At 44.2% G+C, this 57,671-nt stretch carries 36 protein-coding genes, 1 tRNA gene and 1 pseudogene (1 of these 38 running past the window's edge); 9 read left to right on the forward strand and 29 right to left on the reverse strand.

Going from position 1 to position 57,671, the window contains the following annotated elements; all coding sequences use genetic code 11:
- Positions 1 to 203 (reverse strand): annotated as a pseudogene (locus T499_RS0111335) (hypothetical protein); the annotation flags it as partial.
- A 394-nt stretch (positions 204 to 597) separates the two neighbouring features.
- Between T499_RS0111335 and T499_RS0111340 the strand changes: the two are divergent.
- Both T499_RS0111340 and T499_RS0111345 read left to right on the forward strand, forming a co-directional pair.
- Positions 598 to 858 carry a hypothetical protein gene (locus T499_RS0111340; protein WP_033151069.1) on the forward strand — a complete coding sequence of 87 codons (261 nt, stop codon included), beginning with the start codon at positions 598 to 600 and terminating at the stop codon, positions 856 to 858.
- A gap of 7 nt (positions 859 to 865) precedes the next feature.
- Positions 866 to 1,264: a PIN domain-containing protein gene (locus T499_RS0111345; RefSeq protein ID WP_052173677.1), complete on the forward strand. Its 399-nt coding sequence runs from the start codon at positions 866 to 868 to the stop codon at positions 1,262 to 1,264.
- A 351-nt stretch (positions 1,265 to 1,615) separates the two neighbouring features.
- On the opposite strand, the gene T499_RS0111350 is transcribed toward T499_RS0111345, so the two are convergent.
- From T499_RS0111350 to T499_RS14500, 11 genes are all read right to left on the reverse strand, one after another.
- Entirely contained in the window at positions 1,616 to 2,392 is a 777-nt protein-coding gene (locus tag T499_RS0111350) for a phospholipase D-like domain-containing protein (protein ID WP_033151070.1), read from the reverse strand.
- A complete protein-coding gene (locus T499_RS0111355) occupies positions 2,382 to 4,478 on the reverse strand; it encodes a UvrD-helicase domain-containing protein (RefSeq protein ID WP_033151071.1) in 2,097 nt (698 codons plus the stop codon). Before T499_RS0111355 ends, T499_RS0111350 begins: the two co-directional genes overlap by 11 nt.
- A 2-nt stretch (positions 4,479 to 4,480) precedes the next feature.
- On the reverse strand, positions 4,481 to 10,615 hold the full coding sequence (locus T499_RS0111360; RefSeq protein ID WP_033151072.1) for a DEAD/DEAH box helicase: 6,135 nt from the start codon (positions 10,613 to 10,615) through the stop codon (positions 4,481 to 4,483).
- Positions 10,616 to 10,618: 3 nt separating this feature from the next.
- On the reverse strand, positions 10,619 to 12,625 hold the full coding sequence (locus T499_RS0111365) for an AAA domain-containing protein (protein ID WP_033151073.1): 2,007 nt from the start codon (positions 12,623 to 12,625) through the stop codon (positions 10,619 to 10,621).
- A gap of 3 nt (positions 12,626 to 12,628) precedes the next feature.
- Positions 12,629 to 16,918: a sacsin N-terminal ATP-binding-like domain-containing protein gene (locus T499_RS0111370; RefSeq protein WP_033151074.1), complete on the reverse strand. Its 4,290-nt coding sequence runs from the start codon at positions 16,916 to 16,918 to the stop codon at positions 12,629 to 12,631.
- A 14-nt stretch (positions 16,919 to 16,932) separates the two neighbouring features.
- Positions 16,933 to 17,877: a DNA-processing protein DprA gene (locus tag T499_RS0111375; RefSeq protein WP_084163127.1), complete on the reverse strand. Its 945-nt coding sequence runs from the start codon at positions 17,875 to 17,877 to the stop codon at positions 16,933 to 16,935.
- Between the two features lie 11 nt (positions 17,878 to 17,888).
- The gene (locus T499_RS0111380; protein ID WP_033151076.1) at positions 17,889 to 19,220 is read right to left on the reverse strand and encodes a haloacid dehalogenase-like hydrolase; all 1,332 of its coding nucleotides are present in this window, start codon (positions 19,218 to 19,220) and stop codon (positions 17,889 to 17,891) included.
- Between the two features lie 10 nt (positions 19,221 to 19,230).
- The gene (locus tag T499_RS0111385; RefSeq protein WP_033151163.1) at positions 19,231 to 20,349 is read right to left on the reverse strand and encodes a Fic family protein; all 1,119 of its coding nucleotides are present in this window, start codon (positions 20,347 to 20,349) and stop codon (positions 19,231 to 19,233) included.
- Positions 20,350 to 20,374: 25 nt separating this feature from the next.
- The gene (locus T499_RS0111390; protein ID WP_033151077.1) at positions 20,375 to 25,330 is read right to left on the reverse strand and encodes an Eco57I restriction-modification methylase domain-containing protein; all 4,956 of its coding nucleotides are present in this window, start codon (positions 25,328 to 25,330) and stop codon (positions 20,375 to 20,377) included.
- 20 nt (positions 25,331 to 25,350) lie between these two features.
- The gene (locus T499_RS0111395; RefSeq protein ID WP_232221096.1) at positions 25,351 to 27,942 is read right to left on the reverse strand and encodes a helicase-related protein; all 2,592 of its coding nucleotides are present in this window, start codon (positions 27,940 to 27,942) and stop codon (positions 25,351 to 25,353) included.
- 225 nt (positions 27,943 to 28,167) lie between these two features.
- A complete protein-coding gene (locus T499_RS14500) occupies positions 28,168 to 28,371 on the reverse strand; it encodes a helix-turn-helix transcriptional regulator (RefSeq protein WP_033151079.1) in 204 nt (67 codons plus the stop codon).
- Positions 28,372 to 29,123: 752 nt separating this feature from the next.
- On the opposite strand from T499_RS14500, the gene T499_RS0111405 reads away from it, so the two are divergent.
- From T499_RS0111405 to proS, 3 genes are all read left to right on the forward strand, one after another.
- The gene (locus T499_RS0111405) at positions 29,124 to 29,666 is read left to right on the forward strand and encodes an HU family DNA-binding protein (protein ID WP_033151080.1); all 543 of its coding nucleotides are present in this window, start codon (positions 29,124 to 29,126) and stop codon (positions 29,664 to 29,666) included.
- 143 nt (positions 29,667 to 29,809) lie between these two features.
- Entirely contained in the window at positions 29,810 to 29,914 is a 105-nt protein-coding gene (locus T499_RS14710; RefSeq protein ID WP_157054508.1) for a smalltalk protein, read from the forward strand.
- Between the two features lie 118 nt (positions 29,915 to 30,032).
- On the forward strand, positions 30,033 to 31,514 hold the full coding sequence (proS, locus tag T499_RS0111410; protein WP_013064667.1) for a proline--tRNA ligase: 1,482 nt from the start codon (positions 30,033 to 30,035) through the stop codon (positions 31,512 to 31,514).
- A 264-nt stretch (positions 31,515 to 31,778) separates the two neighbouring features.
- Here proS and T499_RS0111415 read toward each other — a convergent pair whose 3' ends face one another.
- The 8 genes from T499_RS0111415 to ileS are packed head-to-tail and all read right to left on the reverse strand — an operon-like array spanning position 31,779 to position 41,232.
- Positions 31,779 to 32,246, reverse strand: coding sequence for a DUF3256 family protein (locus T499_RS0111415; protein WP_052173679.1), 468 nt, complete (start codon positions 32,244 to 32,246; stop codon positions 31,779 to 31,781).
- A complete protein-coding gene (locus T499_RS0111420; RefSeq protein ID WP_033151165.1) occupies positions 32,243 to 33,565 on the reverse strand; it encodes a phenylacetate--CoA ligase family protein in 1,323 nt (440 codons plus the stop codon). The genes T499_RS0111415 and T499_RS0111420 overlap by 4 nt, the downstream gene beginning before the upstream one ends.
- 56 nt (positions 33,566 to 33,621) lie before the next feature.
- Positions 33,622 to 34,341, reverse strand: a complete 720-nt coding sequence (locus T499_RS0111425; RefSeq protein WP_033151081.1) for a 16S rRNA (uracil(1498)-N(3))-methyltransferase — start codon at positions 34,339 to 34,341, stop codon at positions 33,622 to 33,624.
- A gap of 22 nt (positions 34,342 to 34,363) precedes the next feature.
- On the reverse strand, positions 34,364 to 35,674 hold the full coding sequence (locus T499_RS0111430) for an MFS transporter (RefSeq protein ID WP_033151082.1): 1,311 nt from the start codon (positions 35,672 to 35,674) through the stop codon (positions 34,364 to 34,366).
- Positions 35,675 to 35,697: 23 nt separating this feature from the next.
- Positions 35,698 to 36,627: a DUF4296 domain-containing protein gene (locus tag T499_RS0111435; protein WP_198021301.1), complete on the reverse strand. Its 930-nt coding sequence runs from the start codon at positions 36,625 to 36,627 to the stop codon at positions 35,698 to 35,700.
- Positions 36,617 to 37,231 (reverse strand): lipoprotein signal peptidase, encoded by a 615-nt coding sequence (locus tag T499_RS0111440; RefSeq protein ID WP_013063735.1) that lies wholly within the window; start codon positions 37,229 to 37,231, stop codon positions 36,617 to 36,619. Before T499_RS0111440 ends, T499_RS0111435 begins: the two co-directional genes overlap by 11 nt.
- Before the next feature lie 29 nt (positions 37,232 to 37,260).
- On the reverse strand, positions 37,261 to 37,641 hold the full coding sequence (locus tag T499_RS0111445; protein ID WP_013065585.1) for a TraR/DksA family transcriptional regulator: 381 nt from the start codon (positions 37,639 to 37,641) through the stop codon (positions 37,261 to 37,263).
- 30 nt (positions 37,642 to 37,671) lie between these two features.
- The gene (gene ileS / locus T499_RS0111450; RefSeq protein WP_033151084.1) at positions 37,672 to 41,232 is read right to left on the reverse strand and encodes an isoleucine--tRNA ligase; all 3,561 of its coding nucleotides are present in this window, start codon (positions 41,230 to 41,232) and stop codon (positions 37,672 to 37,674) included.
- Between the two features lie 204 nt (positions 41,233 to 41,436).
- Between ileS and T499_RS0111455 the strand changes: the two genes are divergently transcribed.
- Entirely contained in the window at positions 41,437 to 42,885 is a 1,449-nt protein-coding gene (locus T499_RS0111455) for an anaerobic C4-dicarboxylate transporter (RefSeq protein WP_033151085.1), read from the forward strand.
- 60 nt (positions 42,886 to 42,945) lie between these two features.
- Here the strand turns inward: T499_RS0111455 and T499_RS0111460 are convergent, their stop codons facing one another.
- Positions 42,946 to 44,691 (reverse strand): phospho-sugar mutase, encoded by a 1,746-nt coding sequence (locus T499_RS0111460; protein ID WP_013065481.1) that lies wholly within the window; start codon positions 44,689 to 44,691, stop codon positions 42,946 to 42,948.
- A 126-nt stretch (positions 44,692 to 44,817) separates the two neighbouring features.
- A complete protein-coding gene (locus T499_RS0111465; RefSeq protein ID WP_033151086.1) occupies positions 44,818 to 46,002 on the reverse strand; it encodes a tetratricopeptide repeat protein in 1,185 nt (394 codons plus the stop codon).
- 240 nt (positions 46,003 to 46,242) lie between these two features.
- Here T499_RS0111465 and T499_RS0111470 point away from each other — a divergent pair, with 240 nt between their 5' ends.
- Together T499_RS0111470 and T499_RS0111475 are read left to right on the forward strand one after the other, a co-directional pair.
- Positions 46,243 to 46,620 (forward strand): hypothetical protein, encoded by a 378-nt coding sequence (locus T499_RS0111470; protein WP_033151087.1) that lies wholly within the window; start codon positions 46,243 to 46,245, stop codon positions 46,618 to 46,620.
- 102 nt (positions 46,621 to 46,722) lie between these two features.
- A tRNA-Arg gene (locus tag T499_RS0111475) sits at positions 46,723 to 46,796 on the forward strand.
- Between the two features lie 39 nt (positions 46,797 to 46,835).
- Here the strand turns inward: T499_RS0111475 and T499_RS0111480 are convergent.
- The 4 genes from T499_RS0111480 to ilvD are packed head-to-tail and all read right to left on the reverse strand — an operon-like array spanning position 46,836 to position 51,663.
- Positions 46,836 to 47,576 (reverse strand): acyl-[acyl-carrier-protein] thioesterase, encoded by a 741-nt coding sequence (locus tag T499_RS0111480; protein WP_013064244.1) that lies wholly within the window; start codon positions 47,574 to 47,576, stop codon positions 46,836 to 46,838.
- Positions 47,569 to 48,111 (reverse strand): acetolactate synthase small subunit, encoded by a 543-nt coding sequence (gene ilvN / locus T499_RS0111485; protein ID WP_013063605.1) that lies wholly within the window; start codon positions 48,109 to 48,111, stop codon positions 47,569 to 47,571. Before ilvN ends, T499_RS0111480 begins: the two co-directional genes overlap by 8 nt.
- A 14-nt stretch (positions 48,112 to 48,125) precedes the next feature.
- A complete protein-coding gene (gene ilvB / locus T499_RS0111490; RefSeq protein WP_033151088.1) occupies positions 48,126 to 49,835 on the reverse strand; it encodes a biosynthetic-type acetolactate synthase large subunit in 1,710 nt (569 codons plus the stop codon).
- 25 nt (positions 49,836 to 49,860) lie between these two features.
- On the reverse strand, positions 49,861 to 51,663 hold the full coding sequence (gene ilvD / locus T499_RS0111495) for a dihydroxy-acid dehydratase (protein ID WP_033151089.1): 1,803 nt from the start codon (positions 51,661 to 51,663) through the stop codon (positions 49,861 to 49,863).
- Positions 51,664 to 51,790: 127 nt separating this feature from the next.
- Between ilvD and T499_RS0111500 the strand changes: the two genes are divergently transcribed.
- Positions 51,791 to 54,244 (forward strand): glycoside hydrolase family 2 TIM barrel-domain containing protein, encoded by a 2,454-nt coding sequence (locus T499_RS0111500; protein WP_033151090.1) that lies wholly within the window; start codon positions 51,791 to 51,793, stop codon positions 54,242 to 54,244.
- On the opposite strand, the gene cbiB is transcribed toward T499_RS0111500, so the two are convergent.
- The 3 genes in view from cbiB to cobJ are tightly spaced (each overlapping or abutting the next) and all read right to left on the reverse strand, a layout consistent with a single transcriptional unit that may run on beyond the window.
- Positions 54,231 to 55,151, reverse strand: coding sequence for an adenosylcobinamide-phosphate synthase CbiB (cbiB, locus tag T499_RS0111505; protein WP_033151091.1), 921 nt, complete (start codon positions 55,149 to 55,151; stop codon positions 54,231 to 54,233). The two genes, T499_RS0111500 and cbiB, sit on opposite strands and share 14 nt — an antisense overlap.
- Positions 55,144 to 56,565, reverse strand: coding sequence for a cobyric acid synthase (locus T499_RS0111510; protein WP_033151092.1), 1,422 nt, complete (start codon positions 56,563 to 56,565; stop codon positions 55,144 to 55,146). Before T499_RS0111510 ends, cbiB begins: the two co-directional genes overlap by 8 nt.
- Positions 56,562 to 57,671, reverse strand: partial view of a precorrin-3B C(17)-methyltransferase gene (gene cobJ / locus T499_RS0111515; protein WP_033151093.1) — the 3' portion only. The gene runs 291 nt beyond the window's last position; only the last 1,110 of its 1,401 coding nucleotides appear in the window; its start codon lies beyond the right edge, outside the window; its stop codon occupies positions 56,562 to 56,564. The genes T499_RS0111510 and cobJ overlap by 4 nt, the downstream gene beginning before the upstream one ends.

The following is a 57,671-nucleotide window of genomic DNA, read 5'->3' on the forward strand; positions in this document are numbered from 1 at the left end:
TTCAGTTGTCGCATAAAGAACCGAGCAACAAAGGCTCTAATTCTACTGTTTTCAATAGATACCACACAATATTGGCTGGCTATTTCCCTGGCAAGGTTGAGGTAATTTTTTAAACTTGGCAGGTAGTCAAGGGGCGCTCCGCAGCCAGCAGCCGAAGCTGCCCCAAGTTGAGCTCTTTCAAGCTCGTTGTTGATTGTTTCCATCGTTTTTCAAATTAATTTAATGTTGTTTATTAGTTAAAAAATCGGCTGCAAATATAATACTTCTCCAGTAATCAAAAGCAAAAATATTAATCTTTTTTATTCGCGAGCGCCACTAAATTTTTAGCGTATTTCCTTGGTTTTTCCAATAGATTCACTATATTACAACAGTTACCTGCTGCGAGTCGCAGCACCCTACCAAAAACCACCCACATTTTGTAAATAAAACGTAGAAAAAACCCTCCACAAAAAATTTTTCACCCAAATCCCAAATTGCAAACTCCGACCTTACAAAATCGACCTAATCGAGTCGTTACCTTTGAAAAATATTGCCACTTTATTTGTTTATTCCGAGATTTTGCTTATCTTTGCAGCGAAATCAATAAATAATTGGCTTATGACAACATTTGCATTAAACAATTTATGGAACTATCTGCAGGGGCTTTCGCTTTCGCAGAGTGACCGTGAGTGGCTGGCCAACAAGCTAATTATGCCTAACGCAACCTCTTCTGAACTTACAGATGAAGAGCGTAAAGCTCTCTTTCTCCGTTTAGCAGGCAATTGGTCAGAAACAGTAGAGGGTGAGGAATTTTACCAGATGATGAAGAATCGTGATAAAGAACGCCCTGCAAATCGTATTGTAGACCTCGACGATTAAGTATATTATGAAAGGATATATTCTCGATACAGATACATGGATTGAATACTTTCACCGCCGCAATGGAGTAGAAAAGCATATTGCCAATACACCCGTCAATCAAATCTATGCATCTGAGGTTAGCATTGCTGAGCTTACTTATGGTGCACTCCATAGCAAAGCGGTTGAAAAACATCTTCAAGAAACAAAAGGCATTCAAGACACATTTACTATTTTACCTCTTGGTGACTGGACGCGCGATTATGCAGAAATACGCCAAGCCCTTACTAGTAAAGGTCTGGTAGTCGGAGATTTCGATATCCTCATAGCAGTAACTGCTCGTCATTTCGATTTAACGGTAGTAACCCATAACACCAAACACTTCAGCCAAATCCCAGGCATTAACTGTGTTGATTGGGTTGAATAGTTACCGAATAAACAGTTTGAATTAATTATCTCAAATAATGTGGTCGCAAATTGCGACCACATTGTTTATCGGACATTATTTCGGACATTATAGGCTTTTTCGGACTTTTTATCGGACATTTTGGAGTTTTCGGACAATTTATCGGTCATTCTTTGTCTTATCGGACAATATAATGCAGTTAATACAAATAATCTCCGAGAAATCAAACTTTTCTCCAATTTATTACCGAAAGTTCAAAAAAAGCATTATCTTTGCACTAGCTAAAAATGCATATTATTATATGCATCCGTCATTCCAAGAGGAGCCAACAGTGATGTTCGCTCCTCGGTTTTTATTTACTTCCTCAAAAGATTATACTTCCTCAACCATTATCTTTGCCTTAAACTCATTTGCCATTTTAGCAAAACGTTTCCAATTAGATTTAAGGATGTCTGGATCATTCCAAACTTTCTCAAAGTGTTTTAACGTTGCCTGCATCATTGTCGGACCAGACAAAAGTATTCCTGCTTCATGATTTCTCTTTCCACTTGCACGCTTACCGATAGCAGCAGAAGTGATATTGGCAGAACCGATGTACGCACACTCATCGTCAAAAACAAACATCTTCATATGATTGCGCCCGTTGTAACGCAAGTCGAAAAGAGGATTCTCCAGCAGTTGAGGGCAGTTTTTCTTTGCATAGAGGTAGAACCCGAAAGGCTTCATACACACCACCTGAACGTGAACGCCTCGTTCCACAAGCAATAAGAAGAAGTCGCATAAGCGCATCGTTTCTACTCCCCCATCAGCCTCAATAAAAACGTTGAAGTTTTTAAGATTTGCCGTAGCAATTTTCAAACTGCGCTTTACTTCTGTCATACGTTTAAAGACCTGGGTATAGTGCTCCTCGTCTTCTACATAGCAGAAACTAGCCTCCGTTTGAAATTCCTCAATGTTGGAGTCTGAATCCATCTTTATAAGCCCTAATTCAGCCAAGTCCTTCGGCATAATACGCCATCCACTTTTAGGAGCCTTCCGCGCAGGAAGTGTACCGCTGTGAATCAGATCGTATACCTCCTGCGTCGAAAGCCCAGTTAAACGGACTGCATCTTTTGTACTTATGTATTTATTATTGGTGTTATATCTCATGCTTAAGAAGATCTGTTGGCTCACCAAATCCGACCATATATACAAGTTGTCGTGCTCGCGTTATAGCAACGTAAAGTAATGAGCGCTTTGCTGACAAGTACTCCTTTTTAGCAACATTATCCATTCCAGAGAATGGGTAACCTTCTGTAGCTTTAGAAGGCAGATTACGTTCATTTACATCAGTTAGAATGATTACACGGTATTCGAGTCCTTTCAATGAATGGAATGTACACAAGTCAACACCATTAGTACTACCTTGCTTTTGATCCCCTTTTAAGACTCTATACTCTTTTCCGTCACGATGCAATCTTGTTTGAACCCCCTTCAATAGTTGCATACTTGGTGCAGCTATACATATCTCAGAAGGTTTTATTCCATTGTCTATACACTCATTAAGCCATTCTATAACCTGTTCAACTTCTGAATTTGCATCACTTACTATTTTGTATTGAGGGGCTATTCCATCATGTATAAGAGAAACATATCCTTTTGTAGATTCCTTACCTCCATCAAGATCGTCATAATCAACGCCCTTAATGACTCCAACAGCAACCCTCTTGATAGGTTCTGTAGTACGGTAATTGATTTTAAGTTTTTTGCTCCTAATACCTCTTACATTAATACCCGCAGCTCCGAAATTCATTTTACGGCCCGTGTAGATACGTTGAATAGGATCTCCAACTAAGAACAAATCGTTCTCTCCTTCAGCAACTAATGCACGAAGGAATTTCAATTCTGGGTTTGAGAAATCCTGAAATTCGTCAGCTATAACATTGGTGTATGGATGGATATTATTCTCGTTGAGATAGTTCGTTGTTTCGTTAAACAACTCCAGTCTGTCAACAACCTTACGCTCTTGTTTCAAAGCTACATATTTCTCAACGAGTTTCCAAATCTCAATGCGCTGTTTGCGGTTTAATGCCTTGTTACGACCAACACGTGGTTGCATCATATACTCTTTGACATCATTATTCCCATAATATACGATAACATCAATGTATTCGTCGTATAGGAACTGTTCGTTAAATTCCGTGATTTCTGTTTCAAGAACTTCACGCCATAACTTCAATGACTCTTCATCACCGCTATAATCAAGCACATTATAACCATCTTTTATCTTATATGCCTGCGCAACATCCAATAGAACACGATCAATGTTGTTTAAGGTGTACTTATTTGATGGAACCCCAAGTTTTTTAATAGAATCCGCTAAGTTTACCCTAAGTGTTTTAGTGTATGTTGTAAACAGCACCTTTGCGTCAGCCTTTTGGCATAGGTATTTCAGACGATGAATAGCTGCAATGGTCTTTCCGGTTCCAGCTCCACCACTAACTTTCATTGTACCCTTATATTCGGCATCAACAAGCTTTCGCTGTGATGGATGAAGGAATATCTGCCATTTATCCATGCCTTGGTCGATAATACGCTGAAGTTCATCATCATCTGTAATTTCAATAAATCGGCGTTTATTATTATCACTTAGCAATTTGTCTTCATTCTCATGAGCCTGACCTTCTTCTATGTTGCTAATAACATCATCTATGTTGGTACCATCCATTATATTGAATATGTTTTCATACGCGTCAATAGGCAGAATTGGCTCCAATGCATCGAGATCATCCAACGACTTAATAGACATTACTCTTCCTATTGCGTCCTGTGGTATACCAATCTTCAGCAATTTTTCCTCTGGTACACCTGTAAAGAAAGTATTTTCAATTTCAGGCAGACTTGATGGTGTAAAATCATCCGCTTTCTCTTCTACAGATATCAACTGGCAGGCCTGTGTATGCTCATTCCATACAAAGCGCTTGCTCATACCCCATCGATATGCCTCTTCATGGTCAGCGACATACAACAGGGAATATGTATTTCCATCCAATACTCCGATAATTACACGATAGTTATCATCAATTCGTGCTGTGCGCATTGTTGAATTCTTAAATTGAGCTATTGGTTCCAAATGAATGCCTGGCGATGCAGGGTTTTCACGAAACTTCTTTTGGAATGTTACCACCTTGTCCTGTGTCTTTTTTGGCAATTTAAAAACTGCGTCAAAGAATGTTTCTGATAAAAATAGTCTCATATTTATAATCTTATTATGTCAATACTAAATTCTTCCTGTTTAATAACCTTATATCCCTTCTGTTCGAATGTTTCTTTATCATCTTCACTATAGGGATCGATGGCAATCTTCGGATTATCAATAATCATAGCAGCACTTGCGATAACTTCATCGTTTTCGTCTGTGAGCTCAAAAATACCATCATAGCTGAAGGGAATATTGTTGTCTATTAATATATCAACAATATCTTCCATTCCGGGATAGAGTTCCTTGACTTCGTTTCGGTTCACAATCGAAGCAACAACCTCTTCTTGAGGACTTTCTTGAGTATTAGAGAAGAATTGAATCAGATTGTATCTTCTCCAGAATTTAACCCATTCTTCTTTATCCAATACACTTAATCCCTTGTGTATCAGAAGGTCGTAGCTGATTGCGTCACTATATACTTTATCCACTTCCTCATCTGTTGAGCTGTCAGTGAGCCTATCCTCACATGATGCGTCCTGAGAAACAGAACCTTCATATAACGCCCCTCCACTTGTTAGGAATTCTGACGTATCGTATATACACCAGAAACAAGTTTCCTTGATATTTCCTAGCTGCGGGTTTTCTAGGAATTTCCCTAATCGAGTAACAGAATTGAGTCCCAGTTCATCATCTTTTTCAGATTCGAACAACTGAATATCTTCCCACGTCAATGTCCAAGAGAACATGCGCTGTGGCTTTGCCTGTTTGATGCCCTCACGTTTTTCCCAATCGCTATAGAATCTCATATTAGGCGTACAGGCATGATATTGGTAGCCATCCAAATATACTGACCACCAAGGAATGTTTATCAAATCTTCGATCTCAATTCCGTCAATCTTCGCACGGGTACACATGATCTGGAAATCAGGGATAGTGGTATGCTTAACCCCATATGCAACAGTCAATTCAAACTGTGGTTTAATATTATATCTGATCTCCGTTTCTGAACTTTCATCCATTACTACCAACTCGTAATGGTATGAATCTTCATCAGGCACCTTCTCGAACGACCAGTCTTTATTCTTTGACAGCGTTCGCATTGCACTAACAAACTTCAGTTCAAGTTCACTATCTTCAGCTGCACCATTTTGTGCAATAGTACCAACAGAACCATCAATACGTTCCCATGTTTTGGTATTATCAACCAGTCGTTCAAATAATATTTCAGCCTGTTCTCTGCTAAACGAATCGCGAGAATATTGGTTGCCATATGTAAGTATACAATGATAACATCCATCTTTACCTTCATGCTGGCATGTGCATTCTTTTATTCTATTGTATGCATTTTGCAGCAGTTCTGTGAATGCATCTGTATTATACAGCTTCGCCAAATATCCAGTTCCACCAGGGATAGTATCATACATCACAAGATAGTAATCTTTCTTTCCTGTAGCCAGATTCGCTTCAGTATACGAATCTATTCTGATATGTTCAGGAGATGAATGGTAGTATTCTTTCATACCAAGTTCAATACCTGCCCTAAACATCTCGACAGCTGATTTTGCATCTAATATCTGTACTGGCAAAAGAATCTTGATTGCCTCTGTCTGCATATGGCGATACAAATAGAGCTGCTCAAATACCTCGCCATTTCTATCATCAGCAAAGCTAATCTGTTTATGGTTACAGAATCTGTAGTGCTGTTCTACAGGTTGATGATCCCTATTCGTTTTAGATAGAATTGGTGTAGACTTACCGCAGTACTTGCAAGTTACAAAGCCGTTTTCAGGTATGATACTCTCATTGTTAATTTCCACTTTAGCTCCTGACTGCATCTGCATACCGTAGTTGGCTTCATACAAATCCATGTTGTTACAGAATTCAATACCGAATCCTATGCCATTCATGGCGTAGGATGAAACAACCCCCTTATGGTGGAACATAAAGTGTTTCTTTACGATGAACTGTTCTTTTGTACGTTCTTCGTTTGAGTCATCAAGTACAGCATCAACCTTATACATAGCACTCCTTGCGTTTGTGAACTTCAAGAAATGGTGTTGGTTAACACCCCATGAAGGGTCACCACATTTCGGACATGATGCTTGTGAATAATCTGGTGTTCCTTTTTCCGCCAGGCAATCACACTTAGAACAATATCTCATAGAGGTGAGATTGTCTTTCCAATCAAAAGTAGGTATACCACTAACCTCTAACTGAAGTTTCTGGGTACAGAACTTATTACCAGGCGCCAGTTCCTTAATACCTTGCGAGGCAGACCTTGTTAGTTCTATAACACTTGGTTCTGCTACATTATTCTTCTTATCTTCTTTTTCTTGTGACGAATAAACACTGGCTTGAAGTTTTACTCCCGTCTCTGGAAAAGCATAGTTTGGCAACAGGCCGCAGTTAGTCATAAACTCAATAAGACTCTGGCCTTGAATGCTCGCATACTGTTTCTTGCATGCCTTTATCAAATCCTTTATGGCTTCCTTCGCAGGATCATTGGGCTGTAGTTTCTCTTCCTGTTCCTTATATTCATTCATCTCCTGCCCCAACCCATACAATCTGTCTGCCAAAGAATGGAATTCCTTGATAATAATCTGATAGAAAGATTCATTATCCAGAGAGTCTGCAAGAATCTTTATCGTTGGTTGAGTCTTCTCATCATATTGCTCTGCAAACCGCGATTTTAAGGTATTCTTGTTGTTCTTAATAAATGCAATGATTTGATTGATGACGAAACTATCAAGTGCCAAAGCGTCCTCCGTAAGTTTCAGGTCTCTCACATACGAAGGCAGTGTATTGTCCGTACTTGCACTAATCCATGTATCAATACAGTATGCAAAGAAATGACGACGAAGTATATCTTTTGCTTCAAGGAAACAACCTGGAGTATTCACTTCGCCTTCCATCATCTCATCTGGATACGTAAAATAATACATATCATGTGGCTCACCAGAATGAGCGTAGTTCAGCACAAGGGCAGCTCCTTCTTTACGTCCAGCTCGTCCAACTCTCTGAAGGAAGTTACTTGGTTTAGGTGGAACATTTGCGTTGCCCATCACATTCAAATCGCCAATATCTATACCCATTTCGAGTGTTGAAGTGGCTGTTAGAACGTTTACAGAGTTGGAATGAGGATGCTCTTTAAAGTCTTTCTCCAACTTTTCCCTATCGCTACGTTCCAACAAACCAGTGTGCTCACGTGCATATACACGAGGAGATAGCGCTCTGTTATATACCTGCTGGTAGTAATTCAGTTCTGGATTGATTTCCTCAGAATATGTTCCCGCACATTTATAATCTAGACAAGGTGTATCTTCTGCAATCACGTCATTTTTAGCCACATATAGTGTCGACTGGCAGTTACTACATTTAATATGCTTTACCTGTTTGCTTACCCATATATGATCAGGATTAATAACATAATTGCCACCTCCTTCAGAAGCCCTGTTCACAAGCCCAACTTCCTCCATCTTAATGAAAAGCATTCTGATAAAGTCGTTGAAAAGAGTCATATTCTTCTCAATGGGCCAGTTGAAATTTCTCCAGAAGTAGTTTGTGTACCAATTGGGCTTTTCTCTTCTTAGAACCACGATGTCAAGCATATCGTCATTGGAGCCTTGGAAATTGACACCAATAAGTTTCGGGAACCTAATGCCGCCTCCAAATGCTCTATTTAAAAAGTGGCGGCCGTCTCTATTCCAGTTTAGAGCCCACAAAGTTAGCGCCTCTTTTCTATACTTATCGAGATATTGATGGTCTACCGCGCCATGTTGTCTCATTCTCTGAAGTATACCATACACATAGTGACAGAAAGAACTTTCATTTTCGGCAACATAACTGAGGTTGTTCTCCATCAGGAAATCTTTCATCAAGTCATACACCTTATGTATATCTTCGCTTTTGAAGAAGGTTGCAGACGAACCTGTTTTCTCCAAAGTACGACCTAATTGCGAAGTCAGACCAAACTCACTTATGATTTCCCAATCTACACGGACATCAAACTCCTTTTTGAAAGATTGCATAAAGCTATTTCCTTCTCGATAATTGTGCCTCAAATCTACGTGAGAAGCCAAGTCTGCTGGAAGAAAACGGTTATAATAATCTTCCTCAGTCAATTTTGCTTTCCAATAATCTTTAAAGCCTTGTTGCAACTCTGCCACATTTACAGGATGTTCCAACGTGTTAATGTATTGCTGCATTGACTGACGGAACAAGAAACGGAAGGTTCTTGCTTCGTAGAAACCTGCTTGATGTGCAGCATCCTGAACACTATTATTGAAAACCAGAATCTTTCTATCTTTTTCATCCGCATGGTCAAAATCACTTGACAATACCTGACTAATGGCCACGCTCGACAATGTTGATGTTCTACCGCCTATTTGGCAAATCGAGTCGCTATTACACTCTGGGCAATTTGATGCAAATCGCTGATTACCCCCTCTTGTCGACGTAGTCTTGCTGCACACGCGTACTCTTAGTGTATCACTATCACTTACGCTTGCTTCACGTAAATCCTTCATGAATACATGATGAGTAACGTTAATCGCATTGTCATTCACATATTCATCTATGGCCTCATGCTTTTTCGATTCAATATTAAGGAGCATAATCTCCTTTTCTCTATTCATGAAAGCCTTGTTGATGGTCGCTATATCAGAGCAATACCTGTCATCAGTTGCCAGTCTTCTGGAAATCCATCCGCTTGCTCCGCACTCACGACAGAAATACATAGGCAGTGCTATTCGGTCTTCATCCTTCTTTAAACTATAACGCCAGACGAATTCAGGCTCCTTCTGGAAATATCGTAGGATACCACTCAATTCGCGCTGCCACAGCTGAACCTGGAGATAAAGAAGTGGAATTTGTTTGCTCGTTTTATTAAGTGGACGTTTGGCATAAGCAATCAATGCCAGAAGATTTTCCAACGTAATGATACATACCTTCTCGCCATCCTGAAGATAAAGCCTACGATAATTATTATCTTGGTCAATCAGCCTCTTATGTATATCGTCAAGTGATAGTATTCCTGAACTCAATATTACCAACAATGATTTGACGATATCCATACTGCGAAGATATGTTCCTGCATCAACTGGAGAGATTGATGAATCCTTTAGCCATACCTTGCATAGGCGTTTCATATAACTGTCAACAGTATCATTAGCACCAAACTCACAACTCTTTATAAGTTTTACGTCTGGCAGGTTATTGTTCGTTACTGTTATATACTGTTCTACTGGGATACGATGTTCTTCAATAACATTCTCTTCTTTGAAAGTCTCTCCAAAAACATCTGTAGCATATTCACAGAGTCGTTTCTTACTATCTGCACCGTTACCTATAGTAGCAGAGGTACCTATAGGACACAACACGCCCTTTGGCATATTGAGCTTTAGCTTCAAACGTCGTATAAGGTTGGCCACATCAGTACCTTGGGCTCCATCATAGGTATGCAACTCGTCAAGAACAATAAACTTAAGTGCTTTATAATCTGTATCAATGTTACCTTTCCATAAGAAACGGAACCTTTGACGCATCAGACCATAGTCAAGCATTTTGAAGTTTGTGAGAAGAATATCTGGTACGGTGTCTAAAATGGCATCACGATTCTCAATGATATGGTCTTCGCCCATGTCTCTGGGATAATCCTTCGGATCAGTACCTTCACCTACAAAAAGGCCTGCAGTTACCTTTCCTTTTAAGCGTTCATCGTTCCATATAGTCTCTGCCAGACGTTTTGCCTGATCGCTGGCAAGTGCATTCATGGGGTACATGATAATCACTTTTACGCCTACCTGTCGCTCATACTTATTACAATTATAGCAGTAATCTAGTATTGGATATAAGAAACACTCCGTCTTACCTGAACCAGTACCTGTTGTTAGTAATGTTGGCTCTGGATTATGCCCATTCTTCATAGACAACTGGCTAAATGCCTGCAGCTGATGCTTATAAGGTGGAAAGTTTGGAGCAATATCCAATGGTATATTCTTACTCTCCTCCTCAGTTGCTGATACGAAAGGAGTTTTCAACGATATAAATGGCCCCTTGAACAATCCATCCTCTTTATCTTCAATAAAGCGGTAGAATGCATCACTTACATCCTTCTCCTTAAACTTGAAGGTTGCCTTGATATACTCTATTATTGAATCACGTACTTCGCGTGCTTGTTGGAGTGGTAACATATCTTATTGTTTTAAGAGATCAATACTAAATTCATTTGAGGATATAACTTTGTATCCAGCTCGTTCGAAAATCTGCTTAGAGTCGTCATCAACAGGATCTATTGCTATCTTGTATTGTTCTAAAAGTAATCCCGCAGTTGCAATTACTACACCATTGTGATCTAGCAAGTCAACATCACCATCAAAGCTGAACTGTATTTCATTATCAAGCAGTACATCTACTAATGATTCCAAACCAGGATAGAATAGTTTTATCTCATTTCGATCTACGTTTGTTTTTATCTTGTCATCAACAAACTTGCATTCTTTAATGAAATTGCGAACCTTATTTGATTTTATAGGTACAATATCAATAGGCATATCTGTTAAGAGCAACGTTGTACTTCTTGAACGACTTGTAGCTACGTTAAACAAATTATCTGAGAATGCAAATTCGGGATTCCGAAGAGGAACATAGTAAATTGTATAATCTACGGTTTCGCCTTGAATTCTATTAATCGTTTCTACAAGAATATCTAACTTCTGATTATCTCGACAGTACTCCTCTTGAAGCTTTTCAGTTGTCAGTACGAAAGGGGTAAGGATTGCTAATCTTCGTTTTGGATAATACCCAGAAAAGACGGTTACGATATTTCTTATAATCTCCAATGCGTTCTTAGAATAGTTTGCACCAGATTCACCTTTGGTGTTATATATTATAGTTCCGCCTTCATCTGGGAAGAAGGGTTTCATCTCTGAAGGTATATTAAATATAGTCTTCTCATCCTGAACACTTGTAAGGTGCCCACCATAAAAATACCTTGATTGATTACAACTAGCCGGAGTTAATCGATGTGAAGTTGTAATTCTGTAACTCGGAACATCTGTCGAACATATAAAGGTCATCATCCCGTTTGACTGAGTATCTATATCAATAAAGCGATAATCTGCGGCATTCTTAATTTCTACAACAGGAGGAAGTTGCATAGGATCGCCAACGATAATACACTTTTTGCCAAGTTTCATAAATGCAGCTATTGCCGTGAGGAATGCCTGTGAAGCTTCCTCTACTACAATCAAATCATAAATCGGGCCATTAACTTTGTTTATTATTCTAGATAAAGAATAATATGTTGAACACAAAACACCACCTTCAGGAACCATTAAATCTTTATCCGCAGGTATTAAAAAGGGATATTTCCTCTTTTCTTCTGCCGTCAAGACAGTCTTACTAATAATACCTCTTTTAATTACATGTTCTATAGTCTCTTGGGAGATTAGAGAAATTAAGCTCGCATTGCTTTGAGTAGTAACACAAACTCTTTTCTTCTGTTCTGTAACTTTGCTGATAATGGATCCCAATGTATAACTTTTACCAGTACCTGGAGGTCCTTGAAGAACACAAACATCATGTTCTTTTAGACTTTCTATAATCCTGTCAGCAACATTTTCTTTACTTGTAAGTTCAATCGGTGTCCAGTTATCGTAACTTATCTTCGGTTGAAGTAGTAAATCTTTATCCGATGGATGTAGTTTAATATAATCTGCAAGGTTCATTAATAATTCCGTGGGAGGCAGTGTTTCTAACATGACAAATTTAATATTGACATGTTGATCAAGTGCTATACGCACGGTTTTAAGCATTTCAAGACTAACATTGCCACAGCCAATCGTTTTTCTCTCATTAAGAAAGTAAATAGGCAATGTATCTGAGAAAGATGTATGAGCACTAACATTCTCCCTATATTTCAAACTGGTACAGTTCCATTTTGATACATCTACACCATATTCCTCATACGCATTCTTTTTTATAAGACAAAATACCATTGGAACTTTTAGGCGAGGTGTTACTTCGGTGTCAAAACGAAGTATTACCTGACCATAGTCAGTTGTTCCAGCAACTGTACCATAAAAAGCTTTTCCTTCTGAGAAAAGACTATTTAAAGGAGTATTCGCATATTGTTCATACTTCTTCTCTTGATCTCTTCTCTGTAGTCTAAAGAACTTTTCGTATGATTCTAATCTATCCATATCCTAACCTAATTCGCTTATATTATAATCTCCTTCTGCATTGAAAACAGTATCGAACATACTATTTAGAGCAGGTTCAGCCGTTGGATGAACTAAAAGCATAAGATGAACATCTCGATTTGTATAAATAGTATCTAAAATTAAATCATCATCTAAGACAATCTGGCTTGGAGATAATACACTCTTTATAGTTTCCATGATGTTCATGCTCCTTGTTGGTGTTAGACGCATGAAGACATTTTTAGTATTTTCTGCGATATCTTTTATATCATTTTCATTTTTAATAAGTTTGAAGTCATATTCACCATTGCCAGTACACAAACAAGCATAATTACCCTTTTTCACTATGTCATTCCATATCATAGGTGAAAGATGCCAAATGCCAAATTTTGCACTTTGAATGTTGATTTGTTTACCATCAGCTAGTGGAATGGGGGCATATCCATCTGTTCTAATGTAACTTTTCTCATCAAATCCAGGCCTTATGGTAAACTGCCCTAAGGATTTAATATACATTAAGGAACGGTATCTTGAGATTATGTGTTCAGATTTAACTCTATCTGAAGGCATTGAAAAATCGCCTCCCATAAACTCCTTTATTTTTTCCGAATACTCGTTCCTGTATTTCTCTTTTGCGCGTTCCTTTTCCTTTTGTTCTTTCTGCTTCTCTTCCTGAAGTTTTTCAAAGAGCTTGCGATACATCTCTAGTTCCATATCTTTTGCTCTTTGTTCTTTTAAAGAGTCAAAACAAACAGAGATATAGTCTTGATAGTCAAATGGAATAGTTTTGTCTTGGTAAACTTGTGCAAGAATGGATGCCACGTCTTCTTCCTTTACACCATTAATGTATAAGTGTTTAGTGTCTGGAAAGTACTTGTACTGACCAACATTTAAGCGAGCTATAATCTGCTCTTTATATATAATGCGAACAGGCATTTCTTTGTCAAGTTCATAGATGGATATTGACTTGGTCGGCTTCCAGGCTAAATACTTTGGACTATCAAGTTCCTTGGCCTCAGAAAAGTCTTCTTCTGCAAACTTTTTTTTCAAAGAAACATTATTAAACTTATTTGTTAAGTTAAACAATAATTTCTTTTGATTCTCACCATTAATGCTTGGGAATGAGGCAACCCATGCGAGAAAAGAGCTAGGGAATGTCTCTCCATCCCATTCGACCAGCGTATCATCTTTGAATTGTTTACGTCTTTTAATCTCAGCGCCATCTTCGAAGTGTAAATCTAGTTTTTTTAGAAGTTCTTTCTTCTGACAATCTTGACCACACCAGTCTTCAATATCTTTACATACTCTCTCGCTTTCTAAAGTGTACTCCGAGGAAAACAAATATTTGCCTTTTACATACTGGCTCCAATTATTAAAAGACTTATATTGAATCAAGACATCGGCAAGATTGTGCTCATGAGCATATGCCAAAATGTTGGCAATAGTCTTACCTATTTGAGACTCATCCGTACCAAATCTTATAATGCTATTCCAATTTGAAAGATTAGAAGAATTAGCCTGCCACCTAGTAAATAAGATAAAAATATATTGTGCTGGTAGGATTATTGTGCCGTCAGACGACAACAAGGCTCTAAGTCTTGTTTGAACATTGTTATTATTACTACTATCAGCTGAAAATATTTTTTTATACCCAATAATAGAAGAAAACATTTCTGCTACTTTACCATAAAGAGCACATTGTGTATCATCAGGAAGGATGTCACTCAATTTCATTGTATAAATATGCCCCATACCTTGAGTATTTTTACAATTGAAAGACAGCTCATTTGACGATGCGAAGCTTGTTAGAAGAGTATCATCTATCTTAATCTTGTCCCGAATAGAAACGGATTCAACCTTAGCCGCTACCTGTATGCACCTATATTCAAAGGACGTTGATGAGTAAGTAGAGGTTGAGGTCAAGTTTATTGTTTCTAATTTCTTAACGAACCCATCAACAGCAGTTTTACTGGGACTCTTTTCTATCAGTGACAAAACTTCATCCGTACAACCATATGTATTAATCATTTTTATGGTAAGGTCATCTTTCCACTGAATCTGATTTTTTTCATAAACGCTGTACAATTCGTCTATAGTAGTTCCCTCTTCTATTATATTTTCGAAGTGGGTCTCTATGGTATCTGAGAGGGCTGTATCGGACTTAAGTAAGTATTTTTGAATTTCATCAAAATTCTCATCTTTACAGATTATATATGGTTTTTGCCAAGTATCTACAAAATCTTTATACGATGCAAGATTCTCCAAAGCACATTGGTTGCCTAGAACGTTCTTGAAAATATTTAATCTTTTAATCGACACTTCCCCTACATTCTCCAATTCAACAAGAACAGAAACAAGTTGCAATTTATCGTTTGAACTGAGTTTTGCCCAATTTGCAGGATCTTCAACCTTTGCCTTAATTATTCTGAACATAGTATCCTCATCTTGCGATTTGAGCAAAGAAACCAACTTGTGGTTTTCAATTGTATCATCTGTGCACTTTATTCCAACAGTCTTTAAAATGGGAATAATGCCTTCAATTGTATTTGTAGTAATAAGATAGTCATCATCGTTCAAAATTTCATCCTGTGACAATCTCTCTTTACCTACCTTAAACAACTTAATTTTGGGCAGTAGTTTCTTCACTTCATTGGTTGAAGTTGTTGATTTAATCTCATCAAGAAATGCATCAAACACATCATTCGAACATGATGCAAGCCATGTATTAAGTAATTCGACATTACAATTCTCAATTATATTATTGATATTCCATTTGTAAAGATCTAGCTTATCTGGTGAATATGCTGATTCTACAATTTCTTTATGAGCTTCCCCATGCCAATAAAACCATTTAATGTTCGATAAGCCTATCTTATCAAAAGGTATATCCATCTTGACATCTTTAATCTTCACATTACTTAGATTTGTTTCATCGCCATCAATTGTAGGGGCACAAGTTCTAATCCCATCGTATAATGTATTATATAACACATCGTCCAGCCAGGCTTTTTCTTTCGAACTAGGCTTGTCAGTTAACAATATTGAGGCATAAAGCTGCAAATATTTTGTCCTATCGTTAGCCTTATATTGATTTAGCTTCTCAACTATAAAATCTGCTATTACAGGCAATAATTTCTGATTTGTATGTCCCTTTGTAAGTATTCTTCGATTTGCCTCGATTTGGAAGCTATCACTATGGATGAATAATGCCATATTATCCACCTCATCGCCCATAGGAAAGTATTTGTAAAAATTTGGAGATTGCCGTAACTGTTCAGCAGTTTGATAATAATCTTTAGAAGTGAAATTAAATGGTAAAAAACCAAATGAATACAAAATATCGAATTCTTTATATTGCGGTTCAATGGTGTTAAATAATTCTGTATTCTTTTTTATTGAATTATCGTTGATTACTAGCTTTTTTTTATAAATAGTCTCACCGTTAAAACAAATATTATCTAGTTGCTTTAACGTGTTCATTGAATACTCGATACCATTTTTCAGCGTATCCAAATCTTCGTCTAATAAACGCTTTTTATTCTCCCCGAGCTTTATAAAGAACAGAGTTCCTTGATTAAAAGAAGAGGGAGAATCCGTATACAATTCAGACAGGCATTGCGATACATACGACTGCATTTCTTCAAGCTCAGAAGCAGGGAAAATTACAGTGTCTTCATAGTTTATGTCCTTTACGACTTCACCTACATTTGCTGGAAAATTAGTTATAGCTATTTTGAACAAAAATGGGTTTTCTGCCAAACCTTCGCAAGAAATCGACTCTGAAGACATCAGAGCTTTCAGATGTTCTTGTTTGTCCCAGCTAAACATGATAGGCCCCTTATTATTATGAACCAATTCGTGTGTACCATTCCCCTTACCTACGAGACGATGAACAAGTTTGAAGCCAATACCTAATCTTCCAATACTTGATGCTGTATATTTTGTAGACTGGGCAATGTTTAATATAGAAGAGACTCCTTCTATGGAGAACTTCTCTCCATTGTTTACTGCCAAAAAATACTGATCATTGTAGAAAGCCCAGAAATGAGTAGACCCACAATCTACAGCATTTTGAAGGAATTCGTATATTGCTTGATTATCTTCTGCTATATCTAGCAAAGAAGGAAGATATTTTTCAATATCATCTTTAAAACCATGAAACAGTTCAAAGAAACCTTTTATCATCTGGTTCCCGTTTTTCAGACTGCAACCAATAAAGTTGATGTCAACGTCTGGACGATAACGTTGATTTCTAATCCATTGCCTATATTCTTTAGCTGAGTTTACTTTCATATTCAATACAACTATTAAAACAACATACCAGTTTTTGGTGTTTCCATTTCTTTGATAAGCTTATCATAGTCCTCTTTGCCAGAAAGGGTTAGAATACTCCCTACATTAAGCGAAGAGATTTTTTTCAAATCAATCATTTGAGCAAGTCCATCTTTTCCTTTTTCTACAATGAGACGATTTGCTCCAAAGACTTCTGTATAATATTCCTCTGAAGAAGGATAATGGATGATTCCTATAGGCCTTCCCAACTTAGCATATTTGGCCAATGTATATTTGGAACCACCATCAGCCTTACTTTGTACAAGAATTAAGCCGTGCGACAGACCTGCCTGAATTCTACTAGCCTTGCTACCAGAAAACTTGTCTTCTTTTTGTCGTGGATAGAATTCAGAAATAATAAGTCCACCGGCATTAATAACATCATCAATCACTCTAATATGATTAGAAGAACACGTTTCCTTATAAAGAAGTCCTCCAGATATGATGCCTACGACATTTTTAGTGACGTGACCATTATAATATATAGAATGTTCATCTATACCTTCAACAAGCCCATTGCAAATAGAATATTTGTGAGAAAAATATTCCCCTACTCTCTCTGCTATTTTATTACCGAGTTCAGTACTATGTCTTGTTCCGATAATGGCAATAACATGCTCTAATAAAGACACATCACCTTTAAGAAAGAGAACACTTGGAGGGTCGCCAATCTCGGCAAGTTGAGAGGGATATGTATCATCCAGAATACTTAGCATCTTGATGTCGTTAGCCTTGCAGTCTGAAATAATTTCATCTGCTACGGTACCATAATGCCTAAGGTTATCAGATTCATCTGGCTTGACCTCATAAACTATGTCCTCGCATGAAGCTATCTTCGACAATCTATGTCGATTCTTCTTTATAAAAGCAGGACCGATAGTTTTAACCATTGATAATATCAATAAATTCTTAATATCCATAGTCGATTATTTTATTGATTTGGTATGTCTTGAATATATCCACAACCATTACCGCCATATTGCGGTGGGGTACAAGAGTAGAATCTATGTCCGTCAGACCTGCGCATTTTGATAAGCATTGGTTGTCCACATATTGGACACATCACATCATTATTTACAGGTAACACCATTTGGAACATAGCTATAAACAAAACATTCCGAGCACCTTTCTCTTTCAATTTTCTTATTACATGCCATGCTGTAGCTCCTGTAGTTAATTGATCATCAAGGACAATCACATTTTTACCTGCCAGAGGGATTGGGACCTGTTGCTCTTGCCCAAACATATCAACAGTCGTTTCCATTGGACATTCCACAGATAAGTAGTTTTGTAGGAAAGTTTGTCTGTCCTTATACTGATTTTGATCCCGCAAAGAACCTTGAACATTATCAGACCATTTCAAAAGTCTGACCTTTTGGATAGGAGTTGCCACCAAGTCAAATATCTCTTTCATCTTGTTAGGTGGTGTGGTCGTTTTCTTATCCGTCAGGTAGGTGAAATAATCCCATCCTTGATTAAGAGAAGGCTGATTGAGATAACTTGATATACCGCTAGCCAATGATTGCAAGAAAGCCTGTGTACGCTGTGGGTTTGACATCATGTAATATTTATCTGCCCTTGCGTATTTATCACAGGATCCTTGTTCCTGTCTGGCAAGACATCTGATGCAAGCGCAAGAACCATCTGAGTACCTATTGTCGTTGAGTCTGATAGCCCGAACAGATGAAGAATCTGCAAACGCGGCTTCTATTGGATACAAATTAGACAAATGTGAATCGATAATAGATTCCATTTCTTGGAAAGTTTTTGCAGCAAATGTTGGTCCCATTTTTTTGCTCAACATCTCATCGCCTATGCCGTCACGTTCATCTTTAATGTCATCTGTAATTATGTATGGCAAGAACCAAATCGTCATGGCTCCAATATGTCTTCCGAGTTCGATGTCTAACTTGGTGTCGCCAATAACGAAACAGTTTCCGTTGTTAACCTCTTGATTATAATTCGGATGGTTGTCTAAAAATTCCTTCAGCTTCTGGGTATTGGGCTTATCAGCCAACGACACACGTTCAACCCCCAGCATGTCACAAATCGGATTAACATAACGGAAATGGGAGTCAGATACAACAATGATACTATCTCCTTTAGCTTTTCTGGATGCAATAAACTCCCTTGCTCCAGGGAAAATAGGAACTTGAGCAAGATAAGGCTCAATAGAGCAGTTCTCTTGCCCGTCTTTATACGGTTTCCACGTTGGATGAACCGTATTAATTATTGTTCCGTCTAAATCAATAAGTATCAACATCTCTATTCTGTTATCTTTTTAAATTGCCTAAAATTTCCCAATATCCGTTACGTTTACCGTTGACTCGCTTCAAGATTCCCTGTTCTTGTAGACGAGCGGTGATAGACTTCACTGTTCGCTCTGATTTGCCAATTTCGATGGCAATGAATTTCTGAGTAGCAGAGGGATTCTGTTGGATGACGCGAAGTACTGCAATCTCTTCCAAAGTGCAATTTTTGCACTTTGGAGGCAAAGAAAAGGCAGAATTATCGTTTCTAAGTGCAGAATTTGCACTTTGGGAATCAACTTTTGCACTTTGGGCATCTGGCTCTGGCTTCCAGTCCAAGTGCATCTCGCGATTCCTAAGAGGAGTGGTTTCGCCCAATAGCATGTTGCGGAAGAAACGCTCCAAGAAAATTGTAGTCTCAGTGATGCCCTCTTGCAGGTTGCTATAGTTTGCACGTACCAATGCGTTACGGAAGTACCAGGAGTGAGTAGCGAAGAGGTCGTTAGTTACTTTGAAGCCAAGCGTCTTCAGGTACTTAATCATGAATACTGCCGTGCTGCGAGTGTTGCCCTCACCAAAGGCATGTATCTGCCAAAGGTTAGCACAAAAGCGAGTCAGATGGCTGATTGCTTCATCAATGCTCTTCCCCTCGTAGCTAAAGTTGCGTTCCTGCCCCATGTCGTATTCCAAAGTCTCACTGATGGTGTCGGCACTGGCATAATAGACCGTCTCGCCTCGCAATACCCATTCCTGCTTGGTGATATTGTAGTCTCGTATGCGCCCAGCAAACTTGTATATACCTTCAAACAGACGGCGATGGATGGACGTTAACTGAGCTGGTGAAAAGTTAAATGTTTGCTCTTGCAGCAATTCCGTTATACGGGCAGAAACCTTATCAGCCTCTTCAGTACGTTCACCTTCTACCTCTTTGCGTCCTGTTTGAGACTTGTAGTAGCTGTCGATAAGTTGTTTCGCCTCAATGATGGTGATGTCACCCTCAATATGTTTACGAGCAGTCTCCAACAGATAAGGTGATGTCTTCAGACCATCAACCTCCTGCAAACCAATGGCAGTCTGCCAGGCGCGACCACGTTCCTGTTCTTGCGGTTCTCCTTGGCGAATGTACTCGTCGAGACCTTGCATGTATTGTTTATCTTCTGCCATAATCCTAATCTGCTTTTTGGTCATTAAATATTCTTTCAAAATGTGCCCAGGCTGTGCGGTAGTCGGCGATGCGGTCGCAGCGAGTGTAAGGAGCTACAAAAGTTTGTTGCTGGCCTCCGTAGAGTTCACTCTTTGCAGGGTCAATGGTGTGAGAATAAATAGGTGTAGTACCAGCATAGGTGTTTTCATCTATCTGTTCACCACGGATATCTTCCCAACCAAGCATACCTGTCTTAGTGTTGCGCTTACGATCGAGTCCTACACCTGTAAGCCCTTTCGAACAGGTGAAGACAATCTTACCCTCGGCATCATACCATGTGTCGTTTTCGTTCTGCTGAAGTACGGGGAACTGGATAGTGTAGATCATTTCGAGGTCTTGCAGTGACAAGCCGAGCGCCATAGCCGCAATGACATCTATCTCTACGAGTGCCTGTCTGCGCTCGTAGTAGTTGCGGAGAGGCGTTGCCCATTGCCATTTATTGGTAAGCATGGAGAATGGCTTCAGACGTATATCGTCCTTGCTCCATGTCTCCTGCTTGTAGGCAGCATCCCACATGTCTTCCCAAAGGTCGGAATAGGCAGTGGTAAGGCAGTTGAGTATGAGGGTGCGGGCGAAGAGAGAGGGTTTGTACTTAACGTCAATGCCAAGAGGCAAAGGCATTATTCGGTCTTTATGTAAATCTGTCACATTCATTATTTTAATTTTGAAATCCAAAACAATAGACGATGACAAACCTACAAATTCTACAAGATTATCGTATTCTTTGAATACAATTGACTTTATGCTCCCTATATGTAAATAGTTGGCTGGTAATATGGCACCAGACAAAGAACGTTCAGATGTTGCGCCCATCATTCTTCTAAATCCAGCTTTATAATAATGAAGCCAACTATCATATATGTTACTGCCATCTACATTTTGTCCAATAACAAAACCTCGTTGTAGCTCATCATATTGATCTATAGGTATAAGAGGAATATAGCATGTTCTTGGTTGATATGTATCAGAAATTGTTGTTAAATCAATAGGGTCATAGTCGCTATTCAATACACAATTTCTTCTTGGTGTTTTATAAACAGGGTTACAAACAAATACATGGGGGCCGACATAAATAAGTTCGTTCCCAGAAGTTGCACATACATCGCGTTTGGTATATCCCTTTCTTAAACATCCAGTTTCATCAAAAGCAACAGTAATAATTGGCTCTGGTGATATATCTCCAACATTCCCCTTAAAATTAGCAAATGCAGATAAAACGTGTAAAATAGAAGAAGCATGAATACTTACTAGTTTGGTACAAGACCAATCGCCACCATCTTCAAAAGCCAAAGACAACACTTTCAACTCTTCTTCTCCAAAATGAACAATTCTATCCTTATGAGCCTCTGTATTCCATCTTCCGTCAATAGTTTTTATACCGCCACATAAGCCATGACCATCATGTATAAGACATCCATCTATAGTACTCGGATGGAATAAATTGTTAATACTTATAAAGTTGACAGATTCTTGTCTTCCACCATATACCTGTTCACCATATTTCGTATGATGATCAACTTCAGAAAACAGGGTCATCTCATTCGCGTATTGGAAATGATAGCGTAAACGAAGGAACACTTCTTTACGAAGAGGTTGACCTTTGGGGTCGTCGTATATGCTCTCAGGGTGAAGCATTCCCATATAACCAGAATCCGACAGAAGAGAAAAACAATTTTCCAAAACGCACTTATACAAATTTGCCTTTTGTCCAACCAATAGAGGGTAATTGGAATATGCATTTGTAAATGTAATAGAGCACGCTATTTCCGTTTCCTCAGAGCGATAAAGATTTTCGAGATAAGCATCTTTCTTGAAATATTGTGAACGAAGATTACTCACCTCTGAAGCGCCGATCTTTCTGATAACTACTTCTGGGTACTTTTCACTAACAATCCCAACCTCATCAAAGGTAAGCATTACCCATGGTGGATTACCACAGATTATATCAAATCCATCACGAAGCCAGAACACTTCAATAAACTCCAACATTGGGTGGAAGAAACGATAGCGTTTTGCCAAACTGTCTGCAATCTTCAATCGTAAAGGATCCTCTTGAGCAAAAAGTGTAGAAGAGCCATGTGAAGATGTCAAGAGTTCTTCCTGAGTTTTGGTAACAATCTTAGACTCATCCTCTGTCATACGTGTTCCGTACTCAGGTGCATCCTCAGCAACCATACGAGAACCAGCACGCTCTAATGCCTGACGGGCACGAGTGTCAAGTTTATTATTATCAACATCGAGCAAAGCCTCTATATCTGCCCAATACTCCTCACGAGTAGGCAGATCGTTAGCATCATCATACTCCCAAAACCATAATGCGCACCAATAGTCCATCGCTAGTTTCAGCTTGCGATAAGCATTGTCACGTCGATAACGCGTATCGAAAAGTTGCTGTTTTCTTGCATAAGATTCTGCTTGTTCTTCTTCCTTAAACATTGATTCTGTATCAGAATGGTCTATACCATCCCAAATTTCTTTTCGATTGTTTGTATATTTATCGATTGAAATCTGGTCAGTATAATACTCTTTGAGCAATACATCAATTTTCAAAGACAATCGCTGGAGTGTCTGGAAATCATATTCGGTAATGGGTTTCGTCCAATCCTTAAGGATAAGTGTCATGCGAGCATACTCATTGGGATGGGTCTGCTTCTGCTCTTTGATGCTTCGCACACCAAGCATGTTAGCATCAGGTAGAAGGAAGTGATAAACTTCATTAACTGAACGATTTACACGATTGCTGAAGAACTTAACTTTATGAGGCGCTTTCTCCCACCATTTGTTTGGTTTCAATGAGCGACTCTGCTTTTCGGCAATACCTTTCACATCCTCTTTGCTATACACCTTTAGCCAGGCGCCAATCACAGCATTGCCAACAGCAAGACGGTTCGCAAAGAATGGCGTTTCCATATCTTTATGGATAACATTCAGCCAAAGCGACAACTTTCCCAGTTCTATAGCTGTGGGATTTAAGTCAACACCATAAACATTATGTGTGGCTATATATGCTTTTACCTTCTGCAGTTCATCGCGATACTTGTCTGGCTGTATACGCCAATTCCTTAACCCGCTTTCACGCTGCTGTCGCTGCTGGTGGGTGAGATAGGCATCTGCCAGCTGATTGATAACTTCATTCTGGAAGGCAGCAGCACCCATGGCTGGTTCTAGAATCTTCAATTCAAGAAGTTCAGTCGCTTTTCGCTTGTTGGCTTTCACTTCGTCGATGATAGCTTTCAACGTGTACTTTACTGTACTGCGAGTAAGAACTTCTGGCGTATAGTAACTGGCAGACTTCTGGCGATCACGACCATTCAGACGATATACAAATGTACCCTCAGGAAGAATGATGGGTTCACCAGTTTCCAGATTACATAACACCTCCGAAATATCAAAATCGCCCATGCGGCTATATGGAACCAAGAATGTTCCATCTTGTGGATCATTGGCTTTATGAACCTCAATATAGTCTTCTTCGGCATAGAATCCACGATAAGCAAGCAGGCTCTCGTAAACACTACCCAACTGGTTAACGCCAAGGTTGGCATAGCTGATACGTCCGCAGTAATTTTTCTTTTTAGAAAGTGACAATGCCTTAATAATCTCCTGCCATTTAATATTTCGTATACGTACATCAGCTAAATGCTTCAGATTTTTGTTATTAAACAATGGAGAATCGATAGGACGGACTCGGAAGCTCTTGTAGTATCCAGATAAGGTTGCATTGTGGCCATCAGACAACAAATTGAACAGATGTCGAATACTATCGTCGAAGAAGAATCCGTCGCGGCTTTCCTGAGAGTTCAAGCGAACCATCTCCAAATCGCGAAGTGATTCGAGAGAATAACCATGTTTATATACCTCGTCACCAATAGGGAGTATTTCCAATTCCTCACGGCTCTCGGCATAGAAGAGGAAAAGCAAACGGTACACAATAGTAAGACAATCGTCTTTCACTTCAGCCTCAAACGAATCGTCAGTATAGTCACTAACTGGAACACTATTGTTTTGCTTCCACCAGTGCAAAGCCTCGTTTGCTAATGTTTCAACAGCAAAGATTACACCTTCCTTCAAATCCTTAGTAACCTCGTAGGCGTTCTTGTAGCTCTCCTCTATAATGGTGTCCATCAACACCATCTCTCCATCGGCAGCCAGTGTCTGTTTGCTGACAAGCATATGGAAAAGAGCATAGTAATTCTTGAAGGCAGGAATACGAGCCTGCGCAAACAATTCGTCTAGAGAGAATTGCAGATAGCTGCCCTTTGCCCATTTATCCTTATCGAAAAGGAATACCACATTTCCTGCCATCATCAGAATAAAGTGAGGGCGGCGCTCTTCTGGCAATAGGAATATCTGGGTAATAGCCTTATTAATAATGGCTGGAGATATTTTATATCCATCAGGAATTTCAAAGACATAACGCCACTGACCAGCTGAATACTTTTGCTGCTTGGTATATCTATCAGGCTCACTCTCATACTGCTGTTCAAAAAGACCTGCAGGCTCTTGATCATTTAAGGCTATCAGATTCTGCATTTCCATTACAAACATCTTCACCTGCTGACCTTGGCGAAGAATATGGCGTACAGGAATCATCTCAATAGGATCAGAATCTTCAGTTACTACACAATGCTCTTGGTAAGCATGGTCAGTTTCATAACCAAGTATCTTCAAAAGCTGAGTATTGAAGTCGTGGGTCTTTTTGATGGCATCCTCTGTTCGGGGATTATTATTGATGATAAAGTTCTTATACTCATCGTAGTCATGCTGGAGTCGAACAAATGGAGAACAAAGGGCCTTAACCTCATCATTTGACAGGCCTGCGCACTTTTGTACTTTATCCAAAAAGTCCTCACCAAAATAACCCGATGGGAAATAATCACCTACGTTTTGTATGAAACGATATTTTATATTGTCAGCCATAGAATTGCTTATATTTATCTTTAGAAATTATAAAAAACTGCCAGCAGGCGCATATATGGATCAGCCTTATCAAGCGAGAACATATCCTGATAGAACTGGCCCGACTCGTCGCGGATGGTATGAATCTCTTCAATCTGTTTATCACGATTGCGACGAGTTACAACTACACCTTCGTCTCCGAAAAGAGATAATTGGTTTTCTGCTTCATTAGCCCATTTGTTGAGTTTACTCTTATATTCGGTGAGCTGGGCTTCCATTTTTACAGCAACATCGAACTGCTTTTGCATCATATACATTTCGATACCATTCGTAATTGCACTAGGAAGGTTTTGCTGCAACAATTCAATATCAGACTCTTGGACACCTTGCAAATAACCTTCTGCGATATGGTACTTATTCAGGAACTCATCAAGAGATGCTGGCTGTTCGCGGATGGCGCCCTCCCTATCGATAGGAACAACGAAGAACTTGCTAACAAGCGTCTGCCCTAACCCATTTGCATGACTTCCATAGAACAAATAGTAACTCAAGCCTACAGGTAAATGCTCGCCCTTAACTACTAATGCCTGGTTCTTAGGCACAGAAGCCGTAAACTTAGTTAGCAGATATTGAATGATGGGATGAAGATCATATAAAGGTAAGAACTTACTCCAACCTCCATCTTTGCTCTTTCGAGATGCTGCAATAGATTTATTCAATGTAGGCTTATCTGCACACAGACGGTAAATATTGTCTGATGGTACGGCTTCGCGAGGCATGTCGAACAATACATCGCTCAGTTCTGCATTGTTTTTTACCTCTACGTATGGCACATCACCTTCTTTCCAGCTTACATCATCATGATTGATGGAACCAATAGCTTCCAATTCATTGAACAGGTCACGATAGAATGACTCGTCTGACTGATACAAAGAAAGTTTTGGCTCAAATATCTTATCCGAAAGATGCTCTTTTGCGGGAGTTGTTGCCACAATATCAGGACGACGGAATCCTCCACGATGGCGACGAGTTGGCTGCAGGAAATCTTCATCACCTTTTTTCAAGGCCTCTGCAACTTCATCTTCCTCCTTCTTACTACTATAAAGCTCCATAACACTCATGGCATCGCCAAGTGTGTCGTGAACCTCTTGTTCCTTATCGCGCAGCTTATCAATAATGCGGAAATCTGTACGCAGGTCAGCATCCTGGCCCTGTGCTACGAGATAGTAAATAATAGGCGTTTGCTTCTGTCCATATCTGTCGATTCGACCATTTCGCTGTTCAAGGGTGATAAGACTCCAAGGGATATCATAGTTGAACATGATGTGGCAGAAGTAATGCAGGTTTACACCCTGAGAACCGGAATCGCTGGAAATGAATACACGTATCTTACTATCTTCCTTAGCGAAATCGTTAACCATCTCTTCCTGCTCAGTATCAGTAAGCGAGCCATCGAAACGTTTAACCTGGTCGTCATTAAGTCCGAACTCCTTCTTAATATTCTCTTCAAGAAACTTCATGGTTGCTATTCGCTCTGTGAAAATAACAACACGCTCTTTGGAATTCTTCTTCCATATCTCTTTAAGCTTCTCGCGGAAAGCTACATAGCGTGTGTCAAGACCAAGATTGATATTGCTGTTCACCAAATCAAGCAATTCCTTAATCTCTACGCTATCATCCTTTTTAATTCGCTCCTCCAGAGATGCCTTTGCTGCGTATGGTGAAGAAAGGTAGCTCTTGAAAAGTGATAAAGAATACAGTGGGTCTGTACCATCTTCATTATTAACAGAACGGAATTTGGTATGCTGCACCTTTAAGAATTTCTCTTCCTCAGGATGGAGATCGACAGGAATACTAATAACCTTACGGTCTTGGAACTGTCCACGAATCCTCTCATCCTCAATGTCCTTCTTAAATCTGCGCACATAATATGGCTTCACATCCTCCTGGGTATATTCGCCATTACGGGGAATAGAAATAGGATCAAGCATTCGCATAAGATTTGCGAATGACTCTGCATTTCCATTGTGAGGTGTTGCTGAAGCGAGAATCATCGAGTCGCACTTCTGGGCAAGGAACTGGGCCAAATCGCCACGCAGGCTATCTTCGTTAGCAACTTTATGGCACTCATCTATAACAATAATGTCCCAATGAGTCTTTTCGAGCCAAGCACGGAAACGACCGTTATTCTTCAGCGTATCTATAGATATGATGGTCTTGTCATAATAGTCAAAGGGATTCTTGTTCATAGGAATCTCACTCTGAATCTTGGCAACACCAACACTATCAAGACGTACAAGAGGAATGGCAAAACGATTCCAGATTTCTTCCTGGAACTGGGCAAGAATACTCTTCAAAGCACAAACAAGAATACGTTTTCCACGACCTCGACGTATCATCTCGCTCAGGAAAATGCCAACCTCGATAGTCTTACCAAGACCTACGCCATCTGCAATAAGCAAACGAGGGCGAGGTAGTTCAAGTGCCTTCAAAGTAGGCTCCATCTGATAATCAGCAATATCATATGCACCACCTTGAGCCACAGTTATCTTATGGGAGAAGAAGGCATTACTTCTTATTGCCGTTTCAATAAGAAGGCGTGTCTTACGCCATCGTGGATCCTTATCTGCCACAAGCAGAGTATTGGAAGGGCTGACAATCTCAATGTCAGTATCAATACTTGTATCAAAAATGAAATGATGATTCTTCACCAATTCACTTATACCTGTAGCATGTAAAAGATAAACATCATTTATATCTCGTTCAACGTTAGTGATGAGAAAATCCTCACCACGAACAGTAATTCTTTGTCCAGCTGCGTAACTTACATTCATAAAAATACAACACTAAAACCACAACTATCTATTGACATGCACCAACGAACTCAGTTCAACATCTAATAACTGAGCAATCTTGATTAATGTTTCAAGGGTTGGTTGACTGCTATTGGTACACCACTTTGAAACAGTTGCAGGATCCTTTCCCAACTGCTCAGCTAACCACTTGTTGGTTCTCTTCTTTTCAACCAACACAACTTTAATCCGATTAATGTCTTTATCCATAAGATAGCTCTTGGTTCGCTTTATTAATTATTTGTGGCAAAGATAATAAAAAAGAAGCACGAAACGTAACTTTTGCATCAAAAACTAATAAAAAAGTTCTATTTTATGGCATAATTTTCATTTTTAAGCAGAATTTTGCCTTATTTATAGATTGTTTTAATCTGTCTACTTCTTCGGCATCATCTAAATCAGCTTTAATCCAACAATAATCAATTATCTCTATATAATGATTATTAGGAGATAAGATTAGTAGAAATTGAGTGCCTTGAAAACAAATCTACTTTGTCTATACGGCAAAAGAATGCTTTTCCGGCATCCATCAGGGGGGGATGCACTGTGACAATTGTTACAGTTACAGTTTTTTAGGCGAGCAAATATGTAAAAAGAAAGAAATCCTTACAAAATAAATTACTATATATAATATATATTATATATAGTAAAATTTTAGTTGTTAGTTTTTAGGGCTCATTAAAGAAACTGTAACTGTCACTACTGTAACACTTACAGCACCTTGTTGATTTTAACAATTCATTAACAGTTGATATTTCACAGTATGACGAAAATTTCGTACCTTTGCATTGTCAAGATGAAGATGGAGATGACGCTCCCACACGAGGAAAAAGATTCTCCCACGTGCACTAAGAAAATCTGCCACGCGTGGCCGCAAATCTACATTAAACATTGAGACATGAAACATTAAACATTTACAATTAAAAATTTATTTACAACAACACAAAAATTAAACTAGAATTATGGCATTGAAAGTTAAAGCACAGGAAAAGTTGCAGAAGATTGGCAAGTATGAGGGCACTTATCGCTACATCATGATGCCGGAGTTGTACACCTCGCTCTCTCAGGAAAAGGTGATTAAGGAGGCTGCCCTGCGCAGCGGAGTTAGCAAAGGCATTATGCAGGCCTGCTGGGATGCTGCTGGCGAGGTGATTAAGGCTTGGGCCACTGAGGGTCACTCGGTTGCGCTGCCAGGTTTGGGAACCATGCGATTCGGTATCCGCGCCAAGAGTGTGGCCAAGGTAGATGAGGTGAAAGCCGGACTGGTAACCAGTCGACGCATTATCTTCACCCCTGCGGTGGATCTGAAGGAGGAGCTGGCAGGTACAGCCATCCAGATTACCTGCTACGACCGCGATGGTAAGGAGATTAAGCGTGTGACCAGTACCGACCCAGGTACGGTTGAGGATCCCGACGAGCCAAGCAATGGCGGTGGTAATACCGGTGGAAACCAAGGTGGTAATACCGGTGGCGGTGGAAACCATAACGAGCCCATCGGAGATTAGTTTTTAGGCACGGATTAACACGGCCTTTTTATAAAAGAACACGGCTGTTATCAACGAAAAAAGAGCAGCGTTTCTCTAAAAGAGAGCCGTGTTATCCGTGCCTAAAACAAAACAGAGTACTAACCTATTAATAGCATGTAACTATGAGCAAGAAGGAGACATTAAAATTCATCGTGCAGATGATAGCATCGATCGCTACGGCGATTGTGACGGCACTGGGAGCCACATCGTGCATGGGAGCCATGTAACAAACATTAAAAAAATCGTGACGGAGTGATGCCGTTGCGATTTTTTTAGTATTTTATTTTGTTTTTCGCGCGATTTTCAGTACCTTTGCACGCAAATTAGGAAACATAGAAGAAAAATATGGCAAAAGAATTAAAAGAATTAACGAAAAGAGCCGACAACTACAGTCAGTGGTTTAACGACCTGGTAGTTAAGGCTGATTTGGCAGAGCAGAGCGCTGTACGTGGCTGTATGGTGATTAAACCTTACGGTTATGCCATCTGGGAGAAGATGCAGCAGCAGCTCGACAAGATGTTTAAGGAAACTGGTGCTCAGAACGCATACTTCCCACTGCTTATCCCAAAGTCGTTCCTCTCGAAGGAGGCCGAGCACGTTGAGGGTTTTGCTAAGGAGTGTGCTGTGGTAACACACTACCGCCTGCGCGCAAAGGAGGATAAGAGCGGTGTTGAGGTTGACCCAACAGCTAAGCTCGAGGAGGAACTGATTGTACGTCCTACTTCGGAGACTATTATCTGGAATACATATAAGAACTGGATTCACTCATGGCGCGATCTGCCACTGATGTGCAACCAGTGGTGTAACGTAATGCGTTGGGAGATGCGTACTCGCCCATTCCTGCGCACATCGGAGTTCCTTTGGCAGGAGGGCCACACAGCCCACGCTACTCGCGAGGAGGCCGAGGAGGAAGCACAGAAGATGCTGAAGGTATATGCCAAGTTTGCTGAAGAGTGGATGGCTGTGCCTGTGGTACAGGGTGTGAAGAGCGAGACTGAGCGTTTTGCCGGTGCGCTGGATACTTACACCATCGAGGCTATGATGCAGGACGGTAAGGCACTGCAGAGCGGTACCAGCCACTTCCTGGGTCAGAACTTTGCCAAGGCATTCGAGGTAACTTATCTGAATAAGGAGAACAAGCCTGAGTACGTATGGGCTACATCGTGGGGCGTTTCGACCCGACTGATTGGTGCGCTGATTATGACTCACAGTGATGATAACGGACTGGTATTGCCTCCACGTCTGGCTCCTATCCAGGTGGTAATTATTCCTATCGCTACCAAGCCTGAGCAGATGGAGCAGGTTAACAAGGAGGTGACACCTATCATCGAGGCTCTGCGCGCTAAGGGTATCACCGTGAAGTTTGACGATGCTGACAACAAGCGTCCTGGCTTTAAGTTTGCTGATTACGAGCTGAAGGGTGTTCCCGTACGTTTGGTTCTGGGTGCTCGCGACCTGGAGAACGGTACTATCGAGGTGATGCGCCGCGATACGCTGGAGAAGGAGACTCGCTCGATTGACGGTATCACCGAGTATGTAGAGCAGCTGCTTGAGGATATCCAGAAGAATATCTTTGAGAAGGCTAAGGCTTATCGTGATGCCCGCATCTACGAGTGCGAGAACTACGAGGAGTTTAAGGAGAAGGTGAAGGACGGTGGATTCTTCCTGTGCCACTGGGACGGTACTGCCGAGACCGAGGCTAAGATTAAGGAGGAGACTCAGGCCACTATCCGCTGCGTGCCTTTCGGCGTAGAGCAGACTCCTGGTGTGGATATGGTAACTGGTAAGCCAGCGAAGGCGAGAGTTATTATCGCGAGAAGCTATTAAACATTAAAGATTAAACATTAAACATTTAAGATTTAATGATAAAAGTAAAAGAGGAACCTTCTCAGGTTCCTCTTTTTTTAACCATAAACTAATGTTCTAAAAAAATATATTCAAACATTACTTTATGGAGGCCGAAATATCACTTACCTCACGATAAATCCATTTCTAATTAACCTTAATAATCTAATACCATGAAAAACACATGTGCAAAGGTAATTCATTTCTTCTGAAAGTGGAAAATCAGAAGCCATAAACTACATTAATTTAACGTTTGTTTAGCAATTCGTCGTCCCGCTTCAGGATATTTTGCATTTCGAAACGCTTAATTCTTTGGCTTTGTGCTTCGGTAAATTGTGGTGCTGCGATGGGCTGCCAGGCGGTGGTAAAGTAGTGTACCCTACTCTGTCCGTAGATGGAATCGACGGTAAATGTTTCGATCATCACTACGGTGCTGTCCATCAGCAACATATCGGTTCGCAACGACGGGTTCATGCGGATAGTGAGACTATCATCGCCCAGCGCAATCATCTGGCTGGTTCCGCCTAACTGATTCTTTACTTCGGCCTTCATCCCTGAATCCAAAAAGTCGATAAAATCCAAACGATTATTCTTGGAGAGATAAGGCATCAATGAGTCAGGCATCTGCCTGAACACATCACGCAGGGTGACGCTCTGTGCCGATGCCTGATTAAGTGTTGTGGCCAACAAAAGGGCCATCATGAATTTCTTCATCCGCGACTGGGTCTTTTATCTATTACACGAACGGCCTTGCCCTCGCTTTGTGGCAACGAGCCCTTCTTTACAAGTTTTACTACTGGGGTGAGCAGAATCTCGTCCTTGAGTGCACGCTGGATGTCCTTCATCATCTTCTGCATCTCGGGATAGATCTCGGTCTCAAGGCTGTCGAGCTCAACCTCAACGGTCATCACATCGTTGTCGTCGATGGTTTCGAGGGTGATGAGGTAGTTGCTACCCAAACCAGGATACTGCACGAGAATCTTCTCGACCTGCATGGGGAATACGTTTACACCCTTGATGATGAACATATCGTCGGTACGGCCCTTGATACGGTCGATACGACGGTGGGTACGTCCGCACTTACATGGCTCGGCGATGATGCGGGTAAGGTCGCGCGTACGGTAACGCAGGATTGGCATCATGGTGCGGTCGAGTGTGGTAAGTACCATCTCGCCCATCTGGCCATCGGGCACTGGCTCGAGGGTGTCGGGATCTACAATCTCAACGATATAGTTATCTTCCCACAGGTGCATACCTTCCTGATACTTACACTCGAAGGCTACACCAGGACCGTTCATCTCGGTCATACCAAACGAGTTGTAGGCCTTTACGCCCAGCATACGCTCGATGCGGCGGCGCTGTTCCTCGGTGTGGGGCTCGGCACCAATGCAAAGGGTGCGCAGCTTGGTGGTGGCGGGATCGACGCCCTCTTCCTTGAACACCTCGGCCAAACGGATGGCATAGGATGGAATGGCGTGCAGGCAGGTGGTACCAAAATCCTTAATGAATTTGATCTGACGCTTAGAGTTTCCGGCTGCGGCTGGTACCGTCATAGCGCCCAACCACTCGGAGCCGTACTGGAAACCAAGTCCACCGGTAAACATACCGTAACCTGAAGAGTTTTGGAACACGTCGCTCTTGCGGCATCCTACCATATACAGATTGCGGGCAATCATGTTAGCCCACGAGCAAATGTCGTGTTCGGAGTAAACAACCACGCATGGATTACCGGTTGTACCACTGGTAGAGTGGATACGTACGGCATCGTCGAGATTGCCGCCAACGAGTCCGTAGGGGTAGTTGTCGCGCAGGTCCTGCTTTGTGGTGAAAGGAATCTTACGCAGATCGTCCAGACTGTTGATGGAGTCGGCCGTGATACCCAGTTCGCCTAATCGTTTCTTGTAGAAAGGCGACTTCAGACATACGTTGATCGTGTCCTTTAGTTTCTTAACTTGCAACTGCTGGAGTTGCTCTCTTGGCATAGTCTCAAGTTCAGGCTGCCAGTATTCGCCATCAGGCTTGATGGTAGCCATTATCTTCTCGTCAGTCATATCTTATAGTTTATTTGGTTTATCGTTCTATGTAATTGTTATTTCTGTGCCAGCTGCATCATCATCACGGCGGCTAAACCGGCCGTTTCGGTGCGCAGGCGAGCTGAACCTAAGCTTACTGATACCCAACCGGCAGCTACGGCTGCTTTCACCTCGTCGATTGAGAAATCGCCCTCGGGACCTACCAGCACGGTTGCGTCCTGACTGTCGGATGGTTTGCGCAGCTCGTCGAACAGCTCTACACGGGGTACCTCCTCGTAGCAGTGGGCGATGTACTTACGACCCTGAATGGGCTGCTCGAGGAAATGGTTGAAGTGTACCATCTCGTTAACCTGGGGCTTCCAGGCTTTGTGGCTCTGCTTAACGGCGGCGGTTACAATCTTATCCAGGCGCACCAGCTTTACCAGGCGGCGCTCGGAGAACTTACAGTTAAGGAACGACACCTCGTCGATACCAACTTCGGTGGCTTTCTCCATCATCCACTCCATGCGGTCCATCATCTTGGTGGGCGCAATGCCTAAGTGCAGGTGGCCTTTCCATTGGGGCTCCTGTGGCAGTTTCTCCAATATTTCGTAATAGCAGTGATGGGTGGCTGCAACCGTAACCTGCGCACGGAAGTAGTTACCTACTCCATCCATCAGAAACAGCTCGTCGCCACTCTTCAGGCGCAGCACACGCATGGCGTGCATGGCCTCGTCGGTAGGCAGCTCGGTCTGGTTCTCGGCATCAGGCACAAAAAAATATCTTGCTTCCTTCATATTCTATTTAGAGTAATCTGTGTTATTTCTTTTCCGGATGGAAAACAAGGGCGAACGATATACCTACTGCGAGTGCAAATGCGGCAAAGATAAACCAGCATGTGGTCCACTCGCCCTGCAGGAATCCATTCTCCCAATAACAGTAATGGTTTACTATCTCGCCGGCTGCCAGCGTACCTACGGTAGCGCCAACACCATTGGTCATCATCATGAACAAGCCCTGAGCTGATGCCTTGATGCTGGGTTCGCACTCCTGATCGACGAAGATACCACCCGACACGTTGAAGAAGTCGAAGGCCACACCGTAAACGATGCAAGAGAGGATGAACATGATAACACCAGGCATAGCGGGGTTACCAACACCGAAGAATCCGAAACGGAACACCCAGGCGAACATAGACATGAGCATCACAATCTTGATGCCATAACGCTTGAGGAAGAATGGTATCATGAGGATGCACAGGGCCTCGCTAATCTGCGAGATACTGGTAAGCAGGGTGGCATTGTTAGCGGCAAACGAACTGGCTATGGCTGCATCGGCACTACCCTTAAAGCTGGTAATGAACGGACCGGCATAGCCATTGGTTACCTGCAGGCACATGCCCAGCAGGGCCGAGAAGATAAAGAACAGGGCCATGTTGCGGCTCTTGAACAGCTTGAAGGCATTGAGGCCAAGGCTCTCGATGAGCGAAACCTTCTCCCTTACCACCACCTTACACTCGGGCAATGTGAAGCAATAGAAGCAAAGCACAATGCTGAGGATGCCTGATACAAAGAACTGCATGTAGGTGTACTGGAACTTATAGGCGCTGTCGGCGAGCGTCATGCTGAAGCTGCCATCCTGCCATACGGCGCAGTTAACAAACCACATGGTGACGATGAAACCCACGGTGCCCAGCACGCGGATAGGTGGAAAGTCCTTAACGGTATCAAGGCCGTTGTTCTTCAGAATGGTGAACGCGGCTGTGTTAGACAGCGCGATGGTGGGCATGAAGAATGCCACACTGAGGGTGTAAAGGGTGATGAACAGCGACTTATCGGCCAACTCGTTGCCGAAGCCTGCCTGGAGGCCTAACCACCAGCAGCCCAGCATAAAGCCGCCTGCTGCCAAGTGGCACAAGCCCAGCAAGCGCTGTGGCTGAATATACTTATCGGCTACAATACCCATCAATGTGGGCATAAAGATACTTACAATACCCTGAATAGCATAGAACCAGGAAATCTTGTCGCCCAGTCCGGCCACTCCGAGGTAATTTCCCATACATGTAAGATAAGCTCCCCAAACTGCGAACTCCAGGAAGTTCATCAATGACAAACGGAATTTCAGATTCATAATTATTACTTAGATACTTGGTTTTACTTTTTGGTTTCTTTCTTGCGCATCTTCTGGATATCGCCAATGGTTAACGGGCGTCCGGCTACATGGCGGCCTGGGCGGCGTAGCGAATCGTACTGAGCCGTATCGGGCTGCAGTTCATGGATGCTGTCGGGCTGTTGTGGCACAACGGGCTGATTGGTAAGCTTGTTATGGAAGCGGAACAGCTGGATGTTGTTGACAAACAGCAGACAAAGATTGCTGGTGGGGTCGGTAGATGGGCGCATGCCACACATCACAAAGCCCTTGATCTCTTTGACACGCTCCTTGCAATAAGGTATGCGCAGGGTTGTGATGCCCGACGACGAAACGGTAGAATACTGCTTAACAGTACTATCGTTGGCATAGGTAACGGCCATATACACCGAGGCCTGACGATTGCCTTGCTGCATAAGCCATGTGGTGTTCATACTCAGCATAAAGCTGTCGCCTGCACGATAGGCAGTGTCAGCTTTCTGAGCAAACTGATAAAGATGATACGGACGATCGTTGAACAGCAGGAGTGCACGGTTGCCCTTCCATACATCGGCCGTATCGCCACTGAGCGAGGCTGCTGCAATCTGCACATCGCCAACAGCGGCACCGTATTTCTCGGCTTCGGTATTCAGGCGTTCCTGTACATGCTTGTAAATCTCTTGGAATCGGTCGGCACGGGTATAATAATATACCAACGACGAATCGAATTCGGCTTGTGTGAGTCCGTGCTTCTTGAGCACTAACTCGAAAGTCAAACGGCGGTTGTAATCCTGATTACCCTCCTGCTGCGCGGCAATGCCTTGCGCTACGTGGTAATCGTAAATCAAATCCTCCATATCGTCGGGCTGGATATACTCCGATGGCACCGATGGCTTACAGCTAATCATGAAAGCAGCTGCGGCCACCAAAACAATATGTAAAGCCTTACTCTTCAACGTTATTCGTTTCTTTCTTAAGTGTAATCTTACTTATTTCTTCACGATAGAACAGCAACAGCAGCACTACGCTGACACTGATGCTGGCATCGGCAAAATTAAATACCGGACTAAAGAACACAAAGTGCTGTCCGCCCACAAACGGCATCCATGTGGGCCATTCGGTTTCGATCAGCGGGAAGTAGAACATATCTACCACCTTACCCATGAGGAAAGGTGCATAACCCGTACCAAAATCAACTAAGTATGACAGATAGTAGGGCGACGACTCGTTGAACATCATGCCGTAGAACATGCAATCGATGAGATTGCCTGCAGCACCGGCCAGCACCAACGATAGGCACACGATATAGCCTGTGCGGGCATTACGTTTTACCTGCTGCCAGATGTAATAACCCAGCACACCGATGGCAACCACACGGAACAACGACAGCACAATCTTGCTGCCTAACTGCATGCCAAAGGCCATGCCCATGTTCTCGATAAACGTGATGTAAAACCAATCGGTAACGCGGATACTCTCGTGCAGCGTCATCGACGTTTTCACCCAGATCTTGATAGCCTGGTCAATAAGGAGAATGGCGACTATGATTAATGTCGCCAATCTTCCTTTTGTAATCAGAGGTCCGTGCGTCACTTTTTCTGGTTCAGCTTAGACTCTACACTCAGTGTTGCATGAGGAACGGCACGCAGACGCTCCTTTGGTATCAGCTTACCGGTAATACGGTCGATACCATAGGTTTTGTTCTCGATGCGAACCAATGCAGCCTTCAGGCCCTGAATGAACTTCTGCTGGCGGGCGGCCATCGAGATCAACTCCTCTTTCGACTGGGTAGCACTACCCTCCTCCAATGCCTTGTAGGTGGGTGATGTATCGTCGACGTCGTTGCTGTCCTCGTTGGTCAGTACGCGCATCATCTGTTCGTAATCACGCTTGGCCAAAGCCATCTTCTCATTGATAATCTGACGGAACTCTTCGAGCTCTTCGTCAGTATAGCGAGTCTTCTCTGCCATAATACTTAATTGTTTAGTTATTGATTATTTTTAATTCTTTGTAACTGTTATGTTCAACTTGAAGTCATCGAACTCAACCTCCTGACCGTCATTAGGTTGTAGAGTGATATCATCGGCCAGAACCTGAGTCTTGATGTAGTCGGCAAAGCTGCTTACTGCCTTCTCAACCTCGGCATTTGGAGCAAGTACCACGCTGATACGGTCGGTAATCTCGAAGCCGCTCTCCTTACGGATGTTCTGGATGCGGTTGATGAGCTCGCGGGCCATACCCTCGTTCTTCAACTCCTCGGTGAGTTCAACCTCGAGTGCTACAGTAAGGTTACCCTCGTTGGCTACCAGCCAGCCTGGAATGTCCTCGCTGATAATCTCAACATCTACGGCCTCGACAGTGATGTCCTGACCCTCAACATTGATACCGATGGTACCCTGCTTCTCGAGTTCGGCAATCTGCTCCTGTGTCAGGGCGTCCATTGCGGCAGCTACACTCTTCATGAGCTTACCGAACTTCTTACCCATGGTACGGAAGTTACACTTTACCTTCTTAACCAGCACGCCAGCACCCTCAACAAAACGCAGCTCCTTAACGTTAACCTCGTTCATAATCAGGTCCTTAACGGCTTCGATGTGCTTCTTCTGAGTCTCGTCGACAGCAGGAATCATGATGGCCTGCAGTGGCTGGCGCACCTTGATGTTTACCTTACGGCGCAGGGCCAGAACCATCGAAGTGATCTTCTGTGCCATCTGCATGCGAGCCTCGAGATCCTTATCAATCTGTGCCTCGTCGGCTACTGGGAACTTATCCAGGTGTACTGAGTCGAGCTCACCACCCAGGTCCTTATACAGCTGGTCGGCATAGAATGGTGCAAATGGAGCCAGCAGCTTGGCAACGGTCATCAAGCAGGTGTAGAGAGTCTGATAAGCCGAGAGCTTATCTTCGCTCATCTCCTTACCCCAGAAACGTTTGCGGTTCAAACGTACGAACCAGTTACTCAGGTCGTCGTTTACAAACGCATCGATCAGACGACCGGCACGTGTAGGATCGTAGCCATCCAGCTCGGCCTCGACGCCCTTGATAAGGGTGTTCAGGCATGAGAGGATCCAGCGGTCGATCTCAGGACGCTTATCGAATGCCACCTGTGCTGTTGCGGGGTCGAAACCGTCCACATTAGCATAGAGTGCGAAGAAGCTATAGGTGTTATAGAGTGTTCCGAAGAACTTACGACGTACCTCATCTACGCCCTCTGGGTCGAACTTCAGGTTGTCCCAAGGCTCTGAGTTGGTCATCATATACAGGCGTACAGCATCGCTACCGTACTTGCCAATCATATCGAATGGGTTTACTACGTTACCAACGTGCTTCGACATCTTGTTACCCTTGGCATCGAGCACCAGACCTGAAGAAATAACATTCTTGAAGGCTACTGAGTCGAAGATCATGGTAGCAATAGCGTGCAGGGTGAAGAACCAACCACGGGTCTGGTCGACACCCTCGTTGATAAAGTCGCAAGGGAATGCGATACCCTTATCAATCAAATCCTTATTCTCGAATGGATAGTGGATCTGTGCGTATGGCATAGAACCAGAATCGAACCACACGTCGATCAGGTCGGTCTCGCGCTTCATGGGCTTACCGCTCTCTGATACCAGAATGATGTTATCAACGTATGGACGGTGCAGGTCGATCTTATCGTAGTTCTCCTTGCTCATGTCGCCAGGAACAAAGCCATTGTCCTTCAATGGGTTGCTAGTCATGAAGCCGGCCTTAACAGCCTTCTCGATCTCGTTGTAGAGCTCCTCAACCGAACCGATGCAGATTTCCTTGCCATCCTCGTCGCGCCAGATAGGCAGTGGTGTACCCCAGAAACGTGAACGAGAGAGGTTCCAGTCGTTCAGGTTCTCCAACCAGTTACCAAAGCGGCCTGTACCTGTGCTCTCGGGCTGCCAGTTGATAGTCTTGTTCAGTTCGAACATACGATCCTTCTTGGCAGTTGAGCGGATGAACCAAGAATCCAATGGATAATAGAGTACGGGCTTATCGGTACGCCAGCAGTGAGGATAGTTGTGCACGTGCTTCTCGATCTTGAGTGCGGTGCCCTCCTGCTTCATCTCCATACAGATAACGATGTTCAGGTCCTCGGCCTTAGCGGCTGCCTGCTCGTCGTACTTACCATCCTTGTTGAACTCGGGTGCATAGGCATTCTTTACGTAGTCGCCAGCGTGGTGACCGTAAGCCTTTACATCTATACACTTCTCAACAAAGTTATTATCCAGTTCGTCCATTACATAGTACTTACCCTGGAGGTCGACCATTGGACGTGTTTCACCTTTCTTATTAATAAGGAACAGGCTTGGGATGTGAGCATCCTTAGCTACCTTGGCGTCATCAGCACCGAAGGTAGGCGCAATATGTACGATACCTGCACCATCCTCGGTGGTTACGTAATCACCAGGGATAACGCGGAAGGCCTCGCTCTCCATCTCAACAAACTGATCCTTGCCATTCTCGCTGGCGAATACCTTCTCAGGATGTGCTGCGGCATACTCCTTTACATAGTCGGCAGCATTCTGATCGAGCTTAGCCGATGGTTTTACCCAAGGCATCAACTGCTGGTACTTCATACCTACCAGCTCCTGACCGGTATAACGGCCTACGATGCGGTAAGGTACAAACTTCTCGCCCTTGTTGTACTCAGGCATCTCGTCGCCATCGGTGATGTTACCCTCGGGTGAGAGATAAGCATTCAGTCGGCTCTCGGCCAGAATGATGGTCATCTTCTCGCCGTTGTAGGCGTTGTAGGTCTGTACTGCTACGTAATCAATCTTCGGACCTACGCAGAGTGCGGTGTTCGAAGGCAATGTCCAAGGAGTGGTTGTCCAGGCTACGAAGTAAGCCTCGCCCCACTTGGTCCACTCTTCCTTAGGATCGAGGGCCTTGAACAGCGCTGTAACAGTGGTGTCCTTTACATCGCGATAGCAACCAGGCTGGTTCAGCTCGTGTGAGCTCAGACCAGTACCGGCACCTGGCGAATATGGCTGGATGGTGTAACCCTTGTAAAGCAGGCCCTTGTTGTAGAACTGCTGCAGGAGCCACCACAGTGTCTCGATATACTTGTTGTCGTAGGTAATGTAAGGATTATCCAGATCAACAAAATAACCCATCTTCTCGGTGAGGTCGCGCCACTCCTGTGTGAACATCATCACGTTCTCGCGGCACTTCTTGTTATAATCCTCGGTTGAGATGTACTTCTCTGATGCTTTGTTGTCGATATCAGCCTTGGTAATGCCCAGCTCCTTCTCAACGCCCAACTCTACGGGCAGTCCGTGGGTATCCCAACCAGCCTTACGTTTTACCTGATAACCCTTCATGGTCTTATAACGGTTGAAGGTATCCTTAATGGTACGAGCCAGCACGTGGTGAATACCAGGATGACCGTTAGCCGAGGGAGGACCCTCGAAGAATACAAACTGTGGACATCCCTCACGTTCGTCAACCGAACGCCAGAATACGTTCTTCTCGCGCCACATCTCCAGGATATCATTGTTAACCTGGGTCAGATTCAAGCCGTTATGTTCTGCAAACTTCTTTGCCATATCCTACTTTTTTAGCTTCTATATTTTAACCTTTATTATTTAGCGTGCAAAGGTAGTGAAATTATCTGACCTGACCAAAGAAATAAATAATTTTAAGATTTATCCGCGAAAAAATGCGCAAAAATTTCGTATATCCAAATAATTTGCCTATATTTGCCGTCATAATTCTAATAATAACAACTTAAAACAATCGAATTTTAACGTATGATTACATTTACAATGGTTCTGCAGCTCTGTATCGTACTTGGTGCGCTGTGGGTTGGTTCCCGTTATGGCAGTCTGGCCTTGGGAGCTATTTCGGGAATTGGATTGGCTATTCTGGTGTTTGGCTTCGGACTTAAACCAGGAACGCCACCAACAGATGTTATTTACATCATCATTGCTGCTGTAACGTGTGCAGGAATCATGCAGGCTTCGGGCGGTATGGACTGGCTGATACAGATAGCCGAAAAGCTGCTGCGCAAGCATCCTGACCACATCACGTTTTTTGCACCGCTATGCACATTCTTCCTGACGGTGCTGGTAGGAACAGGTCACGTGGTTTACACGCTGATGCCTATCATCTGCGACATCGCGCTTAAGAAAGGTATCCGTCCGGAGCGCCCGTGTGGTGTTGCCTCTATTGCCTCACAGGTTGGTATCACGTGTTCGCCTATTGCTGCGGCTGTGGTGGCCTTCGTCACCATTTCTAATGCCAACCACTTCGACATCACCATTCCTCGTGTACTCATGATCAGCATTCCTGCTTGTCTTTGCGGACTGATGGCAGCTGCTGCCGCTTCGTATCATCGCGGACTGGACCTGGACAAGGATCCTGAGTTCCAGAAGAAGATTGCCGATCCTATTCAGCGCGAGTATATCTACGGTTCGAACGCTACCACACTCGACAGACAGATTCCACAGTCGGCTAAGAATGCCGTATTTATCTTCCTGGGTGCGCTGGCTGTTATCGTAGTGTTTGCTGCCCTACCCGACCTGCTGCCTTCTTACCCCACCGTTAAGGCGGTTAAGGGTGCTGGCGACCTGACGCTTGCAAGCGGTGTTACCATCACGGCTTCGGCGCTGGCAAAAGCAGGTGTTGTAGCCGAAGGATTTACCGAGAAAGGTATGGTGGATTTGAAGATGAACCTGGTGATTCAGATTGTAATGATTTCGGCAGCTGCGCTGATGATTATCTTCTGTAAGGCACAACCCAAGAAGGCGGTGGCTGGTCCGGTTTGGCAATCAGGTATGGTTGCGGTAGTTGCCATCTATGGTATCGCCTGGTTGGCCGACACATACTTCTCGAACTACATGAGCGAGATGCAGTCGATGCTGGCCGACATTGTCAAGGAATATCCATGGAGTATTGCTATCGTATTCTTCCTGGTTTCGGTGCTCATCAACTCGCAAGGTGCAGTGGTTGTAGCCATGCTGCCGTTGGCCTATAAGCTGGGTATACCTGGTCCCGTATTGCTGGGTGTGCTGCCAGCCGTTTACGGTTACTTCTTTATCCCTAACTACCCATCGGATATCGCTACCGTTAACTTCGACCGTTCGGGTACTACGGTGATTGGTAAATACCTGCTGAACCACTCGTTTATGATGCCTGGTTTGATTAGCGTATTCACCTCTACGATAGTAGCTTATCTGCTTTCAATGATATTCTACTAAAAGGTATAAAAAATAGCCCTCGCCGATGTGACGAGGGCTTCTATTTTTTGTCTATATGCTTTAGAGATTCAAGCTCTTCTTCAGGGCCTCGATCTTCTCCTCGGCAGCCTTGGTGCAGCGCTCGTAATCGGCAGCATCCTTAAAGCTGGCATCCTTCACCTCGGTATAGAACTTAATCTTTGGCTCGGTACCTGAAGGACGAACTGATACCTTTGTACCATCCTCGCAGAACCACTGCAGCACGTTGCTGGTGTCAGGCATATTCAACTTCTCAACACTACCGTCGGCCTTCTTAGCCTCCAGAGTCTTGTAGTCCTTCCACAGGCAAACCTTGCTACCGCCCAGCTCCTTTGGAGGATTAGCACGGAAGTCGGCCATCATCTGCTTAATCTCGTCGGCACCGGTCTTACCAGGACGAACCACATTGATGGTTACCTCCTTAGAGAATCCGTACTCCTTGTAGATGTTCATCAGCAGGTCGTACAGAGTCATACCGTTATCGCGAGCCCATGCAGCAATCTCACAAATCAAGCAGATAGATGCTGGAGAATCCTTATCGCGAACCTTATCGAATGGCAGGAATCCGAAGCTCTCCTCACCACCGCCGATGTACTTCTTTACGCCCTCAGAGATGCGAATCTCGTTGGCAATCCACTTGAAGCCTGTATAGCAGTCGCGATACTCTACGCCGTTCTTCTTAGCAATCTCGGCAATCACCTCGGTAGTAACGATGGTCTTTACCAGGAACTCGTTGCCCTTGAGCTGACCGAGCTTCTTCTTGTTGGCGATGATGTACCATGAGAACATCATACAGGTCTGGTTACCATTCAGAATCTCCCACTCACCCTTAGCGTTGCGGCAAACGATAGCCAAACGGTCGGCATCTGGGTCAGAAGCGATTACCAGGTCGGCATTCAGGCGTGTACCCAGCTTCATACCCAGTGTCATAGCCTCGGCATTCTCGGGGTTAGGACTAACTACTGTGGGGAAGTTACCATCGATAACCATCTGCTCGGGAACCACGTGGATATTCTGGAAGCCCCATGAACGCAGAGCCTCAGGAATAATGACGCGACCAGTTCCGTGCATGGGGCTGTAAACGATATTCAGGTCCTTCTGGCGCAGGATGACATCCTGATCAACCATAGCCTCCTTAACAGCCTGCAGGTAATCCCAGTCCATCTCACCACCGATGATGTCGATGAGCTCCTTGTTACCATTGAATTTAACGTCCTCGATCTTTACCTTGTTAACCTCGTCGATGATACCCTTATCGTGTGGAGCCAGCACCTGAGCACCATCGTCCCAGTATGCCTTGTAGCCATTATACTCACGAGGGTTGTGCGATGCGGTTACGTTTACGCCAGCCTGACAGCCCAGCTGACGGATGGCGAACGAAATCTCAGGTGTTGGGCGAAGGCTCTCGAACAGATAAACCTTAATGCCGTTAGCCGAGAAAATGTCTGCTACAGTCTCAGCAAACATACGACCGTTGTTGCGGCAATCGTGACCTACAACAACCGAGCTCTGCTTGCCTGGGAAAGCCTTCAGAATATAGTTGGCAAAACCCTGTGTAGCCATACCTACAATGTACTTGTTCATGCGGTTGGTACCAGCACCCATAATACCACGAAGGCCACCTGTACCAAACTCAAGATTCTGATAGAAAGCATCGATCAGCGCTGTCTTGTCAGCATTGTCGAGCATTGCCTGTACTTCCTTACGTGTCTCCTCATCAAAGGCTGGAGAAAGCCATTCCTTAGCCCGTGCCTCGCACTGAGCAATCAGTTGAGCGTTGTCTGCCATAATCTTTCTGTTTTATTTCTTTAGATTATAAATAAATTCTATTTTGCGAAATTACAAAAATAAAACGAGAAACGACCTAAATCATCTCTCGTTTTATAATTCATTAACTAATTAATTCTTCTTATCTTATTTCTTCAACAGTTTATCGATTTCATCAAACTGTTTACCCATATTCAGGTTGAAGTAGATGCGATATAATGCGGGCGCCCACTTATCGAGCTCGCTTGGAGCCATTTCGCGGTATTTTTCCATATAGGGGCGAGCCTTTTCGTACATCTTCAGAATCTGCTTCTTGTTCTTTCGGGGATCCATGCGCTGAGCAATGTTCAAGCAGGCCAAACCGGCTGTGTAATAAATGTCGGGCTGCTCTGGGTTTACCTCAATCAGCTGCTCGCTGAACTTCAGGCAGTCGCTATACTTCTTCATGTTCAGCATCACGGTGCTCTTGGCAAACAGATACAGCTCGTTGAGCGAGTCGATAGCCAATGCCTCGTTAACCACACTGTCAGCCATCTGATAGTTGCCGCGAGTGTTGTAAACATCCATCAGTCGGGGAAAGAAGTAGTTGGATTTGGGGTACTTCTTAAAGCCCTGCCAAAGGGTTGCGATATGCATCGAGTCGTCGTCGAGTTTATCCCATGCTTCGGCCATATACTGCAAGGTGTACTCCAGCTTCTGCTCGTCGCGCTGGGCTGTAGCTGCATGGCGCAGGGTAAGTACAGGGTCGTTCAAGCGATAGCCGCAATAGGTAGCCCAGTAAGCCACCTCGCCCATCTTGGGGTCCTTGTACATATAGTCGTAGCCTGTAAACAACGGCTGTCGGTCGCAGTCGAGATAGGTCTCAAAGAATTCAAGTGCGGTCTTGAAATCGCCCTTCTTGAGATGGTGGGCGCCTCCGTAGTAGATATTGGGGCGATAACCATTCATCTTGGCAGCGTTATCCTTGCGATATTCGGGGTGCGAGTTACCTTTCTTATCGGGTATGGCATCGATAGAATCCAATTTCTCGGCTACGGTAAACATACGCTTAGCCAGATTAAAGAAGGCAGCTGTATCAACCTTCTGCTTGATATACATCTTCTCGTTAATGGCCAGATACTGCTTCTCAACCGACTGCAACCAGATGTCGTATATACGTACGTTCTGCTGGTTGGCAGAATCCTTCAGCAAGTCGGTCATCAGCTTCTCTGCCTGCTCTAAATTCTTCCCACTCTTCAGTATGGTTCGTGCTTCGCCAATCTGCTTACGCTGAGCGCTCATAGGGGCACTCATTATCACGCAGCTTATGGCCATAATTATCAATCTCTTCATCCAGTTTATACCTTATTATATATATAAGCGGGTGCAAAGGTATAAAAAAATGCTTAAAATGTTTGCAAACTACAGATTTTTTAGTATTTTTGCATCGTATTTATCAACTAATAACCTATTTGGGGCATGAAAAAGAAATATCTTTTATTGGGTTACGCAGTTATTGCGCTTTGTATTTTTATTATTCTATTAGCCATCACTGTTACGTCAATTGCAGGCGCTCAGGGAGCGCGAAACCATATGGCCAATCCGGAGAATCGTAAAGGTATCTATGATACGGCCGCCAAAGTGAGCAGAGATACGGGACTGAAGTTCCCGGAGTTCCGCATTAAGGAGCACAAACCAGGCGAATATCTGGAAGGTGGACAGTTCCGCGATACTCTGATTGTGTACTTCTACAAGGGTATCCCCGACTCTGTTTATCGTTCGTTCGAAGAGCGTGCTAAGAGCATCGAGGCTGGTAACGACAGCTGCAAGAGCGTAGAGATCGACAGCGTTACTTATAACTATCAGGATTTTTATGTAGGTGGTTTCTCAAGCTATGTAGGTGTGCAGGTATCCAGGAATTCGCCTTACGGTCGCATCATCTTCGGCAACTGGAAGCCTGCAAAGAAGTAACATCCAAATAAACTTTGCAAAGATTTCAAGGAAAAGTTTGGTAGGTTCGAAAAAAATAACTACCTTTGCAGCCGATTTCTTAAAAAGAAGTCAAACAAGGCTGGTTCGGTAGCTCAGCTGGATAGAGCAACTGCCTTCTAAGCAGTAGGTCTTGGGTTCGAGCCCCAACCGAATCACAACAAAAAAGGTTAGCGAGTTGCTAACCTTTTTGTTTTTTACTTAAATATTACCTTGCTTCGGCAACATTCGGTATCGCCATCTTTGCAGATGCGGATGCAATATTCGTTCTCGCCTGTCTGCATGCGGTAGAACGAGAGCGTATCACCCTGATGGGCCTCGGCTACGTAAGCTATTTCGAAACGTTTAATCTGATGCTCACGATACCAATCCAAATCCCATAAGTCGAGCACATGCTCGATGTACTTCACGGAATTGATATGCCCATTGATATCTACATCGTTATATTTGGTTTCTACTGTACCAACCAGCTGGGCGCTATCGTCCATCTTTACACGACCGCCTTTATCAATGGGGCATTCCTTGTCATCTACAATCCAGTTGTTGATGGCACCGTTGTCAATCGCAAAGATATCGGTTGGCTGGCGGGTTTCGGTATCAATCATGGCCCAGATACTGCGTCCGTAGCCATATACCTTTCCATCCTCGCCTACTACACGGAAGTTACGACTGGTAAAGAAACGCATAGCACTCTCAACCCATGTCTCAACATTAAACTTAGTGTACATCTGTGGCATCTCGTCCATCTCGATGGCCAGTCGTGAGAGTACCCACGAACGCTTGATGGTCATGAGATATTTCATGCCAAAACCACGTGCCGACGAGTGATAATCGGCTGCATTCAGCATGTGATTGCCCATATGGCCCATAAACAATCGCTGCGAAAAGTCGCAGTGAAAGGGCTCTGCTAAAAATTCATATTTTCCTACTTTATCCATTCTCCTGTCTCGACTCTAAGAATTCACTAACCTGCTCCTGCATACCACGGGTTACGGCAATACGTCCGCTACGGGTGTACTGTAGCACGCAACCAAACGTGTCGAGGGCGCGGAACAACGAAATAATATCCTCGGTTACACCATGCATCTGTACAATGGTATAGGTGGGATTCACCTCGATCATGCTGGCCTGGAACCTGCGGATAGTACGCGATATCTCAGGATTCTCGAGCACCATCGGGGTTGACAGCTTGTAAAGACCCGATTCACGGATAAACAGCTGTTCGTCGGTAAAGAAGTTGGCCTTTACCACATCTATCTTCTTCTCAATCTGACGGGTAATCTTTACTATCTGATCTTCGTTGCTCCAAGCAGTGATGGTGTACTTATGTACGCCAGGAATACTTGATGCCGATACATTCAAGCTCTCGATATTTACCTGGCGACGGGTGAACACAGCTGTAATCTGATTCAGAATACCAGCCACATTCTCCGAGTAAACCAGCAGTGTATATAATTTCTTCTTATTTTCCATAATTATCAAAACCATTAAATCTCAAGCTGCATTTTGTCAACGTCCATACCTGGAGGTGTCATTGGCAGAACATTATCCTCCTCGAGGATGGCGCACTCCAGCAGGAATGGGCCATCGGTAGTAAGCATCTTCTTTACAAGGCCGGGCAGATCCTTACGATCGACTGCTGCCGCATAGTTAATACCATAACCTTTGGCAATGAGCTCGTAGTTAGGGTTCATCATCTTGGTGAACGATTTACGGCGCATCCAGAACATATCCTGCCACTGGCGTACGTTACCCAGGTAGTGATTGTTCATCACAATCATCTTTACAGGCTTCTGCTGCTCCATGATGGTGCCCAGTTCCTGAATACACATCTGGAATCCGCCATCGCCCATAAAGCAGCATACCGTACGGTTAGGGTCGGCAAAGGTAGCACCGATGGCTGCGGGCAAACCGTAGCCCATAGTTCCCAAGCCACCGCTGGTACACAAACTGCGCTTGTGGTGATACTTAAAGTAACGGGTTGCAAACAGCTGGTTCTGACCAACATCCGTAACAAGAACGGTATCGTCTGGAGACATCTCGGCTACCACGTTTACTACCTCGCCCATCTTCAGCGGACCTTCGGTTGGATGGATGGCGGGCTCGATGACCTTTTCGCGCTCCATAGCGTCTAGCTCCTTAAACGAGTCGCGCCACTTCTGATGGTCGTTGGCCTCAATCAGCGCTGTGATAGCAGGTAACGATTCCTTACAATCAGCTACTACAGCTACGTCGGTCTTTACGTTCTTATCTATCTCGCTACGATCGATATCCAAGTGAATAATCTTGGCCTGTTTGGCGTAGGTTTTCAGATTACCAGTTACGCGATCGCTGAAACGCATACCGATAGCAATCAGCACATCGCACTCCTGCTCCTTCAGGTTCACAGCATAGTTACCGTGCATACCCAGCATACCCACATTGAGTGGATGGTTTGATGGCAATGCCGAGAGGCCTAACATGGTACGACCAGCAGGGATATCAGCCTTTTCGAGGAATGCCTGCAGCTCTTTCTGTGCATTACCCAGCTCTACACCCTGACCAACAAGAGCCAAAGGTTTCTTGGCATTATTAATTAGTTCGGCAGCCTTGCGTACAGCCTCGTTATCCAGCTTTGGATAAGGTACATACGAACGAATGAAGTCGCACTTCATGGGCTCCCAGTCGATCTCCTCTACCTGTGCGTTCTTGGTAAAATCGAGTACCACAGGACCAGGACGACCCGTACGGGCAATATAGAAAGCACGACTTACAGCCCAGGCAACATCTTCGGCATGACGAATCTGGTAGCTCCACTTTGAGATAGGCTGCGATACGCCAACCAAATCTACCTCCTGGAAGAAGTCAGTACCCAGAGCGCCTGTTGGCACCTGACCGGCAATCACCACGATAGGTGTAGAGTCCATCATGGCATCGGCTATACCTGTTAACGTATTGGTTACACCAGGACCGCTGGTTACCAAAACTACACCTACCTCGCCACTAACGCGGGCATAGCCCTCAGCGGCATGGGTTGCACCTTGTTCGTGGCGCACCAATATATGGTCGAAACATTTCTTTTCGCCTCGTGTATAATCAAAGAGCGCATCGTAGGTAGGCATGATCGAACCGCCGGGATAACCAAAAATGGTTTTTACACCCTCGGCCTTCAACGCCCTCATCAGCGCCTTTGCACCTGTTATTCTATCCTTCATAATTCATTGTACATTGATCATTGACCATTTAGTCGATTATTCTAACACCGCCTTTATCGGCACTCGATACGCTCTGGGCGTAGGCGCGCAATGCCTTGCTAACCACGCGGTTACGCTTAAGTGGCTGCTGTGGGCGTGCTGCCAGTTCGTCGTCGCTCAGTTTTACGCAGATAGAACGACTGGGGATATCAATCACGATGATATCGCCATCCTTTACTTTGCCGATGTTACCACCATTGGCAGCCTCGGGTGAGATATGACCGATACTCAAACCTGATGTACCACCCGAGAAACGACCATCGGTAATCAGCGCACACTCCTTACCCAGGTGCATGCTCTTAATATAGCTGGTAGGATACAGCATCTCCTGCATACCAGGACCTCCCTTTGGTCCCTCGTGGGTAATCACCACGCAGTCGCCACTCTTTACCTTGCCACCCAAAATGCCCTCGCAGGCATCCTCTTGTGAGTCGAACACCACAGCAGGGCCCTCGAAGTGCCACAGACTCTCATCTACACCAGCGGTCTTAACTACGCAACCGTCCTGGGCAATGTTACCAAACAGTACGGCCAGTCCGCCATCCTTGGTGTAAGCATGGGCCAAGTCGCGGATACAACCGTTTTCGCGGTCGGTATCAAGTGTGCCCCACTCTTCGCTCTGCGATCCCATCTTGGTTGAGAAGCGATTGCCAGGAGCCGTCTGATAAATGCGATTAGCTTCGGCATCTACAGCACCATCCACAATACTATATTTCTGCATGGCCTCGTTGAGTGTCAAGCCATCCACACGTGGGGCTGTGCCATCAATCAATCCACCTTTATTCAGCTCGTTCAGAATACCAAGAATACCACCTGCACGACCGCACTCCTGTACCGAGTACTTCTGGGTGTTAGGAGCCAGCTTACACAAGCAGGGAACCTTGCGGCTCAGAGCGTCGATATCCTTCATGGTGAAGTCGGCACCAGCTTCCTGAGCTACAGCCAACAAGTGCAGCACCGTATTGGTACTACCACCCATAGCGATATCCAGAGCCATCGCATTCATAAAGGCCTTGCGGGTAGCAATATTGCGTGGCAATACGCTCTCGTCGCCATCCTCGTAGTAAGCAAAGGCGTTCTTTACCACCTGACGGGCAGCAGCCTTGAACAGTTCGATACGATTGGTGTGAGTTGCCAAAATGGTACCATTACCAGGCAGCGACAGTCCGATGGCCTCAGTAAGCGAGTTCATCGAGTTGGCTGTAAACATACCCGAGCAGCTACCGCAACCAGGACAAGCACACTGTTCTATCTCCTTGATTTCGTCGTCGGTCACACTTGGGTCGGCACCTTTAATCATGGCGGTAATCAGGTCGGCATTCTCGCCGCGCCATTTACCAGCCTCCATCGGGCCACCACTACAAAACACCGTAGGAATATTCAGTCGCATTGAGGCCATCAGCATACCAGGTGTAACCTTATCACAGTTTGATATGCAAATCATGGCATCGGCCTTATGGGCGTTTACCATATACTCTACGCTGTCGGCAATAATATCACGGCTGGGCAGTGAGTATAGCATACCATCGTGACCCATTGCAATACCGTCGTCGATAGCAATCGTATTGAATTCGGCAGCATAGCAGCCCATCTTTTCGATTTCCTCGCGCACAATCTGACCAATCTCGTGAAGATGTGTATGACCGGGCACAAACTGGGTAAACGAGTTCACAATGGCAATAATGGGTTTGCCAAACTGCTCGTGTTTCATACCCGTGGCTACCCACAATGCGCGGGCTCCAGCCATTCTACGTCCTTCTGTGCAGACTGCGCTGCGTAACTGGTGTTTCATATACCTATTTACTTTTAAAATCCGAAATTTAGCCGCAAAAATACAAATAAACTATCAAATAGCCAACTATTTCGGAAAATTATTAGTAAATTTGCAGCAAAATAATGATTACTAATAACAAATTGAAATGAAAAAGGGACTAATTACAATGCTGTTGGCAGCCCCGTTATTGGTGTTTGCCCAACAGCGACAGGAAATCACATTGAGCGATAACTGGCTCTTCTCACAAAACAAATCCGATTGGCAAACCGTTTGTGTGCCTCACGATTGGGCTATTGCAGGACCGTTTGATAAGAAATGGGACTTGCAGAAGGTGGCTATCGAACAGAATGGCGAAACCGAAGCAACCGAAAAGAGTGGACGTTCGGGTGCCCTACCCTGGATTGGCGAAGGACATTATAAGCGAACCATCACTATCCCAGAAGGTTACAAGCATGCAATGCTGGTGTTCGATGGGGCTATGTCCGAACCTACCGTAAGCATCAACGGCATGCAGGCCGGCTATTGGGCCTACGGCTACAATACCTTCCGCGTGAATATCACCCCATTTATACAAACAGGCGACAACCTGCTGGAGGTTGATCTGCAGAATGTAGAAGAGAGCAGTCGCTGGTATCCTGGCGCTGGTATCTACCGTCCTGTAAAACTGGTACTTACAAAATATGGATGGATTGATCCTTGGAAAACTTATATCCGCACCCGCGAACTGAGTGCCAACCAGGCTGTACTTGATGTAAACGTGGGTATCGGCAGTGCGCTGGATGGTGGTTTAAAATTCGATGTGGAGATTTGCGATGCTACTGGTAAAGTAGTAGCAAGCGGCAGTAGTGACGACCTGAACAACGAAGGCATTGCACAAATGGCTATAACCGTTAATCAGCCCCAGCTGTGGAGCCCTGAGTCACCTTATTTATATACTGCTCGCATCAAATACTCGCAGAGTGGCGAACTGCTTGATGAAGTAACACAGAAGTTTGGTATCCGTACCATCAAATGCTCAAAGGATGGTGGTTTCCAGCTTAATGGCGTATCGCGCAAAATTAAGGGTGTTTGCTTGCATCACGACCTTGGTCCGTTGGGTGCCGCCATCAACAAGAGTGCACTTATCCGACAGATCAAGATGATGAAGGCGATGGGTTGCGATGCAATTCGTACATCGCACAATATGCCCAGTCAGATGCAGATGGATGTTTGCGATTCGTTGGGTATGATGGTGATGGCCGAGAGCTTCGACATGTGGAAATATCCTAAGTGTAAGAATGGTTATGCCCGTTTCTTTGATGAGTGGTGGGAGAAGGACATTACCAATCTGGTACTGGCCAATCGCAATCACCCCAGTATAGTGATGTGGAGTATCGGTAACGAAATCCCTGAGCAGGGCAATAAAGTAGCAGGCCCCAAGATGGCCAAAGCCCTGCAGGACCTGTGCCATCAGCTCGATCCTTCACGCCCAGTTACACAGGGTATGGACCGTGTAGACGAAGCCGTGAACTATGGTTTTGCTGCTGTGATGGATGTTCCAGGTTACAACTACCGACTGCCTAAATATAAACTGTATTACGATAAGCTGCCCCAGGGATTCCTGTTAGGTTCCGAAACGGCTTCAACCGTCAGCAGTCGCGGCGTATATAAGTTCCCTGTCGAGATTAAGGACAACTCGCAGTATGCCTCATGGTCGCCTGGTTATATTCCTGGTGCCGTACTGAACGAAGACGGACAGTGTTCGGCTTATGATGTGGAGCATTGCTCATGGAGTAATCTGCCCGACGACGACTGGGTGATGCAGGACGACCTGCCTTGGGTGATTGGCGAGTTTGTGTGGACAGGCTACGACTACCTGGGCGAGCCCACTCCTTATGATGAGTATTGGCCCTCGCGCAGCAGCTATTTCGGCATCTGCGATTTGGCCGGTCTGCCTAAGGATCGTTATTTCCTGTATCGTTCTAAGTGGAACAAGAATCAGCATACTATCCATCTGCTGCCTCACTGGAGCTTTGGCAAGGAACGCGTTGGCAAGGTAACACCAGTTTATTGCTACACCGATTATCCTGCAGGCGAACTCTTTGTAAATGGTAAGAGTCAGGGTAAGGTAACTAAGAATCCAGCCGAGCGTTTGGACCGTTATCGTCTGCGTTGGAACAATGTGGTTTACAAGCCAGGCGAGGTAAAAGTGGTGGTTTACGACGCCCAAGGCAACAAGGCAGGCGAGCAGACCATCCGTACAGCTGGCAAACCATCAGCCATCGCTTGTGATGTTTGGACACAGCACGATGCCCCATGTCTGAAGGCCGATGGCGACGATTTAGCCTTCGTTACTGTATCACTTACTGATAAGAATGGCATCATGATTCCAGAGGCCGACGATCAGCTTACTTTCGAGGTGACTGGTGCAGGTACCTTCGAGGCAGTTTGTAATGGCGATGCCACCAGCTTAGAGCCATTTAAAGAGCCAACCATGAAGCTGTTTAAAGGTCAGTTGGTAGTTATTGTTCGTGGTGCTAAACAGCCAGGAACAGCCATCTTGAAGGTAACTGATAAGAGCAGAAAACTGAGTAAGACTATCGAGATTAAAGTAGGCTAATAAGACTACTTGCTAACACGATAACAACCATGATGATTTCAGCTGTGCGATTTACTCGTACAGCTGTTTTCATATCTGCTGTAGTCAACTCGCGATCGTTATCACCAATATAAGGTTTATCGAATACTTCGCCGAAATACTTATGTGGTCCACCAAACCTGCAATTCAGAATGCTGGCTAATGCAGCCTCAGGATAACCGCTATTTGGTGAAGCATGACAGCAACCGTATTTGCGCACGAAACCGAGGCACTTTGGGCACCAAATAACCATCAGTAACGCAGTTAAGCGCGCGGGGATGTAGTTGGCTACATCATCGATACGGGCAGCCCAGCAGCCAAACTGCAGGTAGCGTTCGGTATGGTAGCCAATCATCGAGTCGAGTGTGTTCACCATCTTATAAGCCAGCATACCAGGTGTGCCCAATAACATCAACCAGAACAGGGGTGCTATCACACCGTCGCTCAGGTTCTCGGCCAAAGTCTCGAGTGCTGCCGTACGTACCTCCTGTGCCGACAGTTCCGAGGTGTCGCGACCCACAATACGGGCCACCTGCGCCCTACCCTCGTCCAGTGAACGGTCTAAGGCCAGAAACACCTGGCGCACCTCACGTATCAGCGTGGTGCCAGCTAAGCAATAGAATACGATGAGGACATCGAAGATAAGTGAGAACTGAGAACTGAGAACTGAGAGGTATGAATGGATGAGGCATGTGATGGTGAAGACGCCGACTATCAGGGATACGGCCATTACAGCACCTTTCAGTTGGCGATGAGGACCGCGATTCAGATGCTTCTCACCAAAGGCAATCATCCGACCAAACCACACGATTGGATGCGGCAACCTCACTGGGTCGCCGAATATCAAATCGAGTAGCCAACCTATCAATAATGCTATCGGATTAATCATGACTCATTATCTCATAAATACGCTGTATATCAACATGCTGGCGCACGTGGGCTGCCAACTTATTATACTGCTCGTTCTTAAAAGAATCGGCATCCTGCGCTGTGACAGTCTGCTTAGTACCCAACAGATAGTCGATAACCGACTGATTGTCGAGGAAACCGTGAATATATGTACCAATACAATGATCCGTCTGCATGATCATCTCATCGGTATCACTCACGCCCTGATGAATCTCGTAACCCTGACAGGTCTGACCATTAAACTGGAAACTCACCTGACGGGTGGTCTTCTCTGCACTCATGGTGGTGTGGATGGGCAGCAGTCCAAGACCAGGCAGACTGGCTATCGAACCTTCCACACCATCAGGATCATCCACCGAAAGTCCCAGCATCTGATAACCACCACAGATACCTATCACCATCTTACCATCGCGATGGGCGCGCATGATAGTCTGTGCACAACCGTTCCGACGCAACTCCAACAGGTCGTCGAGGGTTGATTTCGTGCCAGGCAGAATGATGATATCAGCCTGCTCCAGATCCGAGATATTATTGGTATAAAACAGGTTCACACGCGGATGACGCTCCAGGGTGTCAAAATCGGTATAATTGGAGATATGTCGCAACAGCACCACTGCCACGTTCACCTTACCAGCTATCAACTGCCGGCGCTTCTGCTCCAGCGCCACCGAATCCTCCTCGTCGATATAGATATCCTTATAGTATGGCACCACGCCTAACACAGGTATCCCACACAGATCCTCGAGCATCCGTCGCCCCTCGTCGAAAAGACGCATATCACCACGAAACTTATTGATGATAATACCCTTGATGAGTTTTCTATCCTCAGGTGTCTGCAGCGCAATACTGCCATAGACCGATGCAAACACACCACCTCTATCAATGTCACCCACCAGTATCACATCCGCCTGCGCATGGCGTGCCATCGGCAGATTCACCAAGTCGGTCGCACGCAAATTGATTTCTGAGATACTGCCAGCGCCCTCCATCACGATGGGATTATAGCGAGCCGCCAAGCGATCGAAGGCTCCGCATACTTCCTGTCGGTAATCGATATCGGAACAGCCCCGCCGCCAGTAGTCGTAGGCATGCTTGTTGCCCAAAGGCTTGCCATGCAGCACCACTTGCGACGTATTGTCAGAACTGGGCTTAAGAAGTAGCGGATTCATATCCGTCTCACAAGGGATGCCAGCCGCCTCAGCCTGTACAGCCTGTGCACGCCCTATCTCGAAACCGTCGGGTGTGGCATAAGAGTTAAGCGCCATATTCTGTGCTTTAAAAGGCGCTGGCGCATATCCATCCTGACGGAAGATGCGACAGAAGGCTGCAGCTAGGATGCTCTTACCCACATCACTGCCTGTACCAACGAACATCAGGGGGTGTAACTTCTTCATAAGTCGCGACCAGGTTTTAGTTGTGCAGCATCATCAAAAGTCAGAATCGCATTACAGAGTGTCGCAGCCAGATTGCTACCGCCTTTACGTCCTTCCACTATCAGTTTGGGAATATCGCGGAAAGGTTTCACCATGTGTTTCGACTCGCACACATGCACAAACCCCACAGGTGCCGCGATGATACCGGCTGGATGCGCTTTGCCTTTGCGCACCAGTTCACACAGTTCCATAAGCGCTGTTGGTGCATTGCCAAAAGCAAACAGTGCATCAGGATGCTCCTCCACAGCCAGACGAATGCCAGCCTGCGTACGCGTGATACCCAAGCGCTCAGCCATCTCAGTAGCACGTGGGTCTGAGAGATAACATTTCACCTCAAGACCCAGTCGCTCTACCGCCCCCTTGCGGATACCACTGGTCACCATCGTCACATCGCTGATGATCGTCTTCAGTGTGCCATCCTTCACCTTCTGATAGAGCGTTTCTACAGCCCCTTCGTCAGAATACAGGATATTCTCCATATCAAAGTCGGCTGTAGTATGGATGGCATGCAGCAGTGCCCATTTATGGTCGAGCGGATAGTCCTGTCGTTTCAGTTCCTTTGTGATGGTGCGGAATGAGGTTATCATGATGTTCTGCCCCACTTTCTCGCCTTCAGCCACCACCTCACGGTAGTAACCGCGTGGCGTAATCAGTCGGCCGTCAGCTATATAGGACTGGGAATTACCGATGATGATGACGGTAAACATATCCACATCCTCAGGGTCGAAAGCGCCGAGAGTCGTCAACTTCACCACCTCGTCGTCGCGACCTGCCTGGCGCACATAGCCCACAGGTGTTTCAGCCGAACGATGCTGCAGGAATATCTCTTGCAAGCGATACAGCTGCCAATAGCGCCCATGCGATTTGGGATTATAGACCGCCGTCACAAAGTCACCCATCGCAGCCGCCACTATGCGACGTTCTATCACCTCCCAAGGCGTCATCAGGTCGCTCATCGAGATGATACACATATCATGCCCGATAGGCGCACCCAACAGTGAGGCAGCCTTCTGGAAGGCGGATATGCCCGGCAGCGACACGATTTCGATATCCGAGCCACGTTCGCG

The sequence above is a fragment of the Prevotella sp. RM4 genome, from assembly GCF_000701965.1.
GTDB classification, from domain to species: Bacteria; Bacteroidota; Bacteroidia; order Bacteroidales; family Bacteroidaceae; genus Prevotella; species Prevotella ruminicola.

What these genes read in the sequence shown, in the direction of transcription:
- T499_RS0111340 (WP_033151069.1), top strand. Translation starts at nt 598, where the DNA reads ATGACAACATTTGCATTAAACAATTTATGGAACTATCTGCAGGGGCTT.
- T499_RS0111345 (WP_052173677.1), top strand. Translation starts at nt 866, where the DNA reads ATGAAAGGATATATTCTCGATACAGATACATGGATTGAATACTTTCAC.
- T499_RS0111350 (WP_033151070.1), bottom strand. Translation starts at nt 2,392, where the DNA reads ATGAGATATAACACCAATAATAAATACATAAGTACAAAAGATGCAGTC.
- T499_RS0111355 (WP_033151071.1), bottom strand. Translation starts at nt 4,478, where the DNA reads ATGAGACTATTTTTATCAGAAACATTCTTTGACGCAGTTTTTAAATTG.
- T499_RS0111360 (WP_033151072.1), bottom strand. Translation starts at nt 10,615, where the DNA reads ATGTTACCACTCCAACAAGCACGCGAAGTACGTGATTCAATAATAGAG.
- T499_RS0111365 (WP_033151073.1), bottom strand. Translation starts at nt 12,625, where the DNA reads ATGGATAGATTAGAATCATACGAAAAGTTCTTTAGACTACAGAGAAGA.
- T499_RS0111370 (WP_033151074.1), bottom strand. Translation starts at nt 16,918, where the DNA reads ATGAAAGTAAACTCAGCTAAAGAATATAGGCAATGGATTAGAAATCAA.
- T499_RS0111375 (WP_084163127.1), bottom strand. Translation starts at nt 17,877, where the DNA reads ATGGATATTAAGAATTTATTGATATTATCAATGGTTAAAACTATCGGT.
- T499_RS0111380 (WP_033151076.1), bottom strand. Translation starts at nt 19,220, where the DNA reads ATGTTGATACTTATTGATTTAGACGGAACAATAATTAATACGGTTCAT.
- T499_RS0111385 (WP_033151163.1), bottom strand. Translation starts at nt 20,349, where the DNA reads ATGCAAGGTCTCGACGAGTACATTCGCCAAGGAGAACCGCAAGAACAG.
- T499_RS0111390 (WP_033151077.1), bottom strand. Translation starts at nt 25,330, where the DNA reads ATGGCTGACAATATAAAATATCGTTTCATACAAAACGTAGGTGATTAT.
- T499_RS14500 (WP_033151079.1), bottom strand. Translation starts at nt 28,371, where the DNA reads ATGGATAAAGACATTAATCGGATTAAAGTTGTGTTGGTTGAAAAGAAG.
- T499_RS0111405 (WP_033151080.1), top strand. Translation starts at nt 29,124, where the DNA reads ATGGCATTGAAAGTTAAAGCACAGGAAAAGTTGCAGAAGATTGGCAAG.
- T499_RS14710 (WP_157054508.1), top strand. Translation starts at nt 29,810, where the DNA reads ATGAGCAAGAAGGAGACATTAAAATTCATCGTGCAGATGATAGCATCG.
- proS (WP_013064667.1), top strand. Translation starts at nt 30,033, where the DNA reads ATGGCAAAAGAATTAAAAGAATTAACGAAAAGAGCCGACAACTACAGT.
- T499_RS0111415 (WP_052173679.1), bottom strand. Translation starts at nt 32,246, where the DNA reads ATGAAGAAATTCATGATGGCCCTTTTGTTGGCCACAACACTTAATCAG.
- T499_RS0111420 (WP_033151165.1), bottom strand. Translation starts at nt 33,565, where the DNA reads ATGGCTACCATCAAGCCTGATGGCGAATACTGGCAGCCTGAACTTGAG.
- T499_RS0111425 (WP_033151081.1), bottom strand. Translation starts at nt 34,341, where the DNA reads ATGAAGGAAGCAAGATATTTTTTTGTGCCTGATGCCGAGAACCAGACC.
- T499_RS0111430 (WP_033151082.1), bottom strand. Translation starts at nt 35,674, where the DNA reads ATGAATCTGAAATTCCGTTTGTCATTGATGAACTTCCTGGAGTTCGCA.
- T499_RS0111445 (WP_013065585.1), bottom strand. Translation starts at nt 37,641, where the DNA reads ATGGCAGAGAAGACTCGCTATACTGACGAAGAGCTCGAAGAGTTCCGT.
- ileS (WP_033151084.1), bottom strand. Translation starts at nt 41,232, where the DNA reads ATGGCAAAGAAGTTTGCAGAACATAACGGCTTGAATCTGACCCAGGTT.
- T499_RS0111455 (WP_033151085.1), top strand. Translation starts at nt 41,437, where the DNA reads ATGATTACATTTACAATGGTTCTGCAGCTCTGTATCGTACTTGGTGCG.
- T499_RS0111460 (WP_013065481.1), bottom strand. Translation starts at nt 44,691, where the DNA reads ATGGCAGACAACGCTCAACTGATTGCTCAGTGCGAGGCACGGGCTAAG.
- T499_RS0111465 (WP_033151086.1), bottom strand. Translation starts at nt 46,002, where the DNA reads ATGAAGAGATTGATAATTATGGCCATAAGCTGCGTGATAATGAGTGCC.
- T499_RS0111470 (WP_033151087.1), top strand. Translation starts at nt 46,243, where the DNA reads ATGGCCAATCCGGAGAATCGTAAAGGTATCTATGATACGGCCGCCAAA.
- T499_RS0111480 (WP_013064244.1), bottom strand. Translation starts at nt 47,576, where the DNA reads ATGGATAAAGTAGGAAAATATGAATTTTTAGCAGAGCCCTTTCACTGC.
- ilvN (WP_013063605.1), bottom strand. Translation starts at nt 48,111, where the DNA reads ATGGAAAATAAGAAGAAATTATATACACTGCTGGTTTACTCGGAGAAT.
- ilvD (WP_033151089.1), bottom strand. Translation starts at nt 51,663, where the DNA reads ATGAAACACCAGTTACGCAGCGCAGTCTGCACAGAAGGACGTAGAATG.
- T499_RS0111500 (WP_033151090.1), top strand. Translation starts at nt 51,791, where the DNA reads ATGAAAAAGGGACTAATTACAATGCTGTTGGCAGCCCCGTTATTGGTG.
- cbiB (WP_033151091.1), bottom strand. Translation starts at nt 55,151, where the DNA reads ATGATTAATCCGATAGCATTATTGATAGGTTGGCTACTCGATTTGATA.
- T499_RS0111510 (WP_033151092.1), bottom strand. Translation starts at nt 56,565, where the DNA reads ATGAAGAAGTTACACCCCCTGATGTTCGTTGGTACAGGCAGTGATGTG.